61 protein-coding genes and 1 tRNA gene (2 of these 62 running past the window's edge) are annotated in these 57,200 nt (G+C 36.1%); 33 read left to right on the top strand and 29 right to left on the bottom strand.

Annotation, left to right across the window (positions count from 1 at the left end; genetic code table 11):
• The 4 genes from ybeY to ACL9RH_RS21615 form a co-directional block, all read right to left on the bottom strand.
• Positions 1-39, bottom strand: partial view of an rRNA maturation RNase YbeY gene (gene ybeY, locus ACL9RH_RS21600; protein WP_422695404.1) — the 5' end (the start) only. It extends 381 nt beyond the left edge of the window; only the first 39 of its 420 coding nucleotides appear in the window; the start codon lies at positions 37-39; its stop codon lies off the left edge, out of view.
• Between the two features lie 4 nt (positions 40-43).
• Positions 44-2,203 (bottom strand): patatin-like phospholipase family protein, encoded by a 2,160-nt coding sequence (locus tag ACL9RH_RS21605; protein WP_422695405.1) that lies wholly within the window; start codon positions 2,201-2,203, stop codon positions 44-46.
• A gap of 2 nt (positions 2,204-2,205) precedes the next feature.
• Complete coding sequence (locus tag ACL9RH_RS21610; protein WP_422695406.1) at positions 2,206-4,653, bottom strand: bifunctional UDP-N-acetylmuramoyl-tripeptide:D-alanyl-D-alanine ligase/alanine racemase; 2,448 nt, start codon at positions 4,651-4,653, stop codon at positions 2,206-2,208.
• A 194-nt stretch (positions 4,654-4,847) separates the two neighbouring features.
• Positions 4,848-5,435 (bottom strand): thymidine kinase, encoded by a 588-nt coding sequence (locus tag ACL9RH_RS21615; protein ID WP_103288737.1) that lies wholly within the window; start codon positions 5,433-5,435, stop codon positions 4,848-4,850.
• 106 nt (positions 5,436-5,541) lie between these two features.
• Between ACL9RH_RS21615 and ACL9RH_RS21620 the strand changes: the two genes are divergently transcribed.
• The 4 genes from ACL9RH_RS21620 (at position 5,542) to fabG (ending at position 10,074) form a co-directional block, all read left to right on the top strand.
• The gene (locus tag ACL9RH_RS21620; protein ID WP_422695407.1) at positions 5,542-6,963 is read left to right on the top strand and encodes a hypothetical protein; all 1,422 of its coding nucleotides are present in this window, start codon (positions 5,542-5,544) and stop codon (positions 6,961-6,963) included.
• Between the two features lie 2 nt (positions 6,964-6,965).
• Entirely contained in the window at positions 6,966-7,640 is a 675-nt protein-coding gene (gene rsmI, locus ACL9RH_RS21625; protein WP_422695408.1) for a 16S rRNA (cytidine(1402)-2'-O)-methyltransferase, read from the top strand.
• Between the two features lie 6 nt (positions 7,641-7,646).
• Complete coding sequence (locus ACL9RH_RS21630) at positions 7,647-9,158, top strand: WG repeat-containing protein (protein WP_422695409.1); 1,512 nt, start codon at positions 7,647-7,649, stop codon at positions 9,156-9,158.
• A gap of 172 nt (positions 9,159-9,330) precedes the next feature.
• Complete coding sequence (gene fabG / locus ACL9RH_RS21635) at positions 9,331-10,074, top strand: 3-oxoacyl-[acyl-carrier-protein] reductase (RefSeq protein WP_422695410.1); 744 nt, start codon at positions 9,331-9,333, stop codon at positions 10,072-10,074.
• Positions 10,075-10,109: 35 nt separating this feature from the next.
• On the opposite strand, the gene ACL9RH_RS21640 is transcribed toward fabG, so the two are convergent.
• The 3 genes from ACL9RH_RS21640 to ACL9RH_RS21650 all read right to left on the bottom strand — a co-directional run bounded on the left by ACL9RH_RS21640 (position 10,110) and on the right by ACL9RH_RS21650 (position 12,628).
• On the bottom strand, positions 10,110-11,150 hold the full coding sequence (locus ACL9RH_RS21640; protein WP_422695411.1) for a GMP reductase: 1,041 nt from the start codon (positions 11,148-11,150) through the stop codon (positions 10,110-10,112).
• Positions 11,151-11,422: 272 nt separating this feature from the next.
• Complete coding sequence (gene surE / locus ACL9RH_RS21645) at positions 11,423-12,193, bottom strand: 5'/3'-nucleotidase SurE (protein ID WP_422695412.1); 771 nt, start codon at positions 12,191-12,193, stop codon at positions 11,423-11,425.
• A 264-nt stretch (positions 12,194-12,457) separates the two neighbouring features.
• Positions 12,458-12,628, bottom strand: a complete 171-nt coding sequence (locus tag ACL9RH_RS21650; RefSeq protein WP_422695413.1) for a lmo0937 family membrane protein — start codon at positions 12,626-12,628, stop codon at positions 12,458-12,460.
• 334 nt (positions 12,629-12,962) lie between these two features.
• Between ACL9RH_RS21650 and ACL9RH_RS21655 the strand changes: the two genes are divergently transcribed.
• Positions 12,963-15,092: a carboxy terminal-processing peptidase gene (locus ACL9RH_RS21655; RefSeq protein WP_422695414.1), complete on the top strand. Its 2,130-nt coding sequence runs from the start codon at positions 12,963-12,965 to the stop codon at positions 15,090-15,092.
• Positions 15,093-15,146: 54 nt separating this feature from the next.
• On the opposite strand, the gene ACL9RH_RS21660 is transcribed toward ACL9RH_RS21655, so the two are convergent.
• On the bottom strand, positions 15,147-15,650 hold the full coding sequence (locus tag ACL9RH_RS21660) for a superoxide dismutase family protein (protein WP_422695415.1): 504 nt from the start codon (positions 15,648-15,650) through the stop codon (positions 15,147-15,149).
• Positions 15,651-15,895: 245 nt separating this feature from the next.
• Between ACL9RH_RS21660 and ACL9RH_RS21665 the strand changes: the two genes are divergently transcribed.
• The 9 genes from ACL9RH_RS21665 (at position 15,896) to ACL9RH_RS21705 (ending at position 23,997) form a co-directional block, all read left to right on the top strand.
• A complete protein-coding gene (locus ACL9RH_RS21665) occupies positions 15,896-16,798 on the top strand; it encodes an AraC family transcriptional regulator (RefSeq protein WP_422695416.1) in 903 nt (300 codons plus the stop codon).
• 236 nt (positions 16,799-17,034) lie between these two features.
• Positions 17,035-19,281, top strand: coding sequence for a TonB-dependent receptor (locus ACL9RH_RS21670; protein ID WP_422695417.1), 2,247 nt, complete (start codon positions 17,035-17,037; stop codon positions 19,279-19,281).
• 49 nt (positions 19,282-19,330) lie between these two features.
• A complete protein-coding gene (locus ACL9RH_RS21675) occupies positions 19,331-19,984 on the top strand; it encodes a hypothetical protein (RefSeq protein WP_422695418.1) in 654 nt (217 codons plus the stop codon).
• A 128-nt stretch (positions 19,985-20,112) separates the two neighbouring features.
• On the top strand, positions 20,113-21,444 hold the full coding sequence (locus tag ACL9RH_RS21680) for a 2TM domain-containing protein (protein WP_422695419.1): 1,332 nt from the start codon (positions 20,113-20,115) through the stop codon (positions 21,442-21,444).
• Positions 21,431-21,736, top strand: a complete 306-nt coding sequence (locus tag ACL9RH_RS21685) for a 2TM domain-containing protein (protein ID WP_422695420.1) — start codon at positions 21,431-21,433, stop codon at positions 21,734-21,736. The genes ACL9RH_RS21680 and ACL9RH_RS21685 overlap by 14 nt, the downstream gene beginning before the upstream one ends.
• Positions 21,737-21,772: 36 nt before the next feature.
• A complete protein-coding gene (locus ACL9RH_RS21690) occupies positions 21,773-22,342 on the top strand; it encodes a methyltransferase family protein (RefSeq protein WP_422695421.1) in 570 nt (189 codons plus the stop codon).
• A gap of 236 nt (positions 22,343-22,578) precedes the next feature.
• Complete coding sequence (locus tag ACL9RH_RS21695; protein WP_422695422.1) at positions 22,579-22,875, top strand: 2TM domain-containing protein; 297 nt, start codon at positions 22,579-22,581, stop codon at positions 22,873-22,875.
• A 42-nt stretch (positions 22,876-22,917) separates the two neighbouring features.
• Positions 22,918-23,193, top strand: a complete 276-nt coding sequence (locus tag ACL9RH_RS21700; RefSeq protein WP_422695423.1) for a 2TM domain-containing protein — start codon at positions 22,918-22,920, stop codon at positions 23,191-23,193.
• A 60-nt stretch (positions 23,194-23,253) separates the two neighbouring features.
• A complete protein-coding gene (locus ACL9RH_RS21705) occupies positions 23,254-23,997 on the top strand; it encodes a LytR/AlgR family response regulator transcription factor (RefSeq protein WP_422695424.1) in 744 nt (247 codons plus the stop codon).
• 185 nt (positions 23,998-24,182) lie between these two features.
• Here the strand turns inward: ACL9RH_RS21705 and ACL9RH_RS21710 are convergent, their stop codons facing one another.
• The gene (locus ACL9RH_RS21710) at positions 24,183-25,409 is read right to left on the bottom strand and encodes a DUF6051 family protein (RefSeq protein WP_422695425.1); all 1,227 of its coding nucleotides are present in this window, start codon (positions 25,407-25,409) and stop codon (positions 24,183-24,185) included.
• Between the two features lie 197 nt (positions 25,410-25,606).
• Positions 25,607-26,503 (bottom strand): hypothetical protein, encoded by an 897-nt coding sequence (locus ACL9RH_RS21715; protein ID WP_422695426.1) that lies wholly within the window; start codon positions 26,501-26,503, stop codon positions 25,607-25,609.
• 116 nt (positions 26,504-26,619) lie between these two features.
• Here ACL9RH_RS21715 and ACL9RH_RS21720 point away from each other — a divergent pair, with 116 nt between their 5' ends.
• Together ACL9RH_RS21720 and ACL9RH_RS21725 are read left to right on the top strand one after the other, a co-directional pair.
• The gene (locus tag ACL9RH_RS21720) at positions 26,620-27,339 is read left to right on the top strand and encodes a glycine-rich domain-containing protein (RefSeq protein ID WP_422695427.1); all 720 of its coding nucleotides are present in this window, start codon (positions 26,620-26,622) and stop codon (positions 27,337-27,339) included.
• Positions 27,340-27,353: 14 nt separating this feature from the next.
• Positions 27,354-27,707 (top strand): hypothetical protein, encoded by a 354-nt coding sequence (locus tag ACL9RH_RS21725; RefSeq protein ID WP_422695428.1) that lies wholly within the window; start codon positions 27,354-27,356, stop codon positions 27,705-27,707.
• Between the two features lie 60 nt (positions 27,708-27,767).
• On the opposite strand, the gene ACL9RH_RS21730 is transcribed toward ACL9RH_RS21725, so the two are convergent.
• Both ACL9RH_RS21730 and mnmA read right to left on the bottom strand, forming a co-directional pair.
• Complete coding sequence (locus ACL9RH_RS21730; protein WP_422695429.1) at positions 27,768-27,977, bottom strand: hypothetical protein; 210 nt, start codon at positions 27,975-27,977, stop codon at positions 27,768-27,770.
• 157 nt (positions 27,978-28,134) lie between these two features.
• The gene (gene mnmA / locus ACL9RH_RS21735) at positions 28,135-29,322 is read right to left on the bottom strand and encodes a tRNA 2-thiouridine(34) synthase MnmA (RefSeq protein ID WP_422695430.1); all 1,188 of its coding nucleotides are present in this window, start codon (positions 29,320-29,322) and stop codon (positions 28,135-28,137) included.
• A gap of 189 nt (positions 29,323-29,511) precedes the next feature.
• Between mnmA and ACL9RH_RS21740 the strand changes: the two genes are divergently transcribed.
• A complete protein-coding gene (locus tag ACL9RH_RS21740) occupies positions 29,512-30,045 on the top strand; it encodes a hypothetical protein (protein WP_422695431.1) in 534 nt (177 codons plus the stop codon).
• A 131-nt stretch (positions 30,046-30,176) separates the two neighbouring features.
• Here ACL9RH_RS21740 and ACL9RH_RS21745 read toward each other — a convergent pair whose 3' ends face one another.
• On the bottom strand, positions 30,177-32,711 hold the full coding sequence (locus ACL9RH_RS21745; RefSeq protein WP_422695432.1) for an ATP-dependent Clp protease ATP-binding subunit: 2,535 nt from the start codon (positions 32,709-32,711) through the stop codon (positions 30,177-30,179).
• Between the two features lie 151 nt (positions 32,712-32,862).
• Here ACL9RH_RS21745 and ACL9RH_RS21750 point away from each other — a divergent pair, with 151 nt between their 5' ends.
• The 5 genes from ACL9RH_RS21750 to ACL9RH_RS21770 are packed head-to-tail and all read left to right on the top strand — an operon-like array spanning position 32,863 to position 36,521.
• The gene (locus ACL9RH_RS21750) at positions 32,863-33,090 is read left to right on the top strand and encodes a uroporphyrinogen decarboxylase (RefSeq protein ID WP_422695433.1); all 228 of its coding nucleotides are present in this window, start codon (positions 32,863-32,865) and stop codon (positions 33,088-33,090) included.
• Complete coding sequence (locus ACL9RH_RS21755) at positions 33,087-34,184, top strand: glycosyltransferase (protein ID WP_422695434.1); 1,098 nt, start codon at positions 33,087-33,089, stop codon at positions 34,182-34,184. The genes ACL9RH_RS21750 and ACL9RH_RS21755 overlap by 4 nt, the downstream gene beginning before the upstream one ends.
• A 45-nt stretch (positions 34,185-34,229) precedes the next feature.
• Positions 34,230-34,649, top strand: a complete 420-nt coding sequence (locus ACL9RH_RS21760; RefSeq protein ID WP_422695435.1) for a SufE family protein — start codon at positions 34,230-34,232, stop codon at positions 34,647-34,649.
• Positions 34,650-34,651: 2 nt separating this feature from the next.
• Positions 34,652-35,617 carry a glycosyltransferase family 9 protein gene (locus ACL9RH_RS21765; RefSeq protein WP_422695436.1) on the top strand — a complete coding sequence of 322 codons (966 nt, stop codon included), beginning with the start codon at positions 34,652-34,654 and terminating at the stop codon, positions 35,615-35,617.
• Between the two features lie 4 nt (positions 35,618-35,621).
• On the top strand, positions 35,622-36,521 hold the full coding sequence (locus ACL9RH_RS21770; protein WP_422695437.1) for a glycosyltransferase family 2 protein: 900 nt from the start codon (positions 35,622-35,624) through the stop codon (positions 36,519-36,521).
• Positions 36,522-36,719: 198 nt separating this feature from the next.
• Here ACL9RH_RS21770 and ACL9RH_RS21775 read toward each other — a convergent pair.
• Both ACL9RH_RS21775 and ACL9RH_RS21780 read right to left on the bottom strand, forming a co-directional pair.
• Positions 36,720-36,794, bottom strand: a tRNA-Val gene (locus ACL9RH_RS21775).
• A 49-nt stretch (positions 36,795-36,843) separates the two neighbouring features.
• A complete protein-coding gene (locus tag ACL9RH_RS21780; RefSeq protein WP_422695438.1) occupies positions 36,844-38,088 on the bottom strand; it encodes a bifunctional folylpolyglutamate synthase/dihydrofolate synthase in 1,245 nt (414 codons plus the stop codon).
• Between the two features lie 183 nt (positions 38,089-38,271).
• On the opposite strand from ACL9RH_RS21780, the gene ACL9RH_RS21785 reads away from it, so the two are divergent.
• From ACL9RH_RS21785 to ACL9RH_RS21810, 6 genes are all read left to right on the top strand, one after another.
• On the top strand, positions 38,272-39,612 hold the full coding sequence (locus ACL9RH_RS21785; RefSeq protein ID WP_422695439.1) for a TolC family protein: 1,341 nt from the start codon (positions 38,272-38,274) through the stop codon (positions 39,610-39,612).
• 1 nt (position 39,613) lies between these two features.
• Positions 39,614-40,204 (top strand): SprT-like domain-containing protein, encoded by a 591-nt coding sequence (locus tag ACL9RH_RS21790; protein ID WP_422695440.1) that lies wholly within the window; start codon positions 39,614-39,616, stop codon positions 40,202-40,204.
• Positions 40,205-40,206: 2 nt separating this feature from the next.
• The gene (locus ACL9RH_RS21795; RefSeq protein ID WP_422695441.1) at positions 40,207-41,289 is read left to right on the top strand and encodes a mannose-1-phosphate guanylyltransferase; all 1,083 of its coding nucleotides are present in this window, start codon (positions 40,207-40,209) and stop codon (positions 41,287-41,289) included.
• Between the two features lie 34 nt (positions 41,290-41,323).
• Positions 41,324-41,986, top strand: coding sequence for a hypothetical protein (locus tag ACL9RH_RS21800; protein ID WP_422695442.1), 663 nt, complete (start codon positions 41,324-41,326; stop codon positions 41,984-41,986).
• Positions 41,955-42,488 (top strand): GNAT family N-acetyltransferase, encoded by a 534-nt coding sequence (locus tag ACL9RH_RS21805; RefSeq protein WP_422695443.1) that lies wholly within the window; start codon positions 41,955-41,957, stop codon positions 42,486-42,488. Before ACL9RH_RS21800 ends, ACL9RH_RS21805 begins: the two co-directional genes overlap by 32 nt.
• Positions 42,489-42,559: 71 nt before the next feature.
• On the top strand, positions 42,560-42,961 hold the full coding sequence (locus tag ACL9RH_RS21810; RefSeq protein WP_422695444.1) for an immunity 22 family protein: 402 nt from the start codon (positions 42,560-42,562) through the stop codon (positions 42,959-42,961).
• Between the two features lie 92 nt (positions 42,962-43,053).
• Here the strand turns inward: ACL9RH_RS21810 and bcp are convergent, their stop codons facing one another.
• A complete protein-coding gene (gene bcp / locus ACL9RH_RS21815) occupies positions 43,054-43,503 on the bottom strand; it encodes a thioredoxin-dependent thiol peroxidase (protein ID WP_422695445.1) in 450 nt (149 codons plus the stop codon).
• 33 nt (positions 43,504-43,536) lie between these two features.
• Between bcp and ACL9RH_RS21820 the strand changes: the two genes are divergently transcribed.
• Positions 43,537-44,157: an endonuclease III domain-containing protein gene (locus ACL9RH_RS21820; RefSeq protein WP_422695446.1), complete on the top strand. Its 621-nt coding sequence runs from the start codon at positions 43,537-43,539 to the stop codon at positions 44,155-44,157.
• 101 nt (positions 44,158-44,258) lie between these two features.
• Here ACL9RH_RS21820 and ACL9RH_RS21825 read toward each other — a convergent pair whose 3' ends face one another.
• The 4 genes from ACL9RH_RS21825 to ACL9RH_RS21840 are packed head-to-tail and all read right to left on the bottom strand — an operon-like array spanning position 44,259 to position 47,079.
• A complete protein-coding gene (locus tag ACL9RH_RS21825) occupies positions 44,259-44,705 on the bottom strand; it encodes a DinB family protein (protein WP_422695447.1) in 447 nt (148 codons plus the stop codon).
• A 1-nt stretch (position 44,706) separates the two neighbouring features.
• A complete protein-coding gene (locus tag ACL9RH_RS21830) occupies positions 44,707-45,108 on the bottom strand; it encodes a hypothetical protein (RefSeq protein ID WP_422695448.1) in 402 nt (133 codons plus the stop codon).
• Positions 45,109-45,144: 36 nt separating this feature from the next.
• Positions 45,145-45,276 (bottom strand): hypothetical protein, encoded by a 132-nt coding sequence (locus ACL9RH_RS21835; protein WP_422695449.1) that lies wholly within the window; start codon positions 45,274-45,276, stop codon positions 45,145-45,147.
• A gap of 6 nt (positions 45,277-45,282) precedes the next feature.
• Positions 45,283-47,079: a DUF885 domain-containing protein gene (locus tag ACL9RH_RS21840; RefSeq protein WP_422695450.1), complete on the bottom strand. Its 1,797-nt coding sequence runs from the start codon at positions 47,077-47,079 to the stop codon at positions 45,283-45,285.
• A gap of 168 nt (positions 47,080-47,247) precedes the next feature.
• On the opposite strand from ACL9RH_RS21840, the gene ACL9RH_RS21845 reads away from it, so the two are divergent.
• The 4 genes from ACL9RH_RS21845 to ACL9RH_RS21860 all read left to right on the top strand — a co-directional run bounded on the left by ACL9RH_RS21845 (position 47,248) and on the right by ACL9RH_RS21860 (position 49,917).
• Complete coding sequence (locus tag ACL9RH_RS21845) at positions 47,248-47,709, top strand: hypothetical protein (protein ID WP_422695451.1); 462 nt, start codon at positions 47,248-47,250, stop codon at positions 47,707-47,709.
• A 174-nt stretch (positions 47,710-47,883) separates the two neighbouring features.
• Positions 47,884-48,588 (top strand): MotA/TolQ/ExbB proton channel family protein, encoded by a 705-nt coding sequence (locus tag ACL9RH_RS21850; RefSeq protein WP_422695452.1) that lies wholly within the window; start codon positions 47,884-47,886, stop codon positions 48,586-48,588.
• Between the two features lie 9 nt (positions 48,589-48,597).
• Positions 48,598-48,996 (top strand): ExbD/TolR family protein, encoded by a 399-nt coding sequence (locus ACL9RH_RS21855; RefSeq protein WP_422695453.1) that lies wholly within the window; start codon positions 48,598-48,600, stop codon positions 48,994-48,996.
• 36 nt (positions 48,997-49,032) lie between these two features.
• The gene (locus ACL9RH_RS21860; protein WP_422695454.1) at positions 49,033-49,917 is read left to right on the top strand and encodes a ferric siderophore ABC transporter substrate-binding protein; all 885 of its coding nucleotides are present in this window, start codon (positions 49,033-49,035) and stop codon (positions 49,915-49,917) included.
• A gap of 15 nt (positions 49,918-49,932) precedes the next feature.
• Here the strand turns inward: ACL9RH_RS21860 and ACL9RH_RS21865 are convergent, their stop codons facing one another.
• From ACL9RH_RS21865 to ACL9RH_RS21905, 9 genes are all read right to left on the bottom strand, one after another.
• Positions 49,933-50,325: a hypothetical protein gene (locus ACL9RH_RS21865; protein WP_422695455.1), complete on the bottom strand. Its 393-nt coding sequence runs from the start codon at positions 50,323-50,325 to the stop codon at positions 49,933-49,935.
• Positions 50,326-50,392: 67 nt separating this feature from the next.
• Positions 50,393-51,796 (bottom strand): nucleoside recognition domain-containing protein, encoded by a 1,404-nt coding sequence (locus ACL9RH_RS21870; protein WP_422695456.1) that lies wholly within the window; start codon positions 51,794-51,796, stop codon positions 50,393-50,395.
• Between the two features lie 304 nt (positions 51,797-52,100).
• Positions 52,101-52,610, bottom strand: a complete 510-nt coding sequence (locus ACL9RH_RS21875) for a DUF6973 domain-containing protein (protein ID WP_422695457.1) — start codon at positions 52,608-52,610, stop codon at positions 52,101-52,103.
• 55 nt (positions 52,611-52,665) lie between these two features.
• Complete coding sequence (accD, locus tag ACL9RH_RS21880; RefSeq protein WP_343660522.1) at positions 52,666-53,520, bottom strand: acetyl-CoA carboxylase, carboxyltransferase subunit beta; 855 nt, start codon at positions 53,518-53,520, stop codon at positions 52,666-52,668.
• Positions 53,521-53,611: 91 nt separating this feature from the next.
• The gene (gene fbaA / locus ACL9RH_RS21885) at positions 53,612-54,682 is read right to left on the bottom strand and encodes a class II fructose-bisphosphate aldolase (protein WP_422695458.1); all 1,071 of its coding nucleotides are present in this window, start codon (positions 54,680-54,682) and stop codon (positions 53,612-53,614) included.
• A 70-nt stretch (positions 54,683-54,752) separates the two neighbouring features.
• The gene (locus ACL9RH_RS21890) at positions 54,753-55,619 is read right to left on the bottom strand and encodes an NAD kinase (RefSeq protein WP_422695459.1); all 867 of its coding nucleotides are present in this window, start codon (positions 55,617-55,619) and stop codon (positions 54,753-54,755) included.
• A 1-nt stretch (position 55,620) separates the two neighbouring features.
• Positions 55,621-56,274, bottom strand: coding sequence for a CBS domain-containing protein (locus ACL9RH_RS21895; RefSeq protein WP_422695460.1), 654 nt, complete (start codon positions 56,272-56,274; stop codon positions 55,621-55,623).
• A gap of 187 nt (positions 56,275-56,461) precedes the next feature.
• Positions 56,462-56,992, bottom strand: coding sequence for an RNA methyltransferase (locus ACL9RH_RS21900; protein WP_422695461.1), 531 nt, complete (start codon positions 56,990-56,992; stop codon positions 56,462-56,464).
• A 5-nt stretch (positions 56,993-56,997) separates the two neighbouring features.
• On the bottom strand, positions 56,998-57,200 hold the end of the coding sequence (locus ACL9RH_RS21905; RefSeq protein ID WP_422695462.1) for a toxin-antitoxin system YwqK family antitoxin. It continues 418 nt past the right edge of the window; 203 of the gene's 621 nt are visible here — the last part of the coding sequence; its start codon lies off the right edge, out of view; it ends in the stop codon at positions 56,998-57,000.

Consider the following 57,200-nt stretch of genomic DNA (forward strand, 5'->3'; position numbering starts at 1 on the left):
TACCGACTCCGGTAAATTTTCGTAAAAGAACTGTATCATTTTTTTAAAACCAGTGTCCTAAAATAACACTGAATATACCTTTTTGATTGTTTTTTAGGGAGTGGCTAAAGTTTACTTTTATCTGCCCAAAAGGAGATTTGTAACCTGCCGTAATTCCCAACGAACTATAATTTACTTTAACTGCATCTTCAAATTTTATGTCATTTGATAGGTTAGCAAAGCTAAAATTTCCACTGACAAAATAGTTTTTATTAAACCTAAATTGAATATCATTGGATGCTAATATCACATTATTGGTGTAAAGCTGGGCGAAATAAAATCCTCCGAAGCTTTTAAAATTTATCAGATTCTGTTCAAAAATACCACCTAATCTATATTGATAATAGGCTGGTAGATTTTCTCCCAGTGTTACCCCTCCGAATAAATTCAGACGGTAACTGAATTGTTTTCCAAGAGGAATATTGAGTCTAAGATCTGCTTTAATCTGAATGATTCTTTTATCAACTTCAGATTTTAAAAGATCTATAACCTTTCCTTCCGCAGCAAAATAGATGCCTTTAGTAGGAAACTCCTTATCATCCTGTGTATCGGTTTTGATAAAGATGTAAGGGTTTAGAAAACGGCTATAGCGTCGGTTGTCTCCATTGCTGTTTTCCGCTTTAAAATAGTCGTGGCTTATACCACCTCCAATGGCAAATTTATCCTTCCATATAGATTGTATATACGCTTCATTTCTTACCCATTCCCAACGGTCTACAACATAATTATCTACATTTTTTATATCAAAACTCATTCCTGAAGAATAAATACCGAAGCCTGGAATATAACCGTTATCGATAAAATAGTTCAGATAATATCTTAATCTGTCTCCAACGACAACATCCAGAGAAAGATTCGAATTTTTAAATAACAGCCTTTTTGCGGAATAATTAAGAAGCAATCCTGTTTTGAAAACTTCATCATAATGAAGCCCGAATTTTACAAAATGTCTTGCATCATCTTCAGTAACGTAAAGCTTTAAATAGTTCGCATCGTTTTCCTGAACGATATCATAATTGATAAAACGATAGTTGTTGGTTGCTACCAATCTGTCTACCATTTTATTGATGCTGCCATAGGTTTGTAAAGAGGGGAGACGCAGTCCCATTTTCCCTAAAGTATAGTTTTTTCCGTAGATTTTACTTCCTTCAATAGAAATACTGTCTATCTTATATACGTTGGAATATATGGGATTTATACGCTGTCTGAGACGGTCAAAAGGGCGTTTTGGTAATTGATCCAGTATTTGGGAATATTTTAGCCCTTCAACATAGCCGCTGTCTAGGATTTTCTTTTTGTCATCATAGCTTGTAGCAGACATTCCTTTCAGATCCGGCTTGATGTTGATATCTGTGTATTTATACTGTTTTCGGGTATCTTTTTTAATTCCAAAATCAATAACCTGGTTCAGGATTGATATAATATTATTTAAATCTTCTCTTTTTGAAAGATCCTGATTCAGATCAACACCAATAACGATATCGATTCCTTTATCCTTTAAAGGTTTTGAGGGATAATTTACTGTCATTGCTCCATCAATATAAATACTGTCGCCAATCTTTACTGGATCCATTAATGATGGGAATGCTGAGCTGGCCATGATCGATTGTACAAGATCTCCTTTTTCAAAAATCTGCATATTTCCACTTTCAAGGTTGGTGGCCACACAAAAAAAGGGAATTGGAAGTTTAGAAAAATCCTCAATATTGGAGACATTTTTGAAAAGTTCCTTGAGAAGATAAACATTTCTCTGTCCTGTACTGATAGAAGAGGGCAGGTTAATTTTCCCGTTTTTCAGCGGAATGGATAAAAGATATTTGTCTACAGATTTATTGAAAAAGGTGGCTTCCTGTCTGGATTTTGGATCCATAATAAGAGAATAGAAATCAGTATCCATGACAATTTTTTCTATTTCTTTTCCGGAATAACCCGATGCGTACAGCCCGCCTACAATGGCGCCCATACTTGTTCCTGCAATATAATCTACTTTTACCCCTAATGAATCTAATACCTTAAGTACTCCGACATGTGAAAAACCTTTGGCACCACCACCGGCAAGCGACAGTCCTATTTTGGGATTTTTCGGAATTACCAGATCTTTTTTCACCTGAGAATGGATCATTAGTAATGGGAATAAGAAAAGAAGAATCAGGAGTTTTCTCATAGTTAATCTTTTATATAAATCCGTTTCACCCGAGGCGAAATGGATGTTAATACTTCATAGGTTATCGTTTTGCAGTATCCTGCGAATTCTTTTAAAGTGGGTAATGCATTAAATACAGTTACTGTATCACCTTCTTTTACATTAGGGATGTTGTCCACGTTGATCATCATCATATCCATACAGATATTTCCTACTATTGGAGCCAGTGTTTTGTTAACGCCCACATTTCCTACCTGATTTCCAATTAATCTTGGTATGCCGTCAGCATAACCTACGGGAACGGTAGCAATCCTGGTGAGATGATCTGCTTTATATCTTCTGCTGTAGCCCACAGATTCTCCGTCTTCCACCATTGATATCTGCGAAATTACTGTTTTGAAGCTTACAACAGATTGCAATTGCTTCTGAATTTCACTATCTGATGATTCCCCAAGCATTCCAATTCCGATTCTTACCATGTCATATTGGTGATCCGAATAATTGGTAATTCCGGACGAATTCAGAATATGGCGAATAGGAGTGTAGCCTAGTTTTTCAATAAGGTAGCTGGAATTTTTTTCAAATACTTCAAACTGCTTTAAAGTAAATGTTCTTTCATCCGGCATATCTGAAGAAGATAAATGGCTGAACAGACTTTGTACTTTAAGATTCTTTTGATTTAAAGTTTCGCTGAGCTGATCCAATTCAAAATCTTTAAATCCAAGACGGTGCATTCCCGTTTCCAACTTAATATGAATAGGGTATTTTTTATCATATCCTGATTTCTGAACCGCTTCATAGAATAGTTCAAGAACTCTGAAGCTGTAAATTTCGGGCTCAAGATTATATTCAATAATAGTCTGATAGCTGTGCTGTTCAGGATTCATTACGATTATGGGGGTTGTGATTCCTTTTTTGCGGAGTTCAACACCTTCATCTACATAAGCTACTCCAAGATAGTCTATATGATGGTGCTGTAGAAATTCAGAAACTTCATAACTTCCAAGGCCATATGCATTGGCTTTCACCATGGCCATCATTTTGGTTTCAGGTTTCAGCAGTGATTTATGATAATTGATGTTATGAAGAATAGCATTAAGGTTAACCTCCAAAACGGTATCATGCTTTCTGAGTTCAAGAATATCTTTCAACTTTTCAATTTCAAATTTTCTGGCTCCTTTCAGAAGAATAATCTGATTTTCTATTTCGGAAAGATATTTACTTTCAATGAGTTCTTTAGTGTCAATGAAAGTATATGTTTTAGCTTTAAATAATTCACTAAACTTTGAAATTTCATCACCAATCAGGAAAACAGAATCAAAATGCTGTTCATTCACAAGATCGGAAACCTCTTCATACAATTCTTTTGAATTGGCATTGACTCCAACAATATCGGTAAGAACTAAAGATTTTCCGGATTTGTTGTATTCGTTCAAAAACTGAAGAGCAGTTTTCAAAGAATCAAGATCAAGATTGAAAGAATCGTTGATGATAATATTTCCTTTACTTCCTTCGATAGATTCAAGCCTCATTTCGACGGCTTTTAAAAGGTTGATTTTTTCGACGATCTTTTTATTTTCGATGTGAAGTTCCTTGAGGACAGTGATAAGCGCCATAGCATTGGTTAATGTCGCTTCGTCTCTTTGTTGGGCCGGAAAACTAATTTCTTCACCAAAATATTCAACAATGATGTTCTCATCTCTGGAAATATTGTTGTTGATGAAAACATTATTTTCTTTTTTAAAACCGTAAGAAATTAATTTTTTATCAGAATAGAGTTTTTTTATTTTTTCGTCAACCAAAGAATGGTCACCATTATATATGATAACTTCAGAATCTTTGAAAAGTTTAATTTTTTCATCAACGAGTTCTTCCTCGGAAGAGAAGTTGGCTGCATGAGCGGTTCCAATGTGAGTAAGGAGCCCAATTTGAGGATGGAAAATATTTTCCAGTTTCTCCATCTCTTTAGGTTTTGAAATTCCCACTTCAAAAATTCCCAGCTTATGAGTGCTGTTGATCTGAAGAAGCGAAAGAGGAAGTCCAATCTGAGAATTGAAACTTTTCGGGCTTTTTACAGTAGGAAATTCATTCCAAAGGCATTGATAAAGCCATTCTTTTAAAATTGTTTTACCATTGCTCCCAGTGATTCCAATAGATCGTAAATGAGCGTTTTCGAAATGATATTTGGCTAATTTCTGGAGAAAATCTACCGCATTTTCAACAATAACCCATGTTATATCTTTAAACTTTGGATCATAATGTTCCGAAATAATAACGCTGATACCTCTGTCAATAGCAGACTCAATGAACTTTTCGCCAGAATTTTTCTGCGTATTGATCGCAATAAATGCAGTATTCTTGGTAGAATAAATAATCCTGCTGTCGTAAGCGATATTTTTGATCATCAAACTTCCGTCTCCAATAATCTGTGCATTGGTGATCTCTGCAATATGTTGTACTGTATAGTTCATTGGTACCCTTTCTGCTTTTTTGTGGCGAAAATGCAAAAAGATAAAAGAGGTAAAAGGAAAACATCTATTATATATATGAATGTATCCTCTTCACGGTTTTACAAAATTACTTTTCCGCTTTTTATTTTATTTAAATGAATATTTTTCTGGTTGGCTTTATTCAGTTTTTCATTGTTTTGCCCTTTTCGGCCAATTTATTTTCTTTTTAAAAGTACTTCGTCAATAAAAACCCTGCGGCTTACTGCTTCATAACTTTCAGTTTCACCAAGTTCAACAAGATTATCACCTTGGGAAGTTCTCATAGAATAGTTGGCAAGATTACCTGTTCTCTTACAAATAGCATGCACTTTTGTAACATATTCTGCAGTAGCCATCAAATTAGGCATTGGCCCAAACGGACGCCCTAAAAAGTCCATATCCAATCCTGCAATTACCACTCTTATACCGCTGTTGGCCAGTTGATTGGCAACATCTACAATGCTTTCATCAAAAAACTGAGCTTCATCTATAGCAACTACGTCACAATTGGAAGCCAGCAAAAGAATTTCGTTCGGATTTTCTACTGCTGTACTGCGAATTTTATTCTGATTATGAGATACAACATCCTCCTCAGAATACCGGATATCCAGTTTCGGTTTAAAAATTTCTACATTCTGTCCTGCCATCTCTGCTCGTCGCAATCTGCGGATTAACTCCTCGGTTTTACCCGAAAACATAGAGCCACAAATCACTTCCATCCAACCGCTTTGTTTGGAATGATTAATTGTATTTTCTAAAAACATTTGTTAAATTAGCCGTATATTTTTAACATCAAAAGTAAGCAATTTTAATAAGAATCTTATTATGCAGAATATCCAAGATTTAAAGGAAAAAATTTTTTTTGAGTCCATGAATATCATTGATAATCTGGATAAAATAAATAACGTAGACGAGTTACTATCCAAGCAAGATCTTGTGGATGAGCTTGCTAACAGGATTTCTTTTTTGAAATTGCTGGAAAAAAATATCGAATACTTTGTCACAGAAAATTCTGTACAGCATTCGGATAACCAACACCTGTCTTTTGCTTCTGGAGATGGAGATTTTCAGGACTCCGGAAATGAAGTTACAGAGGAAGAAGCGATCTTCAATAATGAGTTGAATGAAATTGATAAAAACGAAAACTTCAATCATGGTCTTGATGAAGAAGCTGCATTCAATAACCAGCTGAATGAGATTATTGAAAATGAATTTCATGAGAATATGGTGAATTTCGTAGAAGAAAATGCCGCTGAAAATATTCAGGAGACTGATGATTCTACAGATCAATCAGAGGAAATTTTTAATAATCAGTTGAATGAAGTTGAAGAAAACGAGCATTCAGTGGTTGAAGAACTTGTTTTAAGCTTTGTAGATGAAGAAAAAATTCTTGCCGATTCTACCCCGGATGATGATGAAGATGTTACCGAAGGTATGTTTGATGATGAAGTGACGGAAGAAGAAGCCCTATTCAATAATCAGCTGAACGAAATAGACAGTGATGATGAAATAGAACATCAGAAAGCAGAAGATCATACAGATTTTGCCGCTGTAAATGATATAAAAGAAAATTCACCAAAAGAAATTATTCCAAGTATTTTTGATACAGAAACGCTTGATGATGAAATTCTTATTGAAGAAAACGAAGAGCAGTTTATTGCAAATGCTTCCATAGAACAAGGTGAATTGGCAACAGATACCTCCAACGTAGAAAATATTCTGAATGATATTAAAAATGACCATTCAGAAGAAGATATCAAGCAGGAAACAATTCTTGCAGAAGTCTATGACAGACGAAAAATTGTTGAAATAGACAAACCTGTTCCTGAAGAAACAGATATACACCCTTCCGATGAAAGTTTTGAAAACTTGGAAGAATATCATCAGGAGAAAAAAATAAAATTAGCCAATATCAAAGGAATGAAGGCGGTTCAGTCCCTTTTTGATGATGATCATTTGGAAATAGCCGTTCCGAAAGAAGAAAGTCCGGCTCCGGTTGTGAAGGAAGACACAGGAAGCATTCTTAAATCTAACATGGCGACCAATTTCATGGAAGCTGAAAAGCTGAAACCTGAATTCAAACTGGATTTGAATGACAGACTTGCCTTTACGAAAATGCTTTTTGAGGGAAGCCAGAGCGATCTGAATGATACGGTAGCCCAGCTGAATCATTTTAAAACACTGGAAGAAGCTAAAGAATACCTGAGTGATCTTTACTACGACAGAAAGTGGAATAAAGTGGACGAATATGCCCAGAGACTTTGGATATTGGTGGAAAATAAATTCTTATAATTTTGAGCGGAATCCTATATTTTGTTCCCACACCAGTCGGGAACCTGGAAGATATGACCTTCAGAGCGGTGAAGGTTCTGAAAGATGTTGATTATATTTTGTGCGAAGATACCAGAACTTCCGGAATACTTTTAAAGCATTTTGAAATTTCAAAACCTTTAAAATCCTATCATTTGCACAATGAACATCAGGCAACGGAAAAGGTGATGACAGACCTTAAAAACGGGCAGAATATTGCCATTATTACCGATGCCGGAACCCCTGGAATTTCGGATCCGGGATATTTATTGGCAAAAGCCGGAGCAGACAATAATATTGAAATGATCTGCCTTCCCGGAGCTACAGCGCTCATTCCTGCTTTGGTTGTTTCAGGACTTCCTAATAATGAGTTTTTATTCGCAGGATTTCTCCCTCAGAAAAAAGGAAGACAAACCAAGCTTAAGCAGCTTGCGGAAGAGAAAAAGACGATTGTTCTTTATGAAAGCCCGCATAAAATCAATACTACTTTAGAACAGATCAAAGAATTCTTTGGAGAAGAAACCAAAGCCAGTTTAAGCCGTGAAATTTCCAAAAAATTTGAGGAAACCAAACGCGGTACCATTACTGAATTGATAGAGTTTTCCAAAACGAAAACCTTAAAAGGTGAGATCGTTCTTATAGTCAACAATTCTATTTAATTTTCCTTGAAAAAATTAATTTTTGTATTGTGTTCAGTAGTCTGTACGGCACAGACGAACCAATATATGAAAGTGATCCTTTCTAAAAAGACAGGGAAGGAGGTGAGTTCTTATTCCGAAGGATATGGTATTGCTCTTGATCCTGTTTCCAAAAAACAGGGAATTGTAGATTCTCTGGGAGCTATTACTTTTGAATCTCCTTATAAAGGCAGTATTTTGCATGTTTTTAAAAAGAGATTTATCCTGTATTCGGAAGAGGGCGGAAGTAGAAAATCAATGATTATTGATGAAAAAGGGAATCCATTAATTCCTTTGGATGATCAGGATTTTAATACACCCTGGTGGAGTAAAGAAAGAATTATTTCTTCAAAACAAGGCAAAGAAGCGGTTTATGACTTCAATGGGAAAGAAATTATTCCTTTTTCAGATAAAATCCGGTTTTCGGGGAAGAATAGATTTTTTGTTTTAAGAGATAAAAAATGGTTTCTTTATGACTTTAACGGAAAACAGCTCAGCGACCGCGAGTTTAAAGATGATTACAGTTTTGAAGATGGAAAAGCTCTTATTATTAACGAAAATAATCAGAGTGAGATCATTGATCAGAACGGAAAAACGCTCCACACTTTTTCAAAGCAGGTTTCAGACATTTATGCTTATCCTTATCTGATTACCAGAAATGCTGCAACTGGAAAATTTGGTCTTATTGATACACAGGAAAATAGTATTGCTGAAGAAATTTATAAGGAAATCACTCCCGAATACTTTGGCAAGAAAGAATATATTTATCTCAGTAAAAACAATAAAATAACTGTTTTTTGCAAAAAGGACCATCAGCTGTATCCTGAAAATTTTAAGTATTTAAGTCCTTTATTTAATCCTTTTTTCAGTGTTTATAATGAAAAGTCGAAGAAGACAGGAATTGTAGATCTTCAGGGAAATATGGTTATTCCTCAGGAATATGATGTGGTCCGAAACTTTACCATTTCCGGAAATGATTTTATCTACCTTAAAAACGGAGAAGAAGAAAAACTGCTTGATAAGGATCTGAAGAACATTTTGAATGATGGCGATCAGGTGGTCGGTTTCTATCCTGAAAGCCTGATTATCCGCAAGAAAGACCAATATTATACATTTTCTGTAACCAACAGGAATTTTTTGGAAATCAAAGGAATAAGCTTTTTGAAGCGTCAGAATATTGAATATTTTAATTTCCTTAACGAATATTCAAAGCCGCTTGTATGTAGAAATGCAAACAATTTTTATGGAGTTGTAGACGGAAAAGGAACGGAAATTGTTCCCTTTGTATATGAAGATATCATAGCATTTGAAAACTTTGAGAATGAATTTGTTGTGAAAAAAGAGGGTAAATATGGTGTTTTAAATTTCCAGAATGAACCTTTAACGGATATCATTTATGATAAATTTTTGTGGATGAAAGAAGTTTTAAAAGTTACTAAAGATAAGAGAACAGACCTTATTTATTTCACCAGATTTAGAAATGAAGGTGGAGAACTTTAATAAAAAGCTATAAAATTCATAAAAAATACAGGATTTTATTTCATTTCAATGCGTTGAATAACAATTTATAATATCTTTGCAAACCGTTTAATTCCAGAAAGGAATTTTAAATACTGAATGAGTCAGCTGTCACGAGCTGAATGAGTTATAAAGAAAATAATTGTCAATAGATATGAGAATATTAGAAGGAAAAGTAGCACTAATTACCGGAGCTACAAGAGGAATCGGAAAGGGGATCGCTGAAATGTTTGCTCAACAGGGAGCAAAAGTAGCATTTACCTACGCCGGCTCTGTAGACAAAGCTAAAGAATTAGAAGCAGCTTTAAGTTCTGTAACCCAAATCAAAGGATATCAGTCTGACGCATCCGACTATGATGCAGCTCAGAAGTTGGTGGAAGAAGTAATGGCAGAATTTGGGCAGATTGATATTTTGGTAAACAACGCAGGTATTACAAAAGATAATCTGCTACTGAGAATGTCCAAAGATGATTGGGACAAAGTAATCAAAGTAAACTTAGATTCAGTTTTCAACCTTACAAAAGCGGTGATCAAACCAATGATGAAGGCAAGAGCAGGATCTATCATCAATATGACTTCAGTAGTTGGAGTAAAAGGAAATGCAGGGCAGGCGAACTACGCAGCATCTAAGGCTGGTGTTATTGGATTTACGAAATCTGTTGCATTAGAATTAGGTTCAAGAAACATCAGATGTAACGCTATTGCTCCAGGATTCATTGAAACTGAAATGACTGCTGTTCTGGATGAAAAAACAGTTCAGGGATGGAGAGAAGAGATTCCAATGAAAAGAGGAGGGCAGCCTGAAGATATTGCCAATGCATGTGTATTCTTAGGAAGTGAAATGTCAGCTTACATTACCGGACAGACGTTAAACGTTGATGGAGGAATGTTAACTTAAAAATATAAAAGGCTGCAAATTTTGCAGCCTTTTTATTATTCTTTAAAAACCTGGTTTTCCTGTTCCTGAACCCTGATAAAAGTAGTTCTTTTCGAAAGTTCTTTCAATTTTGAAGCGCCTACATACGTGCAGGTAGAGCGTACTCCTCCTAAAATGTCCTTTACCGTTTCCGAAACCGGACCTTTATAAGCTACTTTCACTGTTTTTCCTTCTGAAGCACGATATTCTGCAACTCCGCCAGAATGTTTATCCATGGCTGTTTTGGAGCTCATTCCATAAAAAAGACGGAATTTTTTGCCATTTTCTTCAATCATTTCTCCTCCGCTTTCATCATGACCGGCAAACATTCCTCCCAGCATAACGAAATCTGCGCCTCCGCCAAATGCTTTAGCAACATCTCCGGGAACCTTACATCCTCCGTCTGCAATAATATGGCCTCCCAGTCCATGAGCGGCATCTGAACATTCAATAATAGCGGAAAGCTGAGGGTAACCGACCCCTGTTTTTACTCTTGTGGTACAAACAGAACCTGGGCCTATTCCTACTTTAATGATATCTGCTCCCACCAAAAGAAGTTCTTCCACCATTTCTCCAGTTACCACATTGCCTGCGATAATAATTTTGTCTGGAAAATTGGTCCTTGCTCTCTTCACAAAATCAACAAAATGCTCAGAATAACCATTGGCTACATCTATACAGAGAAACTCAATTTTCGGATGCTTTTCAAGGATATGCTTTATCTTTTCCTCGTCAGCTTTTCCGGTTCCTGTACTTAAAGCAATATATTGATGAATACTTTCTGGCTGACTTTGCAGGAACTGATCCCACTCATTCGGGGTATAATGTTTGTGAATGGCCGTAATGATCTTTTCTTTGGCTAATTCTATCGCCATTTCAAAAGTACCCACGGTGTCCATATTGGCTGCTATAACGGGAACTCCTTTCCATTTTTTTTGAGTATGTCTGAAAGTAAATTCTCTTTCGAGATCTACCTCCGAACGGGATTTGAGAGTAGAACGTTTTGGGCGGAACATTACATCCTTGAACCCAAGTTTTATATCATATTCTATACGCATTTTGTAATTATTTGTCAGAATAAAGGTAGTGAATAATCTTGGAAGGATGACTTTTTAAACAAGAGTTTTTCCAGCGATATATGGAAAATAGTAATGGTCGGCAGAGGTATTTTATTCAAAAAAAAATTTCTGCTGAAGGTATTTATCTACATCTTTTAAAACAATTATTTCCTTTGTCCGGCCACATGGTTTTCTCATACTTTTGTGAGCTGACAAGTGACAGACAAAGGAAATAAAGAATGATAAAAAGTAAGTTTTCTTACTTCTTTATATTAGTTGAAGTTCATTACTTCTTCCAGCGTTTTCATATACTCATAAGCGGTAAGATCGAACTTTACAGGGACAATAGAAATATAGCCGTTTGCCAATGCCGTTTCATCAGCATCTTCAGATTCATCCATATTGTTGAAATAACCCGTTAGCCAATAGTATTTTTTTCCGTGTGGATTGATTCTTTCATCAAAGCTTTCTTCCCACTTGGCATTGGCCTGTTTGCATACTTTCACTCCTTTTATTTCTTCAGCAGGAAGTTTTGGAATATTAACGTTCAATACAACACCTTTCGGCATTGGGTTCTCCAACGTTTTTCTTACAATACTCTGAATAAATTCCTTTGCCTGAGTAAAATCTGCCTCCCAGCTGAAATCCAGTAAAGAGAATCCAATAGCAGGAATTCCTTCCACACCTGCTTCTACAGCAGCAGACATGGTTCCGGAGTAGATTACATTAATAGAAGAGTTAGCCCCATGATTAATCCCTGAAACCACAATATCCGGTCTTCTAGTTAGGATTTTATCAAGTGCCATTTTTACACAGTCTACAGGAGTTCCGCTACAAGAAAAATCGGTCTGCGGCCCATCCATCGTAACTTCTTCATAGCTTAAGGTAGAATTGATAGTAATTGCGTGACCCTTTCCACTTTGGGGAGAGTTGGGTGCTACTACCACTACTTCTCCGATTTCGTTCATAAAACTGATAAGATTTCTGATCCCAGGGGCTGTAATTCCGTCATCATTAGTAACCAGAATAAGTGGTCTTTCCATATATTATCTTTAATTTTTTAATACAAATAGAGTATCTTTTGTTCATGATTTGATTTGAACAAAATACTTTTCAACCCATCAAATGTAGTCAAAAATAGAATGCAATAAAATATCAGATATATTAATTAACTGATTTACTGAAAGATTGAAAAGAAGGGATACCAGAATCTTACAGATGCTCCTTACAATAGCTGAAACTTATTGAGAGAGGCATCCGGTAAGTCTGATAATAATGTAATAAAGGGGTTGAACAAAAATAAAGGCTTAATCAAGGGGCTTTCTGCCTGTAATAATATTGTAAAGAACTACAATAATAGCAATCACAAGCAAGACATGAACAAGATACCCCGTACTCATACCGGGTACAATTCCCAACATTCCCAAAAGCCAAACTACGATACAGATCACTGCAACTAACCATAATAAACTTCTCATGACTTTACATTTTATAGTTATACAATTAGGTATGTGCATATTTTATGCCTTTATAATAAGAAATTGAATTTTGTGGTATCTATTTGTTGAATTTTTTCTGAAAAAATATCTGTGATAAGTAATTCCTTTCTGCCCTGTTTTTATGAAAAACTCCTGATAGTACAAAATAGATAAAAGACGTTACACAATTTCAAAATGCCTATCAATAAAAAAAGATAAAACTATACGATATTTGTAAATAAGGTATTAAATTTGATCATTTGTAACAGTACGCTAAATATTGCTACTCATTACAATACCTATTTTTTAAAAAATTAATAAATAAAGACAGTTTATGTGGAAAAATTTCAAACTGAATAAATTTTTACTCCTGATTCCATTAACCAGTCTAATGTTTTGTTTCAACTCGCCAAAGAACGATGATGAAAAGATGCAGACGATTATGGTGAGCGTAAAAAATACACTTTCTTATCTGCATTATAGCCCAAAAGCCATCAATGATGCCTATTCGAAGGATGTTTATAAGCATTATTTCGAATTGGTAGATCCGGCAAAAAGATATTTCCTGCAATCTGATATGGATGAGTTCAGCAAGCATGAAACAAAGCTTGACGATTACATCAGCCAGGGAGATCTTACTTTTTACAAGCTTACGATCGACAGATTATATCAAAGAGTGGATGAGATCGATAAGATCACACAGGATATTTTCAGTAAGCCTATTAATCTTAAAGAAGATGAAACGCTGACTCTTGAGCCAAAGCTTAAAAAGGTACCTGCTAACAAACAGGAACAGTATAATGAATGGAAAAAATTCATCAAGTACAATATCCTTCAGGAAGTAGAGTCTATGAACAGTAAAGAAGAGGCTCAGAAAGAGAAGAAAGACTCTGTTCAGAAATACAAATTGAAAGATACCATCAAGTTTAAAGTTCTTACTCAGGACGAGAAGATTAAAAAAGCGACAGATGAAGTAAAAGATCTTGTAAAAGATACATTCACCCGATTCAAAAAGAGAAAGAAAATGGATTGGTTTACGGTCTATATGAATGCTTACACAGAAGTATTTGATCCGCATACCAACTATTATTCTCCAAAAGATAAAGAAGATTTTGATACTCAGTTTACAGGTAAAGTAATCGGTATCGGAGCCATCATCCAGGAGAAAAAAGGAAACCTCTATCTGGGAGCTCTTACCATCGGGGCACCTGCATGGAAATCTAAACAGCTTTCGGAAGGAGACAAGATTTTAAAAGTAAAATCCAAACCGAAAGAGGATGCTGTAAATGTAGTGGGAATGCTTTCTGATGAAGCAGTAAGACTAATCAGAGGAGAAAAAGGAACACCGGTTACGCTGACAGTTCAGAAAAAAGACGGTAGCATCAAAGACGTTACTATGATCCGTGAAGAAGTTGCTATTGAAGATACTTTCGCCAGAAGTATTGTTGTAAACACTCCAAACGGTAAAAAATATGGGTTTATCAACCTTCCAAGCTTTAATGCAGATTTTGAAAATGCTAAAGGAAGAAACGCTTCTGATGACATTAAAAATGAAATCATTAAACTTAAAGCTCAGAATATTGAAGGAATTATTCTTGACCTTAGAAATAACGGAGGTGGTTCATTAACGGAAGTAGGGGATATCATGGGACTTTTCATGGATGCAGGACCTTACGTTCAGGTAAAAGACGGAAACGGAAAAATCCAGACTTTAAAGAACAAATATGAAGCTCCAATCTGGACAGGCCCTCTTGTTATTATGCAGAACGAGCTTTCTGCTTCCGCTTCTGAAATCTTAGCAGGAGTAATGCAGGACTACGGAAGAGCAATGATCGTAGGATCTCCGCAGTCTTTCGGAAAAGGTACTGTACAGACGTTTGTAGACCTAAACAGATTCCTGAATACGGAAGACGATTTCGGATCTTTAAAACTTACCATTCAGAAGTTCTACAGAATTACCGGAGAATCTACTCAGAGAAAAGGAATTGTTTCTGATATTCAGATGAAAGATTTCTTTACGTATGCTGAAGTAGGAGAGAGATATGATGATTATGCATTGGCTTGGGACAAAATTCCACCAACGAAATTCCAGAAACTGAACTATTTCAATACTCAGGCTCTTGAAAAAGCAAGTGCAGACAGAATGGCTAAAAACAGTAACTATCAGCTGCTATTAGAATCTGCTCAGTGGAGAGAAAAACTGGATAAAGAAGAAACAATTACACTGAATATAGATAAATTCAACGATGTAATGAAGCACAGAAAATCTCAGATCGAAAAATTCAAAGCTTTGACGAAATTTGAGAACGGACTTCAGTTTACTATGTATCCAAGTGAAATTGAAAGAGAGAAAAAAGACGAAGCTTTCAAGAAAAAATCTGAAATGTGGATCAAGAATCTGAAAAAAGATCTTTACCTGCAGGAAGCAATGAATATTGTAACAGATATGGGAGCAAAATCCTAACATAAAAAAACCGCTAATGAAAATTAGCGGTTTTTTTATGTCGTAATCGTAAGATTATTTAATTTCTACACATCCTACTCTTCCTCCGGCATTTCCGGTTGGCTGAGTGTGGAAGTCATCAGCTGCAGCGTGCACGATAAGACCTTTTCCAATGATGTTTTTAGACTCATCTGTACATCCAAGGCACCATTTGTCTGTCTTGAAGGTTAACGTCGCTGTACCGCTCTGATCAGCTACCAAATTTCCGATATCTCCCATGTGGAAATGTTCTGCTCCCCATTTACCGTGATCGTTCTTAGATGGGTTCCAGTGTCCGCCAGTAGAAGTACCGTCTGCTGCAGAACAGTCTCCTTTTTCATGAATGTGTACAGCATGGATCCCGGGAGTCAGATTGGTAATATCCAGTTTCATAACTACTTCATTCCCTTTTTGGGTAAATTTTGCCGTTCCGCCTGTTTGTGTACCGCTTTTGGCATTTACAGAATACATTTTTGTTGTTCCGCATGAAGTGGCTAGAATTGCAAACCCAGCCAATAATGCTAATGCTTTTACTTTCATTTTTAAATGATTTATAGTGATTATACGATAAAATTAAAAAAGATTTTCCAAAGCGCTTTATGATTCCAGTCTTTTTTTCGAAACTTACTGAAAAGCAACGATAGAATTTTTTTGTTTCCACTTCGTATTTTTAGAACCCAAAAATTCAGCTATAGCTTCTTTGAAAAACAACTATTGTAAAAAAGCAATAAAAGACAACTGAATTTCGTCCTGGAAAAATACCTTTGTGAATTAATGTCTTTGATTTGGAAGAGTATAAAAAAAGAATCGTCAAAACAATTCAATATATTGATCATCATATTGATGCAGATCTATCTCTGGAGAAGATTTCAGAGATAAGTGCTTATTCTCCTTTTCATTTCCACAGAATATTTAAGCAGGTTGCAGGAGAAACGCTTCAGAATTATATTATCAGGAAAAAAATAGAAAAAAGTGCCCTTTATCTGGCGTTGCATAAAAATATGGAAATCAAAGAAATCTATTGGAATCTTGGGTTTTCCAATCACTCTGCTTTCTGCAAGACATTTAAAAAACATTATGGGATTCCTCCATCCGAATTCCGAAAAAATGCTCCCGAACAATTTCACAAGATTTTACAAACACATAGCAAGAACGGACAAGTTAATACAGTTTTCAGCCAATACATTTGCAGTATAGAAAACCCGTTAAACTGGACTGCAATGAATTTAAAAATCGAAGTAAAAGAACTACCCGAAATGAATCTGGCAGCTGTAATGAGCCTGGGAATTGCCAATGTAGAACCCTCTTATAATACTCTGATCGAGTGGGCGAAGAAGAAACACCTGTTTCCACGGGAAAATGTGAAAATGATTTCTGTGTACCATGACAGCTTTAAAATAACCCCACCGGATAAGGTCAGAATTCATGCCTGTATGCTGTTGGATGAAAAACTTGAGCAACAGGAGGGAGAAGTATTTTCTGAGACTATAGAAGCCGGAAAATTCATTGTGGGAAGAGGAGAAGTAACCTTACACAACTTTGAACAATGTTGGGTAAGTCTATTCTTATGGATGAATGAAAACCATTATTCTATCAGAAAAATCTTTCCTTTTGAAATCTATCATTCCAACTTTAAAGATCATCCTGAAGGCAAAATGATAGTGGATTTTTGCATACCTATTCACTAATTCATAGTGTAATTACTTACCTGTACAATGGTATTTAGTTGAATATTAATTTGTTGTTTTTTAAGCATGGAAGTCTTCAAAGGAGAAACTTTAGGACTTTATGTTAAATAATTAACTATAAAATTTCAGCGGAAAATACCAGATTTACCATTCGGTAACAAAAGAATGCCTTTCAGTAATAATTTTTTTACAGAAGGGCATTTCTCATCCTATTTTTGACCCAGAAAACAATAAAAATGAAAACACAAGGACAAAACTTACTCTTTCTGATTCTCCTTCTTACTTCCATGATGGGATATTCTCAGGTAAAGATATCAGGAAAAGTATCTTTTAAAAACAAAGGTGTTGGTGATGTAAATGTCACATTAAAAGATACCTACGATGGAGCAACTACAGATGCTCAGGGTAATTTCTCTTTTGAAACCTCCGAAAAAGGAGCTCATATTGTAACATTTACCCATCCCAAATATGAAGAAGTTAGAAAAGATATTACTATTGATAATCAGGATATAACAGTCAGTACAGATCTAAAGGAACAGATCAGTGAAATTGATGCCGTGGTTGTTTCTGCGGGCTCTATTGAAGCGAGTGACAAGAAAAGAGCAACCACTTTACTGACACCCATAGACATTTATACTACCGCAGGAGCAGACGGGCAGATTTCTTCAGCATTAACTTATCTTCCAGGAGTACAGAAAGTCGGCGGTACAGAAGGGTTGTTCATCCGTGGTGGAACAGGAACAGAATCCAAAATTTTCATGGATGGAAGTCTTATCAATAATTATTTCTCTAATTCTGTACCGGGAATTGCAGGAAGAGATCAGTTCAATACTTCACTTTTTAAAGGGAATATTTTTTCAAGCGGAGGATATTCTGCGTTGTATGGACAGGCACTTTCAGGGGCATTAATGTTGGAAAGTGTTGATCTTCCTGATGAAACGTCTTATAACGTTGGGGTTTCTCCTATTTTTGTGAATGCCGGGTTTCAAAAACTCGGAAATAATAAAAACTATTCTTTTGGGGCAACAGCCGGATACTCACTTCTGAGCCTTATGCAGAAAGTTCTCAATTTTAATACCAACTTTATTGATGCTCCGCAAGGCTTCAACAGTGATTTTAATTTCAGATTTAAAACAAAATCCGGTGGATTTTTCAAATATTACGGAATGTACAACTCCAATAAGATGGGGGTAAAATCAGAAAGTTTGGAGCCTGGATATGATTTCAGCCTGGTAAGATTGAATGGAAAAAGTATGTATCATAATCTTTCTTTCAGACAAAAATTTGGAAAGTATCTTCTGAATGTGGGTGGTTCTTATTCATACAACAAATCAGATCTTAACTTTTCTACAGAAACTTTCGATACTGAATCCAATACAACCAGATTGCTTACAGACGGAAATTATTTGAATTTTAAAGCTGTATTGGAAAGAAAAATTAATAAAATAAGTGCGGTAAGAGGAGGCCTTGAACTAAATAATACCGACGAAAATCTGAATTTTGAAGCCGTACAGAAACATTATAAAGATTTAATTTCTTCAGCTTTTGTAGAAACGGATCTTGGTTTCAGTAATGCCCTGTCTGCGAAAATTGGAGTAAGAGCAGAACACTCCACGTTTTTAGATAAGAATAATATAGCCCCGCGTTTTGCATTGGCATACCGACTTGCCAAAGATTGGACAACGTCTCTGGCGTATGGTATTTTTTATCAGAATCCTGAGAGCAAATACATCAACGGACCGGCCAATCTGGATTTTCAGAAATCACAACACTATATTTTTCAGGTTCAAAGAGCTTCAGAAGGACGGACTTTACGTTTTGAGGCCTTTTATAAAAAATATGACCAACTGATTAAAACATTCACGATTACGCCGGAAAAAGAGCAAAATCAGCAGATTCAAACGGCTTTGAACAATAACGGATATGGCTATGCAAAAGGAGTAGAGTTCTTCTGGCGAGATAACAAGAAAACCTTTGAAAATATTGATTACTGGATCAGCTATTCGTTCCTGGATTCTAAAAGAGATTTTCTTAACTATCCTGTGAGCATGCAACCAAGTTTTGCCGCAGAACATACATTGTCTGCTGTTGCCAAAAGATTTATTCCGGAATGGAAGCTGGGAGTGAATTTATCTTACACGTATGCTAAAGGACGTCCTTACTATGATATTGCTTCAACGTTTGACAATGGAAAAGCGGTTAATTTTACCCGTAACGAAGGAAGATTGAAAGATTATAATTCTTTGAACTTCAGTGTCAATTATCTGCCAAATCTGGGTAAAAAAAATTCCAAAGTTTTTCCGGTACTGGTCTTGAGTATCAGCAATATTTTAGGATCAAAGAATGTATACGGATATAATTTCTCTGCAGATGGGTCAAGAAGTTCTGCTGTCGTTCCACCGGTTAATACTTTTGTCTTCGTTGGTGCATTTATCAGTTTTGGAGTAGATAGAACGGATGATGCCATCAATAATAATTTATAAAAACATAATTTAGAACTAACAAAACAACTAACTTTTAAAATTTGATATCATGAAAAAATACCTTTTAAGCTTTGCTTTAGCTTTTATGAGTTTAACTGCTTTTGCACAGGCAGATTACGAAAAAATTATGACTGAAAAAATCGCAAAGATAGAAACCTGTAAAACACCCGAGGATTTTCAGACATTAGCCAACGATTTTCAGAGAATAGGAAGTAAGGAGAGCAGTCAATGGCTTCCACAGTATTATGCTGCCTTTTCCCAAATTCAAAAAGGAAGGCTGATGATGAGAAACGGAAATACTCAGGATCTTGACGGAGTGGCAGCGCAGGCTGAAAAATATCTGGGAATGGCTCAGAATCTTGTTGGAGCAGATAATTCCGAAGTACATTTATTGAGAAAGATGGCATATTCGCTGAGAATGATGGTTAATCCACAACAGCGTTTTATGACAGACGGAGCAAGAGCTATTGAAGAACTTAATGCAGCCGATAAGCTTGATCCTGCAAACCCAAGAGTTGCCCTTATCAGAGCAGAAGATACTTATTTTACTCCGGAACAGTTTGGAGGGAGCAAAACAAAGGGAATAGAACAGTTTAAAGCTGCGTTGGCTAAATTTAATGCATTTAAGCCAAAAACAGCGCTGGATCCGAACTGGGGAAAAGCGGAAGCAGAATATTTTATCAATCTTCCGGTAGAAAAGTAACTATAATCTAAAACCTTCATATTGTGAAGGTTTTTTTATACAATTCGGTCATTAAAATTAGCCTTTCGGTAAGAAATACTTTTTTGATACCTTTAATAAAAACTAATTTTGAGCTAAGAAAACGAATCATGAAGCGTAAATACACTATAATACTTCTCTGGACATCATTAGGAACAACATTGTTCTTCTTTTTGTTCTTTAATGAGCGAAAAGATCTTTATACCTTTATGATGACTTTGCTGCTCTCAACCATGTATTCCTTTGTATTGGGATTTGGAAACGGGTTTATTAATGAATACCTTAATAAAAAATTTCCGTGGTCTGAAGCTACCAGAACGAGAGCGATTCTGAGTATTATTTCTATCATTATCGGCAATTTTATCCTCGTGTATTTTTGCAATTTTATGAATTATGTAGTGATTCAGAAGACGGCAACTATTGAAGTGTTCTTTTCCAACAAATACGGGCTTACCAATTGGTTTATGATTAATATAGCGCTTCTTATAACGACCTTTCTTCATGCAAAAGGCTTTATGGAAGAACTTAAAAAGAATTCCAGAAAAGAAGTGGTGGAGCAGAAGCTTATTGCGAAATCTGCCAACGCTCAGTTTGAAAGTTTAAAAAACCAATTAGATCCTCATTTCCTTTTCAATTCATTAAATGTTTTAAGCTCACTGATTGATGAAAATCCGCGACAGGCACAAAAGTTTACCGCTTCAATGTCAAAGATTTACCGCTATGTACTTGAACAAAAAGATAAAGAACTGGTAACCGTAGAAGATGAGATGGAGTTTGCCAAAACATATTGCGATCTTTTAAAAACAAGATTTGAAGATAGTGTAGATTTTACCTTTGAAGTACATAAAGACGATTACCGGAGATATGTTGTCCCTCTGTCTTTGCAGCTTCTTTTGGAAAACTGTATTAAACATAATTTTGCTACTTCATCGAAACCTTTGGTGATAAGAATTTTTTCAGATGGAGATACCCTTTGTATTGAGAATAACCTGCAGGTAAGAGAACAGATTAAAGAAAGCTCAGGAATAGGTCTTGCCAATATTGTTCAGCGCTATTCTTTGTTGACGAAAAGAAATGTTTTCATTGAAAAGTCTGAGGATTATTTTAAAGTAAAACTTCCAATGCTTTCCGCTAAGCCACAAGTTTCCAGTGCGCAGCCTGATGATGATTCTGAGGCTTATCAAAAAGCGAGAAAGAGAATGAAGGAAATTAAAAGTTTCTATTCCAACCTGATTTCTTATTGCATTATTATACCTTTTTTGATTTTCATTAACCTTTATACCTCCAGAGGCTATCATTGGTTTTGGTATCCGGCATTAGGTTGGGGAGTAGGTTTGGCTTTCAGGGCTTTCAAAATATTTGGAATAGGAGAATCCTGGCAGGAAAAGAAGATCAGAGAAATTATGAACCAGCAAAATAATAAAAACAATGAAAAACTTTGACGAAAATGATATTCAGTATCAGACCGCTAAAAAGCAGGTTGAACAGTTGAGAGGTTTCTATACCCATTTATTCATTTACCTGGGTGTAAATCTTATTATTGTCTATTACAACTATACGAACCTTGAACCCGGTGAAAGCTATTTTCAGTTTAAAAATTTCTTTACCGCTACATTTTGGGGGATTGGTATTCTGGCTCACGCAGCCTCAGTTTTTTTACCCAGAACCCGGCTTATAAAAAAATGGGAAGAGAAGAAGATAAAAGAGTTGATGGATCAACAAAAAAAGTATTAATGTATTTTATATAAAGATCACACTAAAATATTACCGATGAATACTTTAAATATATTATTTACCATTTCTATGGCTGCCTGGTTTATCAGTGAGTTTTTTTATAAGAATAAGCTGAAATCCAGTAAAGATGATAAAAAAGATAAAGATAAATCTACGCTTAACATTCTGTGGCTTGCCATTCCTTTTTCTATAGGAACAGCGGTAATTTGTTCTTATATAACGCATTTTCCAATAGTGAAAGAAAACTGGATGATGTATCTGGGAGAGTTGTTTATTATACTTGGAATTGTGGTCAGGTATATTATTATCAGATCATTAGGAAAATTTTTTACGGTAGATGTTACCATAAAAGAAGATCATGCCATAAAAAGAGAAGGGTTTTATAAATATATGAGACATCCTTCTTATGCATTTTCTCTGTTGACTTCATTAGGGCTTGGTTTATATCTCAATAATTGGTGGTCTCTTATTCTAGCTTTTGTACCTCCATTTCTGGCTTTTGCCTACCGAATTAAAGTAGAAGAAAAAGCGTTGGTAGAACAGTTTGGAGATGAATATCTCGAATACAGAAAAAACACGAAAAAACTGATACCATTTATTTACTAGACAGGTATTTATAGCAGCTTCATTTGAATGTGCTGATCATGAAAATTCCTTTATTGTAACCCCCAAAACAATCTGCATCTTTATACTTCTTCTTACTGCATATTTCCATTAATCAAAGGTTTTTACCATTCGGTGAGCATATTCTACCATTCGGTCATATAAAATTGATTGGAGGCTCTTTTCCATCCTATCTTTGACTCAACAAAAACAACAGTTAACCTTTAAAACAAAACATTATGGAAATTTTATCACAAAACAAAGAGACGATGGCTTACAGAAAAGCATCAAGAAGAGTAAAAGAATTAAAAGAATTTTACGGAAACCTTACTTCTTATTGTCTTGTTATTCCTTTTCTCGCGGTTCTTAATTTTATGACTTCTCCAGAATATTTATGGTTTTTATGGCCAATGCTGGGCTGGGGAATAGGTATCGGATTTCATGCTTTAAATGTATTTGGGCTAGGAAAAAGCTGGGAAGAAAAAAAGATTAGAGAATTAATGGATCAGGAAAACAGAAAAACAAAAACACTGTAATTCTTACTACTTTTTAACAACAATTTAAAAACTCATACTATCATGGATTATCATACTGCATACTCAAGAACAAATAAACTTAGAAGATTTTATAGAAGCGTTTTTCTATTCGTAATATTTGCTGCCATTATCCTTCCTGACAATATTTTTGGAGAAAGAATCTTTCATATCAGATTATTCGATGCCTACACCATTCTGGCAATTTGGGGATTGATCATCACTGTGAAAGCAATTAAACTTTTTATTTTTGATTCCGAATGGGAAAATGATATGATTGAAAGAGAAATGAAGAAAGAGAAAAAGCCTATAGATTACTAAAATCTGAGTGCTTTTATTTACCTTTATTTCCTAAAATCTGAAAACCAAAACTAAAACTCAATGATCAAAACTGTCATTATCGAAGATGAAAAACCTGCTTCAAGGAAACTGGAAAGAATGCTAAGTGAATTTCCTGAAATTGAAATAGTTACCAAAATAGAATCTGTAGAAGAAGGGGTTGCCTGGTTTTCTGAAAACGAACACCCACAGCTCATCTTTTCAGACATTGTTCTGGGAGACGGTCTTTCTTTCGACATCTTTGAGAAAGTACCCACAAAAGGCTTTATCATTTATACGACAGCATTTGATCAGTATACACTTAAAGCTTTTAAGCTAAACAGTATCGATTATTTGTTAAAGCCTATTCTTGATGAAGATCTTGCCGGAGCGGTAGAAAAGTTCAAATCATTTATTCCTGCCAACGATACGGTGAACTCTCAGGATATCAAGCAGCTTATAAAAAAAGAAAAATCAACCCTTTCCAGAGTTTTGGTGAAGATAGGATATAATCTGAAAATTGTTCAGACGCAGGAAATCAGCTGTTTTTTCAGCGAAAACAAAATTGTTTATCTTCAGACAGAAGACCGTACTTACCCTTCAGATTTCACCTTAGATGAGCTGGAAGATGTATTGGATGACAAAAAGTTTTTCAGGGTCAACAGACAGTTTATTATCAGTTCAGATTATATCAAAAATATTCACACATCCCCTTACTATAAGGTTGATCTTGAATATCAGCCACAAGAAGAAATTACAGTAAGCAGAGACCGTGTAAAAGATTTCAAAGACTGGCTGGTGAGTTAATCAATAGCCGTATAAGAAATACTTTACGATAAAACGAGGTGAAAATGTATGCCTTTGGTTTTCCTGGTTGCTTTATTTTCTGTTTAAAATTGTCAATTTTTCAACTAAAAACATAACCATGGACCTCATATTCTTCATTTTTAAGCTAATTCTTGCTCTTTTTTACTCCTGAAAAGAAAAATCATTTATTGAGTATAGAAATCACTGGCAGATTTTACAAACTGCTGAAATGATTCCGTAACTTCCTTTTTATTCTTGTGAGTCAAAGGAAAAGGAACCATATGGGAATATTCGTAAGGAAAGTCTTTTATTTCTATTTCTACATCAATATCACGATAGCCGCCCGTTAAGGTATTCAAAGCTTCTATAGGAGGAGCTACAGTGTCTTTTTCCAGTACATATGCCTTTATTTGAGACTGTATTTCCCGCATTCTGTCTTCTCGTTCCTTCTGAAAATAATTATAACGGAGCATTTTCTTGAACCAGCTTTCATGAGGATGCTGATCATCATTCTGATAATGTTTTAATCGGGAGTCGGTTGCAAAATCAGAACTCAGCAGTTCGGTGAAAACAGACTGCATTGTAACCGTAGCCTGAGTATCCATAATATATTTCGAAATAGGGAACATTCTGTCGATCGTCATTCCGCCACAAAAGCACAGAACCTTTGAGTGGGTGAAATACTGATGAGGATCTGCCATTTTGATGATCATCGAAAGAAATGAGCCTATAGAATACCCAAACAAATCCAGATTGGCATCCTTTGAAATACTGGTAAGCTTTCCGTTTTTAATATCTTTTACCACCTCAATAATGTCGGAATAAGTCTGCAGCCCTGACCAGAAAATTCTCTGTGGGTGAGCTTCCAGACGGGAGCTGATGGCTGCATTTACATAAGAATAATTGGTGTTTTCAGGATGTCTTTTCTTTCGAGAATGAACCACTTCCATCATGTGATGGCGGTCACTCCAAACAGGATCTGCGCGGTCCATATGAAAGGCGATTGGAAACAGAATAACGGCCTTTTGTGTTCTCTGAGCCAGTTCATAAGCCCAGGGAAGATATTTGTCCCATTTCTTTTCGTTCAGTCCATGAAAGAATAGGATGCATCCTTTCGCGGTTTCTATATCTGCTCTTTTGAGAATATGGTATTCGAATCTCCTATTGCATTCAATATCAAAATCTTTCGTGTCTACAGAAGGGTGATTGTAAAAAAGATAGCCTTTTTCATTGAGGTGAAGAGGCTGCTGATGTTGTATACAATCCAGGTTTTCAGAACCATGTAGAAGATTGCATACTTGAGACTCAAAAGGGAAAGATTCTATGGTGAGATTCAGCGCCTCAATTTCCACAACGCCTTCTCTGGAATCAAAATGATCTTTCAAAACTTCATATAATTCATAATATTCCATAGCATGACGGTTGAGTGTTATACTTTATGAACCATGAAGTTATATAATTATTGCGGTAATGTGCTGATTTATACTATTTAAATGTATTCTCAGCATAAGAGAATCAAATCGTTGGAAACTTTCTCTTGAGATTCATTATTCTCAACCGAACTTTGTGGGGTTTGATTGTTTTATATGCTTATTTTATTATTTTATAACTATTTGTAATCAATTCGATTAGATTCAGTGTCTTCAAGCTGTTTTAATATGGACTGTGGGATTTCATCGCTATCAACAGGAAAGCTTATAGAGTCTGAAATGAACGTTCTTCGGTCTGCTTTCTGAAAGATTTCAAACAATGCGATTGGTTCCTGATTGAAACTGATGCAGGTGCTGATAAAATGCAGTTCAAGGATTTTATAATCCGGATTTTTAAGCTTTTCCTTAATGTCTTTTATTCTCGAAATAAAATGTCTCTGTCGGATAAAAGTATTGCTGTTCATGATGATAAATACATAATCTGAATAAGCCGTTACCTTCCCGAAATACTTGTGATGATCGCCACCGCTTCTTTCAATAAAATATTCACCAGTTGTTTCAGACTTATAAATTTCCATCGCAGAGCGCCATATGCGGTCTTCTTTTGCCTGCAAAGGATTGTCTGGTAGATTTCTGTTATATGAATACCAACAGCCTACTAAACGGTCTAAAAGAGTAGTGTTCATGGTAACATTATCCATTTCAATCTTCAGATCATTAAAATTGAAAGATTCCGTATTCGAATTAATAAAATCAATGTAGCTGAAATATCCCAATACTCTGACAATCAGACTTAATTTTGCCAGATTGGGCCTGCTGAGAATGGCATTTTCATTTTGATTGAATTTCTTTAATTTGTTGATAATCAAATGTTCGTATAAATAATTGGTTCCCAGTAAATCGGGCTCTTTTTTGATCTCTTTCTCAACATGATCATTAGAAATCAGATCATTAAGTTCAGCACAGATGTATGACCATTCGGTTTTCGTAACATCTTCCCAATGATTTTTCTTCAAAAACTGCCTGCTTAGGAAGTTCATTAGCTTTTCGAGATGAAGAATGTCTTCTTTTTTCATTGTTTTCGTTTTATAAGACTAATTTAAGATTTTTATCAATCCAAAAAAGACTAATGAAAGACTTTTATATTTTATAATGAAGAGATATTTGAGTAGAAAAATAAAATAAAAAACTAATGAAAACAAAGCTGATATTACAAGACGAATCTCTTTGGAAAAGAATCCAGGGATTTTCCCTAGACGCTTCTGATGCTGATTTTCCTTTCTCCAAAAAGCTGGCAAAAGAAGAGAAATGGAGCCTTGATTTTGCTCAAAGAGCAATAGAGGAGTATAAAAAGTTTGTCTATCTCTGCTGTATTCTTCCTTACGGGGCATCTCCCAGCGAAACTGTAGATAAAGTCTGGCATATGCACCTCATTTATACTCAGAATTATTGGGAAGAGTTCTGTCCGAAGATTTTAAAACGAAATCTTCATCATCATCCTTCAAAAGGTGGAAATAATGAAAATATCAAACATAAGGTTTGGTTTTCAGAAACGTTGAAACACTATCATGAAATTTTTAAGAAAGAAGCTCCTGAGGAGATTTGGTCAATTCACAAAAAGACGAAGAGTCGTGAAAACCTGTGGAAGAAACTCCGATTGATTTCTCTGTTTGTGTCACTTCTGATGCTGTCATCCTGCCTTGGAGAGATAATAAGCTCTTTTACTGCGATATTCTTATCCATTGTGGGAATCTTAGGTTTTGGACTGATGGTGTCTGTTTTACAAGGTAATGATGGGCCGAATAAAAAAGACGATGGATCAAGTTGTGGAGGAAGCAGCTGCAGCGGTGGAAGTAGTTGTGGTGGTGGATGTGGCGGAGGGTGTGGTGGATGCGGAGGGTGTGGTGGTTAAAAAAATTAGAAACTATGAAAAAGATAATCATTCATTCAGTTCCGGTTGTGATAAGCTTTATATTACTTGTGGAAGTATTTCAGACCTTTAATCCGATTATTCTTAAAGGACCAGACTTTCTGAAGTTTTATCTCATCCTCATTCTCGGTTTTTACGCTTCGGTTTTTGTTTTAAAATCTTTGAAAGAAATCGTTTCGGGAATCACTCATTCTTTTGCAGGTCTTATTTTCTTATTGGGAATAATCAAGCTCGTCAGAGGAGTTATGTTAGAAAAACCTATTGGGTTTTTAGTTATAATTTTAATAATAGAAATTATTGTCACAGTGTTTTTTATATTGAGTCATGTCAATAAAGAGATGAAGCAATAAATAACAGTAAAAAACAAACCCGAAACAAAATGTTCCGGGCTTTATGATGAGTAATTGACATTAGATGTCTTTCTTTTTTTCTTTGACGGTTTGATAGCCGTATTTGCGAACCATAACGGAAGTAAGAACTACCAAAATAAGACTGATCGCTATGTTTGATTTTTCCGGATGTACAATTACCTGATAAAAATTATAGCCGAAAATAGCAGATACCAATGCAATCAGAATATTGTTTGCATAAGCATACTGGTTTTTTGTAGATGTTTTCATAGTAGTATTTTTTATTGTTATTTACTCAGTAAGTATGATAACATTAAAAACGTTACAGAAAAATTTTAAAAATTTATTCTTCTTTAAAAAATAATCCCAATATCCTTTATAATCTGTTTTTCAGAAACTTATAGCCATTTTCCAAATCGCGAAATTCTTACGAGATTACCCCGCTTCCGATAAGTTCTTCATCCAGATACCATGATGCAAACTGACCTTCTGCTATAGCAGACTGTGGTTCCTTAAATTCAATGTAAAAAGCATCTTCAAACTGATAAAGAGTTGCTTTCTGCAAAGGCTGTCTGTATCGGAATATGGCCATTACCTCCATAGATTCTCCATTTTGGAGTCTAAGATCTTCACGCACCCAATGCAATTCTGAATTGTCAATTCTGAGTGCTTTTTTGAATAATCCTGGGAAATGATTTCCTTCTCCTACGAAAAGAATATTGTTTTCCATATCTCTGGATACGATAAAACAGCTTTCTTTATGTCCGCCAATTCCAAGTCCTTTACTTTGTCCGATCGTGAAAAATTGAGCTCCCTGGTGTTTCCCAATTACTTTTCCATCGGCTTTTTTATAATTGATTTTTCTTGATAGAAATTCAAGTTCTTCTTGTTTTGATGAAAATTCAGGTTTTTCAACTGAAAATAAAGGAGAATCTTTAAAAATTTCTACGATTTCACCTTCATTAGGTTTCAGCTGCTGTTGTAAAAACTGAGGAAGGCTTACTTTTCCAATAAAGCATAATCCCTGAGAGTCTTTTTTATCAGCCGTTACCAGGCCGATTTCCTTTGCAATTTCTCTTACCTGAGGCTTTGTAAGCTCTCCAATAGGAAATAATGCTTTTGATAGCTGATCCTGGCTCAACTGACAAAGAAAATAAGACTGATCTTTATTGTTGTCTTTTCCTGCTAAAAGATGGAAGATTTCTTTTCCATTTTCATCAAAAGTAGAATCTACTCTAGCATAATGTCCTGTTGCTACTTTATCAGCGCCTAAAGACATGGCAGTTTTCATAAAAACGTCGAATTTTACTTCTCTGTTGCAAAGAACATCAGGATTTGGCGTTCTTCCTTTTTGGTATTCGTCGAACATATAATCGACGATTCTTTCCTTGTAAAGCTCGCTCATGTCGATCACCTGAAAAGGGATTCCCAGCTTTTGGGCTACCATTAATGCGTCATTACTGTCTTCGATCCATGGACATTCGTCTTCCAAAGTTACCGAAGCATCATTCCAGTTTCTCATAAACAAAGCCACTACTTCATGGCCTTGTTGTTGTAGCAAATATGCTGTAACACTGGAGTCTACACCTCCGGAGAGGCCTACTACTATTTTCATTGTATTTCAATTTTACGAAACTCTTAACGGGAGTTCTTAGTTTGATGCGGCAAAAATACAATTAAAAAAGTCGTAAAAAAACCATAATTTTAAACATTGATAAAAACGATAGCCGTTATATTCGCCACCAAAAGGCATCAGTAGAGCTTGGTGAATATCTATCATATGATCACAACAAAATATATATTTATGAAAAAAATTATTATTTCTTTAATGCTTATCTCTTCAGGATCAGTATTTTCCCAGGTTTCGGTAGGAACTTCAGCTACTGCACCGGTTATGAACAGATGGACTTTCGGAGGTGGAATCGGTTTGGGGTTTGGAAGTAACAGTTCATTTAACCTGCAGGCTTCCCCAAGGGTAGGATACAGATTGACTGATGATCTTGAAGCAGGAGTTATAGGAAGTGTATCATGGCAAACATCCAATTCTTATAAATCTACAATGTTCGGAGTAGGGCCTTTTGTCAATTACTATATTGCCCGTTCATTTTATGTGGGAGCCAATTATCAGCATTTTTTTATCAATTATAAAGATAAATACTACGATTACAAATACAATACTGAGGAAAACGCCTTATATCTTGGCGGAGGATATATGCAGAGAATCGGAAATAACTCTTTCATGCAGCTGGGCTTGATGTACAATGTACTTTGGAAAGAAAATTCCAGTGTATTTACCAGTGGTCTGATTCCGAATATTGGCTTTGTAGTGGGACTTTAATTTTATCAATAGGAACGGGCTTTAGCCCGTTTACTAAAATATTAAAATTCCATTGGCTTTAGCCAAAACCTATAAAAACAAAAATCCCCGGAAAAGTTTCCGGGGATTTTCTATCGTGTTAAATTATTGATTTAAGATTGAGAAGACTTTTCTGTCGTTTTTTTCGCTTTCTGCGTTTTTCCGATTAATCCGTCTTTGGCATCATTAAGGTCAAGAACAACGGTTTCTCCTTCTGATAATTGTTTGTTCACAAGCATTTCTGCCAGTAAGTCTTCAATATATTTCTGGATTGCTCGTTTCAATGGTCTTGCTCCGAAATCTTTATCCCATCCTTTTTCAGAAATAAAGTCTTTTGCCTCTTCAGTCAATTCAACTTTATATCCTAATTTTTCAAGTCTGCCATAAAGCTTATTCAGTTCAATATCAATGATTTTCTTGATGTCGTCCTGTACAAGAGAGTTGAAGATCACAATGTCGTCAATTCTGTTTAAGAATTCCGGAGCAAATGCTTTTTTAAGAGCATTTTCAATAGTGCTTCTCGCTCTTGAGTCTGAAGTTGTTTTCTTTGCAGAAGTTCCGAATCCTACACCGTCTCCGAAATCTTTAAGATCTCTGGTTCCGATGTTGGAAGTAAGAATGATGATGGTATTTCTAAAATCGATCTTTCTTCCTAAACTGTCTGTAACGTGTCCTTCATCCAAAATCTGTAATAGAATGTTGAATACATCCGGGTGAGCTTTTTCAATCTCATCCAAAAGAACTACGGCATAAGGTTTTCTTCTTACGGCTTCTGTTAACTGACCTCCTTCTTCGTAACCTACATATCCTGGAGGCGCACCTACCAATCTTGATACGGCAAATTTCTCCATGTATTCACTCATGTCAATTCTGATCAGAGACTCATCGGATTCGAATAGTTCTCTTGCCATTACTTTTGCCAACTCGGTCTTACCAACCCCGGTAGTTCCAAGGAAGATAAATGTACCGATCGGGCGGTTAGGATCTTTAAGACCTGCTCTGTTTCTTTGAATCGCTTTAACGACTTTTTTCACAGCATCCTCCTGACCGATTACTTTTCCGTTCAGTTTCTCATCCATTTGGGCAAGTTTGTCAAGCTCGTTCTTACCAACTTTCGTTACCGGAACACCGCTCATCATAGAAACTACTTCCGCAACATTTTCTTCCGTTACGGTTTCTTTTTTCTCTTTTACATCTTTATCCCACTTGTCCTGAGCAGAGTTCAGTTCCATTTGAAGACGTTCTTCTTCGTCTTTAAGCTTTCTTGCTTCAAGGTAATCCTGAGCTTTTACTGCTTTTTGTTTCAGTTCTTTGATATCTTCGATTTTCTTTTCAAAATCAATGATCTCTGTTGGAACCTTCATATTTTTGATATATACTCTTGAACCGGCTTCGTCCATTGCATCAATTGCTTTGTCTGGTAAGAAACGGTCGGTAATATATCTCGAAGTCAAATTGACACACGCTGCAATGGCTTCAGGCGTATAAATTACATTGTGGTGCTCTTCATATTTATCCTTGATCTGGTTAAGGATCTGAATGGTTTCATCTATAGAAGTAGGTTCTACCATTACCTTCTGGAATCTTCTTTCTAAAGCTCCGTCCTTTTCTATATACTGACGGTACTCATCCAGAGTAGTAGCCCCGATGCATTGAATTTCTCCTCTTGCCAAAGCCGGTTTGAACATATTGGAAGCATCTAAACTTCCTGTAGAACTTCCCGCTCCAACAATGGTATGCAACTCATCTATGAATAGGATGACGTCTCTGTTTTTTTCCAGTTCAGTCATGATAGCCTTCATTCTTTCTTCAAACTGACCACGGTATTTTGTTCCGGCAACCAAACTTGCCAAATCTAGCGTGATCACTCTTTTTCCGTAAAGAACTCTTGACACTTTTTTCTGTTGAATTCTTAATGCAAGTCCTTCGGCGATCGCAGATTTACCAACTCCAGGCTCCCCGATAAGAAGTGGGTTGTTTTTCTTTCTACGTGATAAGATTTGAGAAACTCTCTCAATTTCTTTTTCACGCCCGATCACTGGGTCCAATTTTCCATCTCTAGCCAAAGAAGTAAGGTCTCTACCAAAGTTATCCAATGTTGGCGTTTTACTTTTTGCAGAACCAAGATTTCCTGTAGGCTTTCTCATTTGCTCAAATTCTTCTCTTTCATCATCATCATCATAAGCACTCATTTGTGGTGACTGCCCAGAATTTTTAAGCATAGTCTGGTATTCTCTTGAAACTCCTTCGTAGTCGATGTCGTAAGCTCCCAGAATATTTGAAGTAGGGTCCTCATATTTATAAAGAATGCCTAAAAGCAGGTGAACGGTATTAATCTCATTGCTTTTATATTGACGACATTCTAACTCTGCACGTTTAATGGCATGATCTGCCATCTTAGTGAAAGAAATATTGGTAACCTCCTCAGAAATTGGATTTAGACTTGCTGTATTTAAAGTTTCAATTTTTCTCCTGATTTGTGTTAAATCCGCATTGAGGTTCTGAAGGATTTCTTTAGCAGAGTTTTCCGTTTTTATAATACCTAAAAGTAGATGTTCTGTATTAAGAAATTCACTTTTCAGCCTCTTAGCTTCGCTTTTGCTTTGTTTGAACACCTGGCTCAAACCTTGTGAAAACTTATAATCCATAATATATCTCATTAGAACAAAGGCAACATTACCTTTTATTCATTATCTAAATTACAAATATTTTACCAAAAATCAATTAATGACTTTATGGCAGAAAAAATTTTATTATCTTATTGAAAATGACTAAGTTTGTTATTCTTAAAATTTTCTCATGAATTCTGCACTTACCACTTATATCGGTTACTCAGCTTCTCTTTTTATCGTATTGAGTTTCATACTGAAAGATGTAAGAAAAATCAGAGTTGTCAATATGATTGGCTGTATTTGTTTTGTCATTTATGGTATTTTCAATGGATGGCTTTGGCCTGTTATCATCCCGAATGGGCTTATTTGTTTCATCCAGATCTACTATTTAATAACAGACAAGAAAGATTCATGAAGAAAAAAATACTAGTTTCTGCTTTTAGTAATCTGTATACTGACCAAAGAATAGAAAAAGTATGCAAAACCCTTTTTGATAACGGTTATCCTATCAATTTAATAGGAAATGACTGGGGTGGAAGTGAAAAAATGGAACGCCCATATCCCTTTTCAAGAATTGCTTTACGATCTAAAAGTTTAAAAACTGCTTATTTTGAATTCAATTGGAAACTTTACTATGAGCTGAAGAAAAAGGCTGACAAAGAGACCATTCTTTTGGCCAATGATATTGATGCGCTTCTGCCAAATTATCTCATTTCCAAAAAATTGAACATACCGCTGGTCTTCGACAGTCATGAAATCTTTACTGAAATGCCTGCCATCCAAAACCGTCTTTCACAAAAATTCTGGAGATTGGTAGAAGGAAGTCTAGTTCCTAAAGTAGAATTGATGATGACGGAAAGCGAAAGTTATGCAGAATGGTTCTATGAAAAATATAAGGTAAAAGCTGTTGTGGTAAGAAATATTCCAAGGAAGATTCTTTCTGTGCCTGAAATACCAGAGAACAATCCTAAAATAATTCTCTATCAGGGAGCGATCAACCAATCCAGAGGAATTGAAAAGATGATCGTGGCGATGCATCATATAAAGAATGCTGTTCTAAAAATTGCCGGTGATGGGCCAAAGAAGAAAGAATATGAAGAACTGGTAGCCCGTGAAAAGCTTCAGAACAAAGTCTTTTTCCTGGGTAAGCTGAAACCTGAGAATCTTCGGGAAGTTACCAGAACGGCAGATGTAGGATTCAGTCTTGAAGAAAATAACGGAGTAAGCTATTACTATTCTTTACCTAATAAAGTTTGTGATTATATCCAATCCAGAGTACCACTTGTTATGATCAATTTCCCTGAAATGAAAAGGATAAAAAATCAGTTTAATGTGGGAGAGATGGTGACAGATCATAAGCCGGAAACTATTGAAAAAGCAATGGAGTGTGTTCTTGAAAGAGGCCGAGAGTATTACCGTTCCGAACTGGATAAAGCTGCAGAGGTCTTCTGCTGGGAGAATGAAGAGACAAACATCCTAAAACTTTTTGAAAAAGCATCCTGCAAATAATTTTTACAAAATTGGTTATCTTTGCATAAAGAAATTTGATTAAAAATGACCATTAAAGAAAAACAGCAGGAAATAATCGACGAATTTGCATTTCTTGAAGACTGGGAGCAAAAGTATGAGTACATCATTGATCTTGGAAAAGAACTGAAAGGCTTACCGGATGACAGAAAAACAGAGGAGAACCTGATTAAAGGCTGCCAGAGTAAAGTTTGGATCGATGCCGAATTCAAAGATGGGAAACTTTTCTTCAATGCAGATTCTGACGGAATTTTACCAAAAGGGATCGTTTCTCTTTTAGTAAGTATTTATAGTGGACATTCCACTCAGGAGATTCTGGATTCTGATTTTGACTTTATTGCAGAGATCGGATTACAAGAGTTTCTTTCGCCATCAAGAGCAAATGGTTTGATGGCAATGACCAAGCAGATCAAATTTTATGCAGTTGCTTATCAACTGAAATCATAATCGTGACCAGAATTTTAGCATATCGCTTTTCCGCATTTGGGGATGTTGCCATGACGGTACCTGTTTTCAGAGAATTTCTGGAACAGAACCCTGATGTGGAAATTGTTATGGTTTCCAGAAAGAATTTCGAAGCTCTTTTTGCTGGGGTTCCTAATGTCATCTTTAAAGGAATAGATCTGGATGATTATAAAGGCTTTTTTGGATTGAGAAGACTGAGCAATGAGCTGATCCGTGAGTTTAACCCGGACTGTATTGCCAACCTTCACGATGTGATCCGTACGAAGATTCTGGACAAAATATATAGAAGAAAAGGCCTTAAGGTTTTTAAAATAGATAAAGGAAAAGAAGAAAAGGAACACCTTACTGATGTATGGAACCTGGATAAATTTCAGCTAAAGAAAACAGTAGAGCGTTATGCTGATGTTTTCAGAAAAATGGGATTTACCATAGAGCTTTCCCAAAAGCTGAGACCTCTTTCAGATCATAAGTCAGGAATTGGCTTTGCTCCTTTTGCGCAGCATAAAGGAAAAATGCTTCCTTTGGAGAAATCCTTTGAACTGGCTAAAATTCTAGCTCAAAAACATACCGTATACTTCTTTGGAGGCGGTAAAAAAGAAACAGAAACCCTTGAAAAATGGGAGCAGCAAATTCCCAATACCAAAAGCCTGTCCGGGAAATTAAATCTTTCTGAAGAACTCAGTAAAATTGCAGAACTGGAAGTAATGGTCTCTATGGATTCTGCCAATATGCATTTAGCAAGCCTTATGGGGACAAGATGTGTTTCCATTTGGGGAGCAACCCATCCTTATGCCGGATTTTTAGGATTTGGGCAAAGCGAGGAAGATGTGGTTCAGGTAAAAGATCTTAGCTGCAGACCTTGTTCAGTATTTGGAGATAAAGAATGTTATAGAGGAGATTGGGCGTGTCTGGAGGAATTCAATATCCAAGATGTAGTATCCAGAATCTGACCGCATGAAAATCTCAATCTGTATTCCTGTTTATAATTTTGATGTTAGAGAATTGGTTCTTACTTTACAAAAAGAAGTTGAGACCAGTAGAGTAGAGGCTGAGATTATTTTGATTGATGACGCTTCAAAAAGCAGTTTCAAAGAGATTAATAGTGAACTTAAGAATACTGTAAAGGAATTTGTATTTCTTGAAAAAAACATCGGAAGGTCTCAAATCCGTAATCTTTTTTTACATTTTTCTACAGGAGAATATCTTTTGTTTCTGGATTGTGACGGAAAAATCGTAGATCAGGATTTCTTACAGAAGTATATTCATTTTATACAGGAGAATCCCAATACTCAAATTATATACGGTGGAAGAAAGGTTCTTCCTTCTGCTTCCGATGAAAATCATCTCCTAAGATGGAAGTTTGCTGTTGAAAGAGAAAATCTTTCCACATCATTGCGACGGGAAAAACCTTACTTGAGCTTTCAGACCAACAATTTTATTATTAAAAGAGAAATACTGGAAAAGATTATTTTTAATCCTCAGTTTCAAAAGTATGGTTATGAAGACCTTCTTTTCGCTATGGATTTAAAATCTGCAGGAGTGAAAATTGATCATATTGATGATCCTATCCTTAATAATGATCTTGAGGCCAATAATGTTTATCTTGAAAAAGTAGAAGAGTCGGTAGAAAGTCTGGCAGAAATGCTTACCGATAAAATCTTAGATTCAAAACTCTCGGAGGTAAAGCTTGTGAGAATCTATCACAAAGTAGGTGTAGCTCCTTTTAATACCTTTTTAGGGCTTCTTTTTATTATAGCTGAACCTTTCATTAGGAAAAAACTTTTAAAAGGAAATTGCAGCCTTCGTTATCTTGATCTTTATAAGCTTGGGCTCCTAATCAGGAAGATGAAATAATACCATAGAGTTATAAGTTGTGGCAACTTTGAGAAAAATATGGCTCGGTATTGATTGCAAATCAATGCCGAGTTTTTGTTTATGGTAAAAAGAATTACTTCTTTATTATTTTTTAGAAACTACCTTACTATTTTTAAACATAGAATGAGGCGGTTTTAGTACATAAAAAAAATCTCCCTTAAAAAAGAGAGATTTCTGTGGGTCCTGAGGGATTCGAACCCCCGACCCTCTGGGTGTAAACCAGATGCTCTGAACCAACTGAGCTAAGAACCCTCTAGACTTTGTTATTGTTTCCTCGTTTAGAGTGGTGCAAATATACAACTTATTCTTTACACTCCAAATTTTTTTCTAAAAAATCTCCCACTACAAAATTACTTCCGCCAATAAAAATCATTTCTTCGTTTGTACATCGTTCTTTTGCAGCTAGATACGCTTCCTGTACAGAATTGAAAATTTTATAAAAAATTTTCGCCTCCTGAAGTAGATTTTCATAATCTTCGGGGTGTCTTCCCCTGTTGATGGATGGTTTTGCAAAATAGAACTCAGAATTACCAGGAAGTAAACCCATCACTTCATCTATCTTTTTATCATTAACAAACCCCAAAATGACGTGCTTGTGTCTGTCAATAGAATTTAATTGTGAAAAAACATATTCCAAACCTGCCTGGTTATGTCCCGTATCGCAAATGGTAAGAGGCTCTTTTGAAAATTCAAACCAACGGCCAATGAATCCTGTATTTTGATGAACGTTCAATAATCCTTTTTCCACGTTTTGATTGGAAACGGATATCTGTAATTTCTTCATCTCTTCAATGATGGCCAGAACAACCCGGATGTTTTTCTTCTGATAATTTCCTTTAAGATCAGACTCAAGATCACTTTGGAGTAAAGTAGCGTCTATAAAAGGGGCATCTTCCTTAGCTGCTTTAGCTCTGATAATATTTTTTACAGCCTCAGTATCGTCCCCGGAAATAATAGGAACATTATTTTTTACAATCCCTGCTTTTTCTGTGGCAATTTCTTCAATCGTGTCTCCTAAGATATTCTGGTGATCCAGCTGAACATTGGTAATGGCTGAAATTAAAGGGTTAATAATATTGGTTGAATCCAATCTTCCGCCCAATCCGACTTCAATAATGGCAAAATCTACCTGTTGCTGATAGAAGTATTCAAAAGCCATAATGGTCGTGAATTCAAAAAATGAAGGACGGATCTCTTCCGGAATACTTTTCAGCTTTTGAATAAAGTCATATACAAACTCTTTATTGCAGTTTTTGCCGTTTACCTTAATACGTTCTGTAAAATCAATAAGGTGTGGGGAGTTGTATAATCCTACTTTATAGCCTTCTTCCTGAAGAACTGAGGCCAGCATATTGCTAGAAGAACCCTTCCCGTTGGTACCGCCAATGTGAATACATTTGATCTTATCCTGTGGATTTCCAAAGAAAGTACATAGCTTGGTTATATTATCTAATCCAGGTTTATAAGCCTTTTGCCCATCAATCTGATAGTTGGGCATCTGTACGAAAAGCCAGTCGATAGCTTCCTGATATTGTTCGTTTGTCATGGTGCAAAATTCCCAAAAGTTTTTTTAAAATAAAATATAATTTTTCAATCTGTAACTTTTTTATATTTAATTCGTCTAATATGGAAAAATCTTAATATGAAATCGCTCTGATTTGTAAGGACAAATATAGACGAAGATGAAGTGATTCCATATGACCATTAAAAATCAAATAAACATATACATATGAAAAAAGTTTGGATTATCGTTTTTGGATTGGGATATCTGGGTTTAAGCGCTCAGAAGAAGTGGTCCTTAAGAGAATGTGTAAGCTATGCAGTGGAGCATAATCTTCAGGTTATCCAAAATCAATATAACAAACAATCACAGGATGCCAGCCTTAAAATTGCCAAAAAAGGGTATTTACCTACCGTTTCGGGAAGCTTAGGGAATACGGTCAGCTTTGGACAAACGTCTTTCGGTACGGGAAGTTTAAGAAATGACCGATTCAGTAATAATGCAAGTCTTGGGGCAGATATCTTGGTGTATAACAACGGCAGACTGGAAAAAACAGTGAGAAAAAGCCAGTATGATCTGGAAGCAAGCCTTTATGATGTAGAAACCATCAAAAATGATATCTCTTTACAGATTGCACAGCAGTATCTCACGACTTTGCTGAATAAAGAAATTGTAAAAATCTCTGAAAGTGCGGTAAGCAATGCTCAGAAGCAGTTTGACAGAGCTAAAATAACGACCAATGTAGGAACAACGGCTCAGACTGTTTTGGCAGAAGCCGAAGCAGCTTTGGCTAGAGAAAAGCAGAACCTGAAAACTGCGGAGGTAAATGTAGGGCGTAGTTTATTTGCTTTGGTTCAGCTTTTACAGTTATCAGAGTATAAAGATTTTGATGTGGAAGATGTGTATGTTTCCGATCAGTTGTCTCCGGAACTTAAATCTGTAGATGAGGTTTTAACAATTGCATACCAGTCTCAGCCGCAGATAAAAGCTGCACAAAGCAGAATCAATTCTGCAGAAGCTCAAACAGAGGTTTCCAAAACGGCTTTCTGGCCTACTGTTACGGCAAGTGCAGGCGTTGGGACATTCTATAACAACCTCTTAAATACGGATAATATTGGAAATGAACTTATTTATATTAAAGAAAAAGGTTTTTTCCAACAGTATAAAGATAACTTCGGACAACAGGCGAGTCTTTCTGTAAATATTCCTATCTTTAATAAAGGAATCACTAAATTGCAGGTAGAACAGTCCAGAATAAACGAAAGTCTTGCTAAAAACACATTAGAGCAGCAGAAGCAGACAGTAAGACAAAATGTACAGAAAGCTCAGTTTGATGCTGATGCCAATTACGAAAATTATCTGGCAGCCGTAGAAGCTGAAAAAAGCTCAAAACTGGCTCTTGATTTTGCAGACAAAAGTTATGCGGCAGGGAGAACTACAATTTATGATGTGAATGTAGCAAGAAATAATTATGCAAATGCACAGGGATCAGTAGCGCAGGCGAAATATAATTATCTATTCAGTCTTAAACTATTGAATTTCTATGCAGGAATTCCATTAAGTTTATAAAATGTCTATTCAATCTTTAGAAAAATATTTACCTCAAAATACACTTAAATGCTTAAGTATATGGTTTTCAGATTACTATATCCATATAAAAGTTACACGAAACAGAAACTCCAAACTGGGAGATTACAGAAAACTTCCGGATAATTCTCACGAAATTACCGTTAATTCTACATTGACTCCCCAGCTCTTTTTCTTTGTACTTACCCATGAACTGGCTCATCTGATTGCTTTTGAAAAATATGGACGCAGAATTTCCCCCCATGGTAATGAGTGGAAAGAAACCTTCAGAAATATGCTTCTTGAAAGCCTCGAAGTGTATGACGAAGATCTGAAGCCTATTATCATCAGGTTTTCAAAATCACCAAAGGCTAACTTTATGGCCAGCCCCGATCTGGTAAGGTATTTTCATACTGAGAAACAAGATGATAGCTTACAGTTTATAGAAGAACTTCAAAAGGGTGAATTTTTTATGTATCGCAACGAAAAGTATTTATTCGAAGGTCTGGTTAAAAAAAACTATCTTTGTCAGAACCTGGCTACTGGAAGGAAGTATTCTTTCAAACCATTGGCTAGGGTAGAAAAATGTAGCTAAGAATGTCAAAATCAGATAGATACTGTGTAATAATGGCGGGAGGAATCGGGAGCCGATTCTGGCCAATGAGTACGCAGAAATTTCCAAAACAGTTTCAGGATATTTTAGGAACCGGGCGCACCATGATTCAGCAAACTTATGACAGAATCAGCAAGGTAATTCCTAAAGAGCATATATTCGTGATCACGAATAAGGAATATGTTGCTCTTTCCCATCAACAGCTTCCGGAAATTCCTGAAGAAAATATTGTGGGAGAGCCTCTTATGAAAAATACAGCAGCTTGTAACCTTTACATGGCTAACAAAATTGCTGAAATAAATCCGGATGCTACTATGATTGTGCTGCCGGCCGACCATCTTATTCTTAAAGAAGATGTGTTTTTGGAGAAAGTAGAACTGGCCTTTGATGTCGCTTCTAAGCATGATTATCTGGTAACCCTTGGGATTACTCCTACAAGACCTGATACGGGCTATGGCTATATTCAGTTTGTAGAAAAAAAGGGATCAGAATACTTTAAAGTAAAAACATTTACCGAAAAACCTATTCTTGAAATTGCACAAAGCTTTTTAGAGAGTGGAGACTTCCTTTGGAATGCCGGTATATTTGTTTGGAATGTGAAAAGCATTCACCATGCTTTTGATATGTATCTTCCTGAAATGATGCAACACTTTATGGCTTGTGAATACAATTCTGAGAAAGAAAACAGCTGTATTGAAACCATTTATCCTAAAGTTCAGAAAATTTCTATCGATAACGGAATTTTAGAAAAAGCCAAAAATGTATATGTAATTCCTTCCGATCTTGGATGGAGCGATCTTGGAACATGGACTTCCGTTTATGAAAACACCGAAAAAGATGAAGACGGAAATGCCGTAAAATTGAAACACCTGTTGGCGTACAATTCAAAAGGAAATATTATCCGCCTGAAAAACAGCAATAAAGCCGTTATCATCGACGGGCTTGAGAATTATATTGTTGTAGATACAGATAAAGCTCTTCTTATTTGTCCTCGTGACAATGATCAACTGATCAAAGATTATGTTCTTGACCTGAAAAGTTTCAAGAAAGGAGAGAAGTTTATGTAAAAAATTTGGTATATTTTCTGCTGATTTTTAAATTATGATTAAAACTGCCACCCGACTTACCGTGCTTACCGCTTTATTTTTTGCAACTCTTGGATATTCTCAGGAGAAAAAGAAATTGGCAAGTATTTCAGGTATTTTGCAGCAGATTGATCCTGATAGTAAGGTAGATTCGTGGGTATTGGTATACAATAGCTACGGAAAAGGACAGGAAATAAAGACTGCGGGAAAAGTAAATTATACCCCTCAGTTTTCAGGTTTTAACCTGTTTCCCAGTGAAGACAGTTTTTACTATATCGCTTATTCAGAAGGAGGAAAGGTAAACTATGTGCTTGATTTGGAAGGGCTGAAGAAGTTTGTCGGAAAGATTAATAATGCACAAGAAGCCGCTGTAGTACTCTCTGCTGATGGTTATATGGTGGATGAGGAATTCACCGATCTTGCAGGTAATTATCACGAAGACAAAACAAATTATTACCTTGATCTTGGAAAAGTAACGTCAAAGGAATGTCCTTATCAGAAAACACATTATACCTTGACTGTTAATAAAGCTACAGGCACTGTAAGTCATGTAAAAGATAATGGTACCTATATTGAGCTTTATAATAAGAAATGTGCTAATAATCCGAGACTTTTAAAAATCGAAAAAAAGGAAGAACCCAAAAAAGATGAGCTCAAAAAAACACCCAAGCGCAGATAATACTTATGAGACAGAACGATTGATACTTCGCCCGATGTCTCGCGAAGACAGAGATTTTGTTTTCGAATTGTATAACAGACCCAAATTTATTCAACATATCGGTAATCGGAATGTAAATACCCCTGAAGATGCTGAAAACTATATCCTCAACAGATTTGCACCCCAAATTGAAAAACTGGGATTCGGGAACTATCTTTTAATTACTAAGGAGGGAAACGAAAAAATAGGAGCTGTTGGAATCTTCCAAAGGGAAGGATTGGATGTTGTAGATATCGGCTACTCTCTATTAGAAGAGTTTGAAGGGAAAGGATATGCTTTTGAGGCCGCTCAGAAGGTGAAATCTATTGGAATGGATGATTTTGGGCTATCAAAAATTTCCGCTATTATTTCAAAAGATAATGTGTCTTCCCAAAAGCTGATTGAAAAATTGGGACTGAAATTCAAAAATCATGTAACACTTCCCGGTGAAACCGAAGAATTGAATTACTACGAAACCGAATAACGCATTCGTAATAAGTATTTTAGCATAGCGTTTTGCTTTATTAAAAAGTACTCCACAACAATAATGATAAGATGGAAAAGAATAATAAAATTCATCTTTGGATAGGCACAACCTTTAAGCCGGAAGAAGAATATCAGAAATATTTTGAGCTCGACTATTCGACAGAAGGGGATTTTGACAATCCTAAGTACAAATTGTGCGAGTTTTGTAAGGATATTGGAAAAGTTTGGTATGATCAGGATTTTATAGGGATCATTCCAAGGTTTGAGGAAGAGGTTTCTCTTGACGAAATCCTGGAAGAATCATCAACAGATCCTGAAGAATGGGATTCCATTAAGGATTTTTGCCATCAGAACGGAATCGAAAAAGCCAATGCTGTATTTTGGTATGCTGATGGAGATTTAGTTGTTCCAAAACCCTATAGAACAGCATATAACGGGTTACAATACATTGGGATGTTTGAAGGAGATTAAACCAGGATCTAGGTGGATACCCATATTTTCACAAATGCAACGTACTGTACGTTGTATTTGTGAAAATAGTGTGATACCCCGGTAAGAATTGATTATCCCTCCAGAATTTGTTCTGCTGCTGTTTTAGACGTTACCTTTTCAATAACTCTTGTACAGATACCGTTTTCATCAAAAATAAAGGTTGTTCTTACAATTCCCATATAGGTTTTTCCAAACGTTTTTTTCTCCTGCCAAACTCCAAATTTTTCTATGATATCACGGCTCTCGTCAGCAATAAGATCATAAGGAAAAGCAAACTTACTGTGAAAATTCTTTTGCTTTTTTATAGAATCTCCGCTTATTCCCAACAACTGAAATCCGGCTTCTTCTAACTTAGAATAATTATCGCTCAGGTTACAGGCTTCTACGGTACATGTTGGTGTACTGGCCTGCGGATAGAAGAAAACAACCAGCTTTTTTCCGATCAACTGTGATGAGGTTACAGTTCCTCCATCTTGATTTATACCTTCAAATTCAGGTAATTTGTCTCCAACTTTCAGCATAATAATTTAATTTTGTTCAAATTTAAGGGTTACATGACAAAAAAGCAAAGAGCTGAGCTCGTTCAGATAGAATTGGATAAATTATATCCTACAACACCTATTCCGCTGGATCATACCGATCCATATACATTGATGGTTGCCGTGGCACTCTCTGCACAAACCACAGATAAAAAAGTAAACCAGGTTACGCCTGAGCTTTTTGCGGTAGCCGGAACTCCTCAAAGAATGGCCAAGTTGGAAGAATATCAAATCAAAGAACTGATTAAAGAAATAGGACTTTCCAATACAAAAGCGAAGAATTTGAAAAGAATGGCAGAATTGCTGTTGGAAAGACATGATGGTATTGTTCCTCAAACTTACGAAGAACTGGAAGCTTTGCCAGGAGTAGGGCATAAAACGGCTTCTGTAGTAATGAGCCAGGGGTTTGGATTTCCTGCATTTCCTGTAGATACTCATATTCATCGTCTGATGACCCAATGGAAGCTTACTTCAGGTAAAAATGTAGTGGAAACCGAGCGCGATGCGAAGAAGCTATTCCCTGAAGATGTTTGGAATAAGCTGCACCTTCAGATTATTTTCTATGGAAGAGAGTATTCTCCGGCAAGAGGAAAAGGAGAGAAGGATTTCATTACGAAAATGATGTTTGAAAAGTAATTTTTTATTAAAAAAAGATCATTCAAATCTGAAAAATGATTGAATTATATACGCTGTCGGGCTTTTAAACCTTGGCAGCGTATACAATTCATACAAGAGAATTAAGCATCCAATAACCTTCTATGGTAGTTGATTTGCCCCAGATGATAATCCAGATGGGCTACAAGATGAATTAGGAAATAATCAGTAGTCATCGTACTTTCAAAAACAACCAATGGATATTCTTTTTTAAGATCTTCCTCGGAAAGTTGAGGAAGTACAGCATCTATCATTGTAGCAGTGGCTTCAACTTTTTCAATAAGTTCTGCTCTTGGAATGTTTTTGAGGGAAAATTCCAGGTCACGGTGTCTTTCATATCCCGTATTTCCCAGGTGTGTTCCAATAAAATGGTTGATGTTTCCTACCAAATGAAGGCAGAGATTGCCCGCAGAATTGGCTATGTTTTTATCAATTACCCATAGGGTTTCTTCATTTTTATAGGCTTCTATCTCTTTTTTTAACTGATTCAAATCTCTGTTGAAAAGAGATCTTAGGCTTTCTGTGATCATATCAATTTTTTTGTATCGTTGTTTTAAAATATCCTCTAAAGTGTTTATAAACTAAACTGTCAATCTTGCATTTATAATCTATGAAGCCATAAATACTGTCGTTTTTATTGAACTTATTGGTGTTTAGAACCAGTTTCTGCTCCAAAACTTTTGATTTTATGAATTTTTTTTCTCTCTTTAGGGTACTGGGATCAATATCCTTTATATAAAATTGGCTGTTGAATACCTTTACCAGAACTCCGTTTCCAAAATATCCATTATCATTGTTCAGCAGGATACTTAAAGTGTCATTCTCATATTGGGCACTACACTTATAATCATTAAACAGAAACGAACCTTTAAGGGGGCCGTCATAATAAAATGCGTGCTGAACGATATAAGCTGTTCTAGTATAGCTTTCCACCACTTCGCTATTAAACAATTTCAGTTCAGGATGCTTTTAAAGAAGCTGTACAGTGTCATTCGCAGGTAACCTCCGGTCAACGACAACGATAAACGTTTCATACTTCTGTTCTTTTTGGCAGCCCACACAGGTCAGTAAAATAGTGGTGAAAAACAAAAATAGTTTCATAAGAAACTATTTTTGTTTTTTAGCCCAAAGCTCCATTTTTCTGTTTAAAACATCCAATGGAAGACATCCCTGGCTTAATACTTCATCATGGAAGCTTGCCAGATTAAATTTATTGCCAAGCTCTTGCTGATATTTTTCTCTCAGTTCACGGATTCTTAAGGATCCAATTTTATAGCCTAGCGCCTGTCCCGGCATCGCCATATATCTTTCCACTTCCGCTACTGCTGATCCTTCATCATAAGAGATATTGCTTAGGAAATATTTGATCGCTTCTTCTCTCGACATTTTCCCTGTATGAATACCTGTATCTACAACCAATCTTACCGCTCTCAGCATCTGATCACTTAAATATCCCATTTTCTGATAGGGATCTGTATACAAGCCAAACTCAGGACCTAATGTCTCACAATAATGTGCCCATCCTTCACCGTAAGCTCCAAACCATCCGAATCTCATGAATTTGGGAAGTTGGGTATTTTCCTGCTGAAGAGAAACCTGGTAATGATGGCCTGGGATTGCTTCATGAAGGAATAGAGACTCCATTCCTGAAGTAACATTGAACTTGGTAGGGTCAGGAAGCGGAACATAAAATATCCCCGGTCTTTTCCCGTCAGGAGTTCCCGGCATATATTCCGCACTCGCACTGGCCTCTCTGAATTTTTCCGTCTGTCTGATCTCAAACTTTGTTTTTGGAGTTACATTGAACATGGTTTTCAGCTTAGGAGTAATTTTCGTTAGAATGCTGTTGAAACCATTCAAAACATCTTTAGACGTTTTATAAGGCATAGCTTTAGGATCGGTTTTCACGAAGGTGATAAATTCTTCCAGTGTTCCGGTGAAGCCTACCTGCTGTTTAACCTTTTCCATTTCTGCCCGAAGCATAGCCACTTGTTGCTGTCCAATTTTATTGATCTCCTCAGGTGATTTTTTAGTCGTTGTCCAGCTTTTTACGTAATATCCATAGATTTCATTTCCGTTGGGAAGGCTGTTGTACCCATCAGTGTCTCTTGCTTTTGGAAGGTATTCTTTTTCTAAAAATACTCCCATTTTAGTATAAGCAGGAATAATTTTTTTAGTAATAGCCTCTTTGTAAAGAGCAGAAAATTTATCTTTCTGAGCCTGTGTGAAACTTTTTGGGAAATTTTTAATTGGGCCATAGAAGATATTCTTTTCCATTTCTGGGGTGATGATCTCCTCAGCTTTCATTTGAGGAATCATTTTTACTACCAGCTTTTTAGGAAGAACAATTTTGTTATTGATACCTTCTCGGAAATTATCTGTTGCAGCATCCATCCATTCCGGGAATTTCTCCATTCTTTTCAGCCAGTCATTATAGTCTTTTTCTGTTTTGAAAGGTTGGTTTCCCTGCGCACTTCCATAAAGAGGAAAGGTAAGAGGAAGCCCTCCAAACTGAGTGAAAGGAATATATTCCGGATGATAAGCGTAGGCTTCAATTTTATCTTTTAAGGTGTAATCCAGAACGTCATACACCACTTTATCCTCATCAGATAGAGCTTTGTAATCTACCCGTTCCAATTGTTTCTGCACAGAGTTGTAGAAGGCCACTTCTCCTGAGATAAAATCTTTATCAATATTGATAGGAAGCTGGTCGTTATATCTTGTATCTCCTTGTGCTGTAGCATCTAAAGGGTATATCTTAAGATACTGCTCATAATAATTAGCCGCAATCGAATCCAGATTACTGGGAGTCACTTTGGTAAGCGGAGAATCCGTTTTTTTACAAGAAGCAAGACCGATCATCAATCCTATTCCTAAAATAGCGTTTGATAAAATTTTTTTCATTTTCAGAATCTTTATAGAACAAAAGTAAGTAATATTGGGAGATTCCGATCCATTGTATGAATTGATTTTAAAAAATAATTTTCAAAATCCTTTTAACTTTAAATCAATTTTTTATCTTTGTCTAAACGGTTTAACAATCATATTATTACAGTTCTTTTTTAAGAAAAAATGAAAGGGATTTTAAAAATTTACCATCCGGACGAAACGCTAAAATACAATATCAGAAATACTTATTGTAAGGCAGTCTACAGCAACCAGCAACATTTTTTAGAGGTTGAAATTATAACGGATGACAGTTTGGATCACGTAGATGATGATTCATTACAGTACAACTTTCCGCAGCTTTCACTAGAAATTTTCGATTTCCCTATCGAATCTGCGGAAATAGAAGGCAAAACTATTACAATCAGTGATTCTGATGAAGATACCTATACAGAAGTAGATCTTTTCGACGATGAAGAGGCGTATCTGTATGATAATGAACTTCTCTTTGAGAAAAATGAAGAAGGAGAGCTTCAGGTAATCTGGAAAGGAACCATTGACGATTTCTATACCGGATCAGACGCGCCGATTCCATTTAGATTAAAATGCGAATTCAGCCAGGATGATATTGAGGTAGACGAAGAGTAACAAAGTCTCCCAACTTTTTTATATCGAATTTCTTTTCAAAATTTCTTTTGGAAAGGATTTTGCTATTTGTATCATTGATAACAAAATTTAAGTGGTTTTTAAGCAATTTTTAAGATATCAATTCATAATATTCCACTACATTTGTCGTTGAAACTTTAATAAAATTCATATTTAATGCTGTTAACGGAACTTTCTCAGATTTTATTTGCGCAAATTGCTACACCCGTAGTTGCTACAGACAATTTAGAATTTTCATTTTGGAAGATTATGTTCCACGGAGGAGCTTTCGCTAAAATAGTGATGGTAACTGTATTGCTGTTGGGAATATTTTCTTTATATCTGTTTTTTGAAAGATTTTTCTTTATCAAAAGGCTCTCTTCAAAAACAGATTCCAATTTTATGAATAATATTGAAGACTTTATTAAAGCAGGAAAGATAGAAGCGGCTACAGATTACTGTAAAACGCAGAACTCTCCTGAGGGAAGAATTCTTGAAAAAGGAATTTCAAGATTGGGACGACCTGTTTCTGATATTGTAAGTGCTATGGAATCTCAGGCTCAGGTAGAAGTGGCCAATATGGAAAAAAATCTTAACCTTTTGGCTGTTGTACCGAGTATTGCACCTATGTTGGGGCTTTTGGGAACAGTAATCGGGATGATTATTGCTTTCTTCAACTTATCTCATGCAACAGGTTCTTTTTCTCCTAAAACACTATCAGAAGGTATTTACACTGCTTTGGGACAGACGGCGGTAGGTTTGGCGGTGGCTATTCCTGCGAATTTCTGCTACAATATCCTTTTAACAAGGATTGATAAGTTTGTATTGAAGGCACAGAATATGTCCGGAGAATTTTTAGACCTTATCAATAAACCTTTATAATTTTTTCTTATGAAAATTCAGAGAAGAAATAAAGCGAATCCGGAATTCAGTTTAGCAGCGATGACAGACGTTATCCTTTTGATGCTGATTTTCTTTATGATCACCTCGTCTGCAGCCAACCAGAGTGCTATAGATGTCAATCTGCCTAAAGCCGGTGCTACGGATGATAATATCCCAAACCCTGTAACAGTAAGTATTAAGCCTGACGGCTCATTTTTTGTGGATGATAACCCTGTCAACAAAGGAGAACTGGAGCAAGTGATTGTCAATAAACTTACTGGACAGCCGAATAAGTCTTTCACTATAAGAGCTGACGAAAATACATTGCATAAAGATGTTGTTTTCGTCATGGAAATTGCTGAAAAACATAAATTTAACATTGCTATTGCAACGGTTAAAGATAAATAACACATCCGGATTGCCGGAGAGAATTACTTTTTTAAGATGAGAAGCTACACAGCAAATAAGAACGAAGAAAATAAAGACAGAATAAAAAGTGCTCTGCTTTCTATTTTGATCTGGGCTGCCGTTTTGCTTTTTGTTTTTCTATATAAATTGAAACCTGAACTGGATAAGGAACCTGAAGTTGTAACAACAATGCTTGTCAACTTCGGAGACAACAGAAACGGAAACGGGATTGAAGAACCAGCTGAGCAACCAGGGAGTGTAGCCGCAGCAACAGAAGAAGTTACTCCAGAGCCTGCAGAAACGCCCGTTCCTGAAACCAAAACCGTTGTAAAACCGGAACCAGCTCCTGAACCTAAGAAAGCTGAAGTGAAGGAGAAAGTGATTACAGGGAATAATTCCAAAACTACGGCTCCTAAAAAAGAAGAAGCCAAAAAAGCTGAGAAAAAAGAAGCCACCAGTACAAGTGCTTCAAAAAATACTAAAAAGGCAGGAGCTGCCACAGCCAATTCTAAAACAGGAAATGGTGATGGAAAAGGAAATGCTGCCATAGGAAATCTAATTAAAGGAAGAGGAACCAAATCAGGAAGCCAGGGAACTGGTGACGGCATTGGAAATGCTGGAGATCCTTTAGGCGGTGATGGAAATGGAGACAGTAAAGTAGGAATCGACAGAAAGCTAATTGGATATATTCCCGGAACAATGGGAAGAGGAGGGGCACAACCTTCTCATAGCTGTACAGCCAGTGGATCTATTACTATTGCGTACACGGTAGATAAAGCCGGAAATGTGGTCTCAGCAAGAAGAACGGGAGGGATTTCAGACCATTGTGTGTCTTCTACCTCAGTAACCTGGGTGAAGAAATATGTAAAGGCGGAAAAAGCCAGCACATCATCCACCGGAACGTATAAAATTACCTTCTAAAAATATAAAAGCACTTTATTCAAGTGCTTTTTTTAATTCATTTATTCTGTTAATGACTGGAAGTGCAAAAATTCCGCTGGTCTGGAGATACATCTCGTAGAAGGTCTTGGCTTTGTCCTGAAAGTCTTTATTCTGATCATGTCTGCTGTTAAAATAGAATAGGTTTCCAAGCATTTCGTAATAGTCTTTACGGTCTCTTTCCTGTCTTTCGTTAACAAGGTTGATCATTTCTTCTTTACTCATAGAAGCTATTTCTGTGAAGTTCATCTTGAAGATGTCTCTCATTAAAGTATCAAAATCCAGTTCTTTCTGCATCAGACTTTCTTCAGGTTTGTCTAAAATCAGTTTTTCCAGTGCCTGGGTTAGTTGACGTATGAGTCTTAGTGTGAATTCTTTATCTGTAATCATAATGGATCTAAGGTTTTGAATTGAATGGTTAAAGTTAACTGCATCTGTATTAATCAGCAACTTTTAGTTAAGCAAAAAATAAATAAGCCAATGCAATTGAAGTGATAACACCCACCAAATCGGCCAGAAGCATAGCAATTACCGTATATCTTGTATTCTTAACGGCAACGGCACCGAAATATACTGCAATAACGTAGAACGTAGTGTCTGAACTTCCCTGAAGCACTGCTGCCAATTTTCCCTGGAAGCTGTCTGCTCCAAAAGTAGTCATTGTATCTACCATCATTCCTCTGGCTCCGGAGCCGGATAAAGGTTTGATCAAAGCTGTTGGAAGTCCATCCACAAAGCGAGGATCAAATTGAGCAACGTTTGCTACCCATTTCATCCCATCGATGATTACGTCAAAAACGCCTGAAGTTCTTAATAAAGAAATAGCGATCAGCATCCCAACCAGATAAGGAATAATCTTTACGCAAGTAGTAAAACCTTCTTTAGCACCTTCAATAAAAGCATCAAAAACATTAATTTTTTTATAAACTGCCCCCAAAACAATTGCTAAAAATATAAAGAGGATCAAGCCGTTACTTAAAACTTTGCTGAAATCGTCCAGCTCATCTTTACTTAATTTCGTTAAATACAAAACAAGCAGAGCGATAACAGCCGAAATTCCGCCAATATAGGCAATGACAACCGGTTTTAGTAAATTGATTTTCTGATAAAGAGAAACAATTATCATTGCAGCTAAAGTCGCTGCAAAAGTTGCAATCATACATGGAAGAAAAATATCTGTAGGTGTTTTGGAACCCATCGATGCACGAATTGCAATAATAGAAACAGGAATTAACGTCATTCCACCAGCATGTAAACACAGAAACATGATCTGTGAATTGCTGGCTGTATCTTTATTAGGATTTAAAGTCTGAAGACTCTCCATTGCTTTTAATCCAAAAGGTGTGGCAGCATTATCCAGACCAAGAAGATTGGCACTGAAATTCATCAGCATATGCCCAAATGCCGGATGGTTTTTAGGAATATCGGGAAACAGTTTGGAGAAAAAAGGTTGAATCAAGCGGCTTAAAAGATTAATTCCGCCAGCTTTTTCCGCAATACTCATGAATCCCATGAACAAGGTCATAATTCCGATAAGCCCAAGACAGATTTTTACGGCAGTTTCTGAAGTTCCGATAACTCCGTCTGCTTCCTGAACACGGTAAATTTTTACCTCCTGTTTTAAAGAATCCGTTGTATAATGAATTCTACTATCTGCAAAATCGTTTTTCTTCATCAGACTATCCTTCACGATAGGGGAAAGAGTATTCATTGGCTGTGATGCGATCTTGACCGTATCACCTCCTTTACCCACTACCATATCGTTGAAAATGGTTTTGTAGTGAGTTGATGAAATGTATTTTATACTGGCAATGGCAATGGCAATGATAATGAAAGCCGACCAAATTCTGCTGAGAACCATTTGATTATTTTAATTGTTTAAACTTATCAAAAATACTTTAGACCACAAAAATAACTAAAGTCTTTTGTTATTCTGTTGTGAAAGAGAATTAATGACGCATTGCCAGCTTTAGATATATTTTGGGCACAATGTCCGCAACAGGTTCTAATGGTTATGTGTAATTTTTTCGTTCGCAAAGGCTTTAGCACTAAGCAAAGAATTAGAATTAGAGAAGATTGCGGAATAAAATACCTTTACGATCAAAAAATATGCGTTAAGTTTTTAGATTTTCCTTGCGATCCCTAGCGTTTAAAATTAGAATAATTTATTCTTCAAGATAGACAAGATAGCCTTCAAAATCGTCGTCCATATTTTTCAGAACTTTGGCCTCATCCATTTTTTTGGTTAATCCATCCACAAAAAAGCTCTTTTCAAAAAACTGACGGTGAATTCCAGGTAGAAGATCCATGAAATAATCCATCCCGAACTTGTTGTTATGGAGGTCCATTTTGGTTTCCAAAGGTTGGTTTGGGAAAAGCTCTTCATGCATATCGGTCATTCTTTTACAGAATTCCAGTGCTTTTTTAGGAGATGAAACCTTGCAGCAGTACATCATGATAAAACAGCACCAAAGGGCATGTCTGAAAGCGTTTCCGATGCCGTTATTGGAGGCTGTGGCAGGAAATTTTGCCTGAGCAATAGTGTAAGCTTTCAAGGTCGCATGAAAACTCAGAATGGCAAAAAGAGGATGGGGGAGAACCAGCGATAAAAGACGGATAATCTTTTTAAAGCTCATACTCCTGATGGTATTGAAAAATATCTTAAAAGTCCTCATAAATAAAAAATCTCTCCCCAATTAGAGAGAGATTGTATTGTTTTTGTTAAAGATATTACGCTTTTACAGTTAATAAATTAACTGTTTTGGCAACAGTATCCTGGATTTCAGTTCTTTTTACGATGAAATCTACAAATCCTTTTTCCTGTAAGAATTCTGAAGTCTGGAATCCTTCTGGTAAATCTCTACCGATTGTTTCACGGATAACTCTTGGTCCCGCAAAACCGATAAGAGCTCCCGGTTCTGCCATAATGATATCAGCAGTCATTGCGAAAGAAGCTGTAATTCCTCCAAAAGTTGGGTCGCAAAGGTAAGCGATATACAACAATCCTGCTTCTGAAAGCTGTGCCAATTTAGCCTGAACTTTTGCCAACTGCATCAAAGAGTAAGTCGCTTCCTGCATTCTTGCACCTCCGGACTGACAGATAATCATATAAGGAAGTTTATGGGCAATACAGTAATCTATTGCTCTTCTGATCTTTTCTCCCATTACAGAACCTAAAGAACCACCGATGAAAGCAAAATCCATACAAGAAACTACCATTTCAGTTCCTTTTACGGTTCCTACAGCATTTCTGATAGAGTCTGTAAGTTTTGTTTTTGCTTTTACTTCTTTTAAACGGTCTTTGTAAGGCTTTGTATCTTTGAAGTTCAGGATATCAATACTTTCAACATTGGCATCCAGTTCGGTGAATTTACCGCCGTCAAAAAGGATGTCAAAAAATTCCGCACTTCCTATTCTTACATGAAATCCATCTTCAGGAGAAACATAGTTATTTCTCTTTAGTTCATCATGTTCCACAACTTTTCCGGATGGAGTCTGATGCCAAAGACCTTTGGGAACGTCCTTTTTTTCATCAGTAGAGGTGGTAATGTTTTTTGCTTTTCTTTTAAACCAGTCGAATGCCATTTTTTATGAGTATTAATGTATAAATGTAAAATGTATTAATGTAAATGCACTCTATACGAATACGACTTACATTAATACAAATCTACAGTTCTTATTTTAAAGTATTTACGTTATTTAAATCTTCAAATGCTTTTACCAATCTTGTAGAGAAAGTTTCTTCACCTTTTCTTACCCATGTTCTTGGATCGTAGAATTTCTTGTTAGGTTTTTCTTCTCCTTCAGGGTTTCCGATTTGAGATCTTAAATAATCAATATTGTTTACCATATAGTCTCTGATTCCTTCTGTATAAGCAAACTGAAGGTCAGTATCGATGTTCATTTTGATTACTCCGTAGTCGATTGCTTCTCTGATCTCTTCCAAAGTAGATCCAGAACCTCCGTGGAATACGAAGTTAACAGGTTTAGCTGCTGTTCCGAATTTCTCCTGAACATATTTCTGAGAATTGTCAAGGATTTTTGGAGTAAGAACTACGTTTCCTGGCTTGTAAACTCCGTGTACGTTACCGAAAGCGGCAGCAATAGTGAAGTTATCAGAAATAGCTTTTAATTTTTCATAAGTATACGCTATATCTTCAGGCTGAGTATATAATTTTGAGTTATCAACGTCTGAGTTGTCAACACCGTCTTCTTCTCCTCCGGTAACCCCGATTTCTACTTCAAGAGTCATCTGAAGTTTTGCCATTCTTTCGAAATATTGAGCTGAAATCTCAAGGTTTTCTTCTAAGGACTCTTCAGAAAGGTCTAACATGTGAGAAGAGTAAAGAGATTTTCCTGTTTGCTTGAAGTGTTCTTCGTTAGCATCCATTAAACCATCAATCCAAGGAAGTAATTTCTTTGCACAGTGGTCTGTATGTAGAATTACTGTTGCTCCGTAAGCCTCAGCAAGAGTATGAATGTGTTTAGCACCTGCGATAGCTCCTAAGATTGCAGACTGTTGCCCGTCATTACTTAGTCCTTTCCCTGCATTGAAAGACGCCCCACCATTTGAAAACTGAATAATTACAGGAGAGTTTAGTTTCGCTGCAGTTTCCATTACAGCGTTTATGTTGCTTGATCCAATTACGTTGACTGCAGGTAATGCAAATTTGTTTTCTTTAGCATACTGAAAGATATCAGTAACTAACTGACCTGTGGCAACTCCTGCCGGGAAAATTCTGCTCATGTTTTACGTTTTATTATAAATTTATTAGGTGTTTTAATTTCGTGTAAAGGTAATCATTTTTAAGAAATGACTAATTTCTTTTGTCTCTTCCCCAAAGAAGCTTCTGACGGATGGTTTCATAGAAACTTAAGCTGTTGGGCTGTACCAGAAGAAGTTGAAATTTTGCCTTCTTAATGATAATTTCCTTATCGGTTTCTATATGAATCAGTCGGGAGTCCAGAGAAAGGGAATATTGGGGTACACGGCTTTCCACCCGGAATTTTATTTCTACTTTATCATTTACTACTAAAGGTCTCACATTCAGATTGTGAGGAGCAATAGGAGTGATGACGAAATTTTCGTTGTTAGGAGAAATGATGGGTCCGCCACAACTCAGTGAGTAAGCAGTGGAACCTGTTGGTGTTGAAATAATTACCCCGTCTCCCCAAAATACGTTCAGAAACTCATCATTGATGTATGAGTCTACGGTGATCATGGAGGTGGTTTCTTTTCTGGAAACGGTAACGTCATTCAGTGCATAAGGAAAAAATCCTTCCAGATTGGGAGAAACGACTTCAATTACCGAACGTCGGCTTGTTTTTACATCTCCTTTTAAAATAGAATCCAGCTCTTTAAAAGCCTCTTCTTTGGTGAAAAATGCTAAAAACCCTAGTCTTCCGGTATTTACTCCTACTACAGGAATTTCAAGATCCTCGATAAAGGTAAGTGAGTTTACTATAGTTCCGTCTCCACCGAAAGTGAAGAACAGATCAACCTCTTTATCCAGAAGATCCTGTTTGGAGTTGAACGTTTCGAATATTTTTGAAAACTGAAGAGCTTCAGCCATTTCATCGTACAGAACAGATTTTACACCTCTGGTTTCAAGTTCAGAGATAAACTTGCTTAAATATAAAAAAGTATCAAGATCTTTTTTCTGAGAATATATGGCTGCCTTCATGTTATATTTCTATGAATTTTTGGAAAAAACCGAACCGGTCTTTAAACAGATCGGATTTCTCATCAGAATAATATTTTTCAACAATTCTGTAGTCGTACCGGTCAAAAGTTGAATCTATCGAGGCCAGATTTTCATTGCTGATCTTAATGGTGATATGAATCACTTCATCAGACATAAAGCTTATAAATCCCCCATAAAATTTTGAGTTGTTGCTCTCCACAATATTGGCAATCTCCGTCATGGAGTACTTTCTTGCAGGGGTTTCTATTGTAAGGATGGCTCCTGATTCTGAAAACAGCGGGTAACGGGACAAATCCTGAAAGATATCTTCACAGGTAATGTACCCCAGATATTTTTCATTTTTGTTGATCACCGGGATCACATTGGAACTGAAAGTATAAAACAGACGAATACTGTCCATAATATTATTGTCCTCCAGAATGGCAAAGCGCTCAATCTGATGTTCCAGATCCTTTAGTGTTCCTCTGTCTTCTTCATACAGAAAATCCTTGGCAATAGCTCCATAAAAATGGTGGGATTTTTTGATGAAAACATGGGAATATCCGAAATCTTCCAACATATTTCTGGCCGATTCTATAGAATCAGACAGGCTAAAACACGGGAAATCTTTTGAGATATAGTCCTTGATAAACATTGTGCTAATTTATAAAAAATTAAATGAAACTTTTTCTGAAACTACGTTTTTTTTTCGATAAAAAGAAAAAAAATGACGTTAAAATTTGTTTGTAAAGAAAAAAAAGGTACCTTTGTCGCCTTTCATTTTTACTTTTTATTAGATTTATTTCAAACTGCACTGTCTACTAACGACATATGCAGTTTTTTTATTTTAGAGCTTTTGCGAATTCCCACATCACAATTCCGGCACATACACTTACATTCAGAGAATGCTTGGTTCCAAGTTGGGGGATTTCTAAAAATACGTCAATATTGGGTAATACTTCATCACTGATTCCTTCTACTTCATTACCTAAAACCAAAGCATATTTTTTAGATCTGTCAATTGTAAAATCAGTAATAAGCTGGCTGTCGGTTGTCTGTTCAATTCCTATAATTTCATAGCCGTTGCTCTTAAGATCGGCAATTGCATTATTGGTATCTCCATCATGAGACCAGTCTACACTTTCTGTGGCTCCCAACGCTGCTTTATGAATTTCGCGGTGGGGTGGTTGCGGGGTAATTCCGCAAAGAATTATTTTTTCAATCAGAAAAGCATCAGCCGTTCTGAATGCTGCACCTACATTGTGCATGCTTCTTATATTATCTAAAATGATAACTAATGGAATTTTTTCAACCTGCTTAAATGTTTCTACATCTATTCTGTTCAGCTCTTCCAGTTTTAGTTTCTGTACCAATTGTATTATTTTGTTGAGATTAATTTTCCGTCTTTATAGACCTCTGTTTTTTCAATGCTTCCGTCTTCGCGGTAGTGAACTCTCGTTCCGTTTCTTTTATCGTTGGCGAATTCTGTTTCGCGTTGTCGTTTTCCTGATGGGTAAAGTACTTTCCATTTTCCTGTAGCCAAGCCGTTGTCATACTGTCCAATTTCTTTTACTGATTTTC

The sequence above is a fragment of the Chryseobacterium sp. Mn2064 genome (assembly GCF_049319685.1).
GTDB lineage: Bacteria > Bacteroidota > Bacteroidia > Flavobacteriales > Weeksellaceae > Chryseobacterium.

Bases quoted from the DNA above. Each gene is read 5' to 3' on its own strand.
- ACL9RH_RS21670 (WP_422695417.1), top strand. From the start codon at position 17,035: ATGAAAACACAAGGACAAAACTTACTCTTTCTGATTCTCCTTCTTACT.
- ACL9RH_RS21825 (WP_422695447.1), bottom strand. From the start codon at position 44,705: ATGATCACAGAAAGCCTAAGATCTCTTTTCAACAGAGATTTGAATCAG.
- ACL9RH_RS21865 (WP_422695455.1), bottom strand. From the start codon at position 50,325: ATGATTACAGATAAAGAATTCACACTAAGACTCATACGTCAACTAACC.
- ACL9RH_RS21810 (WP_422695444.1), top strand. From the start codon at position 42,560: ATGGAAAAGAATAATAAAATTCATCTTTGGATAGGCACAACCTTTAAG.
- bcp (WP_422695445.1), bottom strand. From the start codon at position 43,503: ATGCTGAAAGTTGGAGACAAATTACCTGAATTTGAAGGTATAAATCAA.
- ACL9RH_RS21705 (WP_422695424.1), top strand. From the start codon at position 23,254: ATGATCAAAACTGTCATTATCGAAGATGAAAAACCTGCTTCAAGGAAA.
- ACL9RH_RS21685 (WP_422695420.1), top strand. From the start codon at position 21,431: ATGAAAAACTTTGACGAAAATGATATTCAGTATCAGACCGCTAAAAAG.
- ACL9RH_RS21725 (WP_422695428.1), top strand. From the start codon at position 27,354: ATGAAAAAGATAATCATTCATTCAGTTCCGGTTGTGATAAGCTTTATA.
- fbaA (WP_422695458.1), bottom strand. From the start codon at position 54,682: ATGAGCAGAATTTTCCCGGCAGGAGTTGCCACAGGTCAGTTAGTTACT.
- ACL9RH_RS21610 (WP_422695406.1), bottom strand. From the start codon at position 4,653: ATGAACTATACAGTACAACATATTGCAGAGATCACCAATGCACAGATT.
- ACL9RH_RS21755 (WP_422695434.1), top strand. From the start codon at position 33,087: ATGAAGAAAAAAATACTAGTTTCTGCTTTTAGTAATCTGTATACTGAC.
- ACL9RH_RS21605 (WP_422695405.1), bottom strand. From the start codon at position 2,203: ATGAGAAAACTCCTGATTCTTCTTTTCTTATTCCCATTACTAATGATC.
- ACL9RH_RS21745 (WP_422695432.1), bottom strand. From the start codon at position 32,711: ATGGATTATAAGTTTTCACAAGGTTTGAGCCAGGTGTTCAAACAAAGC.
- ACL9RH_RS21770 (WP_422695437.1), top strand. From the start codon at position 35,622: ATGAAAATCTCAATCTGTATTCCTGTTTATAATTTTGATGTTAGAGAA.
- ACL9RH_RS21675 (WP_422695418.1), top strand. From the start codon at position 19,331: ATGAAAAAATACCTTTTAAGCTTTGCTTTAGCTTTTATGAGTTTAACT.
- ACL9RH_RS21845 (WP_422695451.1), top strand. From the start codon at position 47,248: ATGAAAGGGATTTTAAAAATTTACCATCCGGACGAAACGCTAAAATAC.
- ACL9RH_RS21730 (WP_422695429.1), bottom strand. From the start codon at position 27,977: ATGAAAACATCTACAAAAAACCAGTATGCTTATGCAAACAATATTCTG.
- ACL9RH_RS21805 (WP_422695443.1), top strand. From the start codon at position 41,955: ATGAGCTCAAAAAAACACCCAAGCGCAGATAATACTTATGAGACAGAA.
- ACL9RH_RS21780 (WP_422695438.1), bottom strand. From the start codon at position 38,088: ATGACAAACGAACAATATCAGGAAGCTATCGACTGGCTTTTCGTACAG.
- ACL9RH_RS21640 (WP_422695411.1), bottom strand. From the start codon at position 11,150: ATGCGTATAGAATATGATATAAAACTTGGGTTCAAGGATGTAATGTTC.
- ACL9RH_RS21710 (WP_422695425.1), bottom strand. From the start codon at position 25,409: ATGGAATATTATGAATTATATGAAGTTTTGAAAGATCATTTTGATTCC.
- ACL9RH_RS21875 (WP_422695457.1), bottom strand. From the start codon at position 52,610: ATGAGGACTTTTAAGATATTTTTCAATACCATCAGGAGTATGAGCTTT.
- ACL9RH_RS21720 (WP_422695427.1), top strand. From the start codon at position 26,620: ATGAAAACAAAGCTGATATTACAAGACGAATCTCTTTGGAAAAGAATC.
- ACL9RH_RS21695 (WP_422695422.1), top strand. From the start codon at position 22,579: ATGGAAATTTTATCACAAAACAAAGAGACGATGGCTTACAGAAAAGCA.
- ACL9RH_RS21850 (WP_422695452.1), top strand. From the start codon at position 47,884: ATGCTGTTAACGGAACTTTCTCAGATTTTATTTGCGCAAATTGCTACA.
- ACL9RH_RS21785 (WP_422695439.1), top strand. From the start codon at position 38,272: ATGAAAAAAGTTTGGATTATCGTTTTTGGATTGGGATATCTGGGTTTA.
- ACL9RH_RS21790 (WP_422695440.1), top strand. From the start codon at position 39,614: ATGTCTATTCAATCTTTAGAAAAATATTTACCTCAAAATACACTTAAA.
- ACL9RH_RS21835 (WP_422695449.1), bottom strand. From the start codon at position 45,276: ATGAAACTATTTTTGTTTTTCACCACTATTTTACTGACCTGTGTGGGC.
- ACL9RH_RS21615 (WP_103288737.1), bottom strand. From the start codon at position 5,435: ATGTTTTTAGAAAATACAATTAATCATTCCAAACAAAGCGGTTGGATG.
- ACL9RH_RS21890 (WP_422695459.1), bottom strand. From the start codon at position 55,619: ATGAAGGCAGCCATATATTCTCAGAAAAAAGATCTTGATACTTTTTTA.
- ACL9RH_RS21840 (WP_422695450.1), bottom strand. From the start codon at position 47,079: ATGAAAAAAATTTTATCAAACGCTATTTTAGGAATAGGATTGATGATC.
- ACL9RH_RS21860 (WP_422695454.1), top strand. From the start codon at position 49,033: ATGAGAAGCTACACAGCAAATAAGAACGAAGAAAATAAAGACAGAATA.
- accD (WP_343660522.1), bottom strand. From the start codon at position 53,520: ATGGCATTCGACTGGTTTAAAAGAAAAGCAAAAAACATTACCACCTCT.
- ACL9RH_RS21660 (WP_422695415.1), bottom strand. From the start codon at position 15,650: ATGAAAGTAAAAGCATTAGCATTATTGGCTGGGTTTGCAATTCTAGCC.
- ACL9RH_RS21650 (WP_422695413.1), bottom strand. From the start codon at position 12,628: ATGAGAAGTTTATTATGGTTAGTTGCAGTGATCTGTATCGTAGTTTGG.
- fabG (WP_422695410.1), top strand. From the start codon at position 9,331: ATGAGAATATTAGAAGGAAAAGTAGCACTAATTACCGGAGCTACAAGA.
- ACL9RH_RS21800 (WP_422695442.1), top strand. From the start codon at position 41,324: ATGATTAAAACTGCCACCCGACTTACCGTGCTTACCGCTTTATTTTTT.
- ACL9RH_RS21620 (WP_422695407.1), top strand. From the start codon at position 5,542: ATGAATATCATTGATAATCTGGATAAAATAAATAACGTAGACGAGTTA.
- mnmA (WP_422695430.1), bottom strand. From the start codon at position 29,322: ATGAAAATAGTAGTAGGCCTCTCCGGAGGTGTAGACTCCAGTGTTACA.
- ACL9RH_RS21715 (WP_422695426.1), bottom strand. From the start codon at position 26,503: ATGAAAAAAGAAGACATTCTTCATCTCGAAAAGCTAATGAACTTCCTA.
- ACL9RH_RS21855 (WP_422695453.1), top strand. From the start codon at position 48,598: ATGAAAATTCAGAGAAGAAATAAAGCGAATCCGGAATTCAGTTTAGCA.
- ACL9RH_RS21680 (WP_422695419.1), top strand. From the start codon at position 20,113: ATGAAGCGTAAATACACTATAATACTTCTCTGGACATCATTAGGAACA.
- ACL9RH_RS21690 (WP_422695421.1), top strand. From the start codon at position 21,773: ATGAATACTTTAAATATATTATTTACCATTTCTATGGCTGCCTGGTTT.
- ACL9RH_RS21750 (WP_422695433.1), top strand. From the start codon at position 32,863: ATGAATTCTGCACTTACCACTTATATCGGTTACTCAGCTTCTCTTTTT.
- ACL9RH_RS21795 (WP_422695441.1), top strand. From the start codon at position 40,207: ATGTCAAAATCAGATAGATACTGTGTAATAATGGCGGGAGGAATCGGG.
- ACL9RH_RS21655 (WP_422695414.1), top strand. From the start codon at position 12,963: ATGTGGAAAAATTTCAAACTGAATAAATTTTTACTCCTGATTCCATTA.
- ACL9RH_RS21820 (WP_422695446.1), top strand. From the start codon at position 43,537: ATGACAAAAAAGCAAAGAGCTGAGCTCGTTCAGATAGAATTGGATAAA.
- ACL9RH_RS21870 (WP_422695456.1), bottom strand. From the start codon at position 51,796: ATGGTTCTCAGCAGAATTTGGTCGGCTTTCATTATCATTGCCATTGCC.
- ACL9RH_RS21895 (WP_422695460.1), bottom strand. From the start codon at position 56,274: ATGTTTATCAAGGACTATATCTCAAAAGATTTCCCGTGTTTTAGCCTG.
- ACL9RH_RS21760 (WP_422695435.1), top strand. From the start codon at position 34,230: ATGACCATTAAAGAAAAACAGCAGGAAATAATCGACGAATTTGCATTT.
- ACL9RH_RS21740 (WP_422695431.1), top strand. From the start codon at position 29,512: ATGAAAAAAATTATTATTTCTTTAATGCTTATCTCTTCAGGATCAGTA.
- ACL9RH_RS21700 (WP_422695423.1), top strand. From the start codon at position 22,918: ATGGATTATCATACTGCATACTCAAGAACAAATAAACTTAGAAGATTT.
- surE (WP_422695412.1), bottom strand. From the start codon at position 12,193: ATGGAAAGACCACTTATTCTGGTTACTAATGATGACGGAATTACAGCC.